Here is a 57,671-nt window from a genome sequence, read left to right on the forward strand (position 1 = left end):
TTGGTTTAATAATAAACTTTTTTCTAAGCCAAGGTTTACTATTTTTAACAATGAAAAACTATTAGAAACCGGTCAACTCTAATTAGGGAAGTACAATCGTCCTTGCTCTTTGATCCTTTGTCTTGGTTCCTTGGTCTTGGTTCCTAATTCCTGGTTCTGCAAATAATTAATACTCATTTCAATGTTCTGCCATATCAAGTATTCCCGTATTTTTGAATCAATTATGACAAGCAAACTTCCTCCTGCACTTATTCGATCTTTAATAGAGAATTATCATATTGAAGACGAAGAATTTATTGCAACGCATACTAATGGAGAACAGCTTACCTCCATAAGACTGAATCCGTTCAAGCATTCACAAGCATTTGCAAATTCTGAGCAGATGCCCTGGTGTACTAATGGAAGATATCTTGCTGAACGTCCTTCCTTCACTGCCGATCCTTTATTTCATGCAGGATGTTATTATGTACAGGAAGCTTCATCGATGTTTCTGGAGCATGTCATGAAGAATACGATTGACCTGTCCGAAAATCTGAAGGTACTCGATCTATGTGCAGCACCCGGAGGGAAAAGCACATTAATTAGTTCATTATTAACTAAAGACAGTTTATTGCTGGCCAATGAGATCATCAAAACCCGGGTACCTGTACTTTGTGACAACCTGAACAAATGGGGACCGGAGAACACATTTGTCAGTAATAATGATCCAAAAGACTTTAAAAGACTGGAAGGTTATTTCGATGCTATAGTAGTAGATGCCCCCTGTTCGGGTTCAGGCATGTTCCGTAAGGACCCTGCTGCAATTAATGAATGGTCGGAAAGCGCAGTACAACTTTGCAGCCAGCGACAGCAACGCATACTTGCCGACGTCATTGATGCATTAAAACAAAATGGGACACTCATTTATTCTACATGCTCCTATTCTAAACAGGAGAATGAAGAAATATCAGACTGGCTTTTTGAAACATTTGAACTGGAAAGCATCAGAATACCAATAGAAAGTGAATGGGGAATCGTGGAAACACAATCTGATGATCATCAATGCTATGGATACCGGTTCTATCCTCATAAAGTAAGAGGAGAAGGCTTTTTTATTGCTGCCTTCAGAAAAAAATCAATAAGTGCCTTCCCGCAGATCAGGAGAGCCAGAGAAAATACAGTCAATACAAAGAGCGAGGAAATTATCAAAAGGTGGCTGATAGATTCTCAGGAGATCAGATTAATTAATCTGCAGGAAGAGTTTTTTGCAATACCTGCCAGACTTGAAGCAGACTTATCATATCTGCAATCCCGGCTTTATCTTAAAAAATCGGGAGTAAGGATCGGAAAGGTAATGGGGAAAGACCTGGTTCCAAATCATGAACTGGCGGTAAGCCTGTTAAATAACCCGGCTGTTCACCGGATCAACCTGACCCATGACCAGTCAATATCTTATCTTAAGAGAGAAGAACTGCGACTGGAATCAGATCACAGAGGCTGGGCATTGATGTGTTTTGAAGAGCATCCGCTCGGCTGGGCAAAGATCCTGGATAACAGACTGAATAATTACTTCCCGAAAGAAATAAGAATTACGAACCCGAATGTAGTTTAATATTGCCCTGTTGAAAGAAGCACCAGCGTACATGCTTCAGTGGTTTCTATCCCATTATTTTCAGCCATGCTTTCAAGTTCAGGGTTTTCAGTTCCCGGATTGAATATAATTCTCCTGGGTTTAGATTTCAATATGTAATCATAATAAGGAACCTGATTATCAGGTCCCAGATATAGTGTAATTGTATCCAGGTCCTGATGGATGGTTTCGGGCAGTTCAATCGGAACACCTGCAACTTCCCCCTGCTTTATTCCTACATTCACTATCGGATGACCGTGCTCCACCAGGCGATGTGCCGCAAGATTGGAATAACGTGATGGATTTGTACTTGCGCCAAGAATGAGTGTCTTCTTCATATCTTCCTTATATATAGGTATGTATTAGTTTATTGTTTTAAAAGCAGCATCTGCACAATTCATCCCATCAATTGCTGCTGAGACAATCCCACCAGCATAACCAGCCCCTTCTCCACATGGAAACAGACCCGAAAGCTGAGGATGCTGCAAGGTTTCTTTATCTCGCGGAATTCTAAGTGGTGATGATGTTCGGGATTCCACACCAACCAAAATTGCCTCATTCGTATAATATCCATTCATCTTTTTACCGAATACCGGCAATGCCTTCTGCAGTCTCTTATATATGAATTCAGGGAATACCGATGTCAGATCCGCAGACCGGGTTCCGGGGATGTATGAATTTTGGGGAAGATCAGAAGAGATCTTGTTATTCACAAAATCTACCATACGTTGTGCAGGAGCGACCAAATGTCCGCCTCCCGCATTAAATGCAAGCTTTTCGATCTCAGACTGAAATTTCAGCATTTTAAATGGATCATCCATACTCCCGGGAACATCCTCCAAATTGATCTGAACAACCGTTCCTGAATTGGCAAACGGATTATTCCGCTTGGATGGCGACCAGCCGTTGACCACAATTTCGTTCTGATCAGTAGAACAAGGCGCAATGATCCCACCGGGGCACATACAAAAAGAAAATACCCCACGATTATCAACCTGTTCGACTAAACTATAATAAGAAGGCGGAAGATATGGACCCCGGTCAAGACAATGATACTGAGCCTGATCAATGATTTCCTGAGGATGTTCGATCCTGACTCCTAAGGCAAAGGGTTTAGCTTCCGTCAATACCTTGTGTTTTTCCAACAAGTAATAAATATCGCGGGCTGAATGCCCGGTTGCTAGGATTACACCTTCTGCTTCAAACTTTTTATCGCCGGCCAGAACACCTTTTAGTGTATTTCCGGAAATTATCAGGTCCGTGACACGGCAATCGAAATGAATTTCGCCACCATCATTCAGTATTCTGTCACGAATGGATGTAATTATCCCCGGAAGTTTGTTCGTACCAATATGTGGCCTTGCATCAATTAATATATCTGTTGTGGCACCATGGGATACGAATGTTTTTAATACATATTGAATGTCACCACGTTTATTTGACCGGGTATATAATTTACCATCAGAATAAGTACCCGCTCCTCCTTCGCCAAAACAGTAATTTGAATCGGGATCAATGATACCTTCTTTATTTATTAAAGCAAGGTCTCTCCTTCGCTGCTTAACATCCTTACCCCTCTCTATAATAACAGGTTTTAGTCCGAGTTCAATACATCTTAATGCAGCAAATAAACCTGCGGGACCAGCACCGATTATTAAAACCGGCTTTTTGTCGCTGACATTTTGATAAGTACCTGTAATTATTTCAGGTTCAGGAACTTCATCAATAAAAACATTTACCCTCAATCTGAATACCACTTTGCGACTGCGGGCATCGATCGAGCGCTTGAGAATTTGGACGTTTTTTACACGTTCAGGGCTGATATTTAAGGATTTACATGCCGAATCTCTGATGAAAATCTCATCAGCTGAATGTTCCGGAAGAAGAACCAGTTCAATTTCTTTGATCATATTTATTGCCGGGTATTATCCCGGATGTGTAACAAAGGTATGAAAATTGATTCCTATAGTGTAAATTTATAGACTAGAGAAACCTTAATTTAATTATGAAAAAATTAGTATTGAATATCATTGGATTCTTCGCGGTGCTTTCATTAAGTTCTTGCGGATATAACAGTATGGTTAAACTGGATGAGCAGGTGACTTCACAATGGGCTCAGGTAGAGAATGTGTATCAACGCAGGGCAGATCTTATACCAAATCTTGTAAACTCTGTTAAAGGAGCAGCAAATTTTGAGAAAGAAACCTTAACTCAGGTTATTGAGGCACGTGCCAAAGCTACTTCAGTTAATGTTGACCCTACCAAACTTACTCCGGAGTCGATCGCACAATTTCAGGCCGCTCAAGGAGCTTTGAGTCAATCTTTAGGACGTTTACTGGCAACTGTTGAAGCTTATCCTGAACTTAAAGCAAACCAGAATTTCCTTGAGCTCCAGGCACAATTGGAAGGTTCTGAAAACAGAATAACTGTTGAGCGTCAAAAATTCAACACGGTAACGCAGGAGTATAACTCTACAATAAGGACCTTTCCAAATAACCTGACTGCAGGTATGTTTGGATTCAAGGCAAAAGGATACTTTCAGGCAGAAGCCGGGGCAAATAAAGCTCCAAAGGTTGAGTTCTAAGTATAGCTAACCGTATTAATTCATTAACTGATCGCCGGAATCTAATTCCGGCGATTTAAATTTAAGCCATGTCAATTTTTAGTGAAAAAGAGCAACAGCTTATCAGTGAGGCTGTTGAATCAGCAGAACGATTCACATCCGGAGAAATCCGTATTTGTGTGGAGAAGACTTGCAGCGAACCGGTTCTGGATCGTGCTGCGACCTATTTCAAAAAACTTGGGATGGACAAAACATCTCAAAGAAATGGCGTTCTGATCTATATTGCCACACAGGATCATCAATTTGCTATAATTGGCGATGCAGGTATTAATAAATTAGTCCCACATGATTTTTGGGATAGCACTAAGGATACTATGTTAAGCTTTTTCAAGGACGGTGATCTGACAGGCGGGATCATTGCCGGTATTAAAATTGCCGGAGAACAACTGCAGTCCTTTTTTCCATACCTTGATGGAGATGTGAATGAACTACCAAATGAGATCTCTCACATGGATGGTAAATAGTGGAAATTACAATTCAATAAAGCTTCAAATGAATATTAAACATATTTTTTCTACGGTCGTATTTCTATTATTAAGTACCGTGCTTCTGGCACAGACTTTCCCGGAAAAGCCAAACCGTCTTGTTAATGATTATACTCAAACACTTTCAGCACAGCAGATCGGTCAGCTTGAGCAGAAACTAGTTGCTTTTAACGATTCAACCACCACTCAAATTGCGGTAGTTCTGATCAAATCGCTTGAAGGTTACGATGTGGCTGATTATGGCGTTCGACTGGCAGAATCATGGGGTATTGGGGGTGCTAAAAATAATAATGGGGTATTACTGCTTGTCTCTCTTGGCGACAGAAAAGTAACCATTCAAACAGGTTATGGAGTAGAGGGGGCATTGCCTGATGCGATCACCAAAAGAATTATTGAACGTGAGATCACTCCAAATTTCAAGACAGGCGATTACTATGCTGGTCTTGATGAAGGTACCAGTGCCATCATTTCTTATACCAAGGGTGAATATAAAAATGACGCCCCTAAGAAAACAGGTAAAAAAGGCGGACTTGGAATCGGATTTATAATTATCATGATCATCATTATACTGATAGCCATCAAAAAAGGTGGAGGAGGAAGTGAGGTCATAGGCGGTCGTGGAAGCGCAAGTCCTTTTTGGTGGTTGTTGATGGGTTCACAACTTGGAAGAGGAAATAGTGGCGGATTCGGTGGATTTTCCGGTGGCGGAGGTGGTTTCGGTGGCGGCGGCGGAGGAGGTTTCGGCGGATTTGGTGGTGGAAGTTTTGGTGGTGGCGGGTCAAGCGGAAGCTGGTAGATGAGGTGAAAGCCGAAAGCCGAAAGCTAAAAGGGAAAAGCTGAAAGCCTAAAGCCGAGAAACAAAAACTGAAAGCTTAAGCTGAAAGTTAAAAGTTGAAAGCCAGAGTGCATAAATGTAAAAAGAGTCTATAAAACATGAGCCATCTCGATTGGGAAAAACTTTCATCCAAATATATTGTCCGGGAAAACTGGGCAACACTCCGGGTTGACTCCTGCAAAATGCCCGATGGCACTCTCATTCCTGATTATTATGTTTTGGAATACCCTGATTGGGTAAATGCTATTGCTCTAACTGAGGACAATGAAATTATTCTTGTCAGACAGTACAGGCATGCTGCAGGGGAAGTGATCCTGGAACTGCCGGGTGGATGTATCGAAAAAGGCGAAAGTCCGGAAGAGGCCATCAGAAGAGAATTACAGGAGGAAACCGGATATCAATTCACAGAAATTGAATTTTTGTCGAGCCTGTATGCTAACCCGGCAACAGCAAATAATAAAACCCACTGTTATATTGCCCATGGCGGCCGGCTTGTTGGTAAACAACAGCTGGATAAGGGAGAGGAAATAGATATTGAACTGGTTAGTCCTGAAAAATTAAAAGAACTTGTTTTAAGCAATGCCTTTGGACAAGCACTGCATACCAGTGGAATTTTCTACGCTCTAATCAAATTGGGTTTGCTAAAATAATATCAATCTGATTTTAACCACTGATCAATTACTCTTAGTATCAGGTAAAGCAAAGGCAACATAAGAGTCGCCGGATTTACTGCCCAGTTTACCACCGCCACAAGCGATCACCAGAAATTGCTTTCCATTGATCATATAAGTTGCCGGACTCGCAAAACCTGCTGCAGGTAGTTTTGATTCCCAAACCATTTTTCCCGAATTCTTATCAAATGCCCTGATCTTTTCATCAGGAGTTGCTGCAATGAAAACCAGTCCGCCTTTTGTAACTACTGGTCCGCCATAATTACGCGACCCTGTTATCCCCAGTCCTCTTTTGATCAATTCTGCATACTCTCCCAATGGCACTTTCCACAGAAGCTTTCCGCTGTTCAGATCCACAGCATTTAAGGTACCCCATGGAGGTTTGATTCCCGGATAGCCATCCTTATCCACAAACCGATCATAGCCTTTCATGATGTATGGGATCTGACTTTTCTTATTTGCCTCAGTACTTACAACAGCAATCTGTTGTTTGGATCTATCTTCTGTACCGGTTAAGAATGCGGCCAGAGATTTTCTTTCCGATTCAGGTACATGCTTGAAGGAAGGCATTCTATTCCGGCCCTGCTGAATGATCTGACTCAGCTGAAGTACATTATATTTCTTATTTAAATTTAGCAAAGAAGGATATTCAGTACCGCTACCCTTCAATTCAGGGCCATGGCAGCTGATGCAATGTTTATTATAAACCGCTCTTCCGGGTGTGATGCCTGATCCTTCGGTTTGCGGAGCATCAAACATAACCTGTGTTGAGGGCACTTCATTGCTATTCACATAAAGGATCTTCGTTTCCATATCAACTGCAGCACCTCCCCATTCACCACCGCCCCCAAAATCAGGAAACATCCAGTTACCACCCTTACTTGGAGGAGTAAATTGCGCTCTATTTTTGATCTTAACATATCTCTCCATCAATTCCTTATGAGTTTCAGGGCTAAGATCGCTTACATCTTCAGGTCCGAACTTCTGCCTTGAAAAAGACTCCGGGAGTGTTGGAATCGGCTGAGTTGGCCATGGCTTTTCACCTGGTAAGGCTTCCTGAGGAACAGGTACTTCAGGAATTGGAAATATAGGTTTACCATTGGTTCGGTCAAGCAAATACACATAACCCTGCTTGGTGATCTGTGCCAATGCATCTATATTTTTGCCATTATTATTTACTGTCACCAGGTTGGGAGCAGCAGGAAGATCCCGGTCCCAAAGATCATGATGCACTACCTGATAATGCCAGATATACTTTCCAGTAGCAGCATCCAGGGCTATAATACTATTTGCAAACAGGTTTGACCCTTTGCGGGTACCCCCATAAAAATCGGGAGATGCTGTCCCGGTTGGCACATAAACAACTCCACGTTCTTCATCAAGCGACATACCGGTCCAGTTATTCGCACCACCTATATTTTTCCATGCATCCTTATCCTCCCAGCTGTCATAGCCAAATTCACCCGGTTGGGGAATGGTATGAAATATCCATTGACGCTTTCCTGTTCGAACATTAAACGCTCTGACATGCCCTGGCAATGCATCGGCATCTTCAGAAAGGCTCATTCCCAATATGACAAGATCTTTGAAGATCACCCCCGGAGTTTTGAGTAGCAAAGATCCATCCTGTGATTCAGGGATATCAAGACCCTCCTTCAATTCAATCGATCCATTAGTGCCAAACTCATTAACAGGATTTCCATCCACTGCATTCACAGCATAGAGTTTGGAGCCCGCGCCATAAAAAATGCGCTTATCGGCTCCCTTTTCATCCTGCCAATACATCAGTCCGCGGTTTATTCCAAAGCCAATTTTCTCTTCTGAGTTTGAAGTGGGATCAAAAACCCATTTTTGTTTTCCTGTAGCAGGATCTAAGGCGAAAAGTTTCAATTTTGAACTTGTTACATACAATATCCCATCGATCACAATCGGATTGCACTGCATCTCACTTCGGTTAGCCGTGTCTTTATCGCCTGTATTAAAAACCCAGGCTTCCTTTAACTGTGACACATTCTCTAAATTGATCTGATCATTCGAAGAATAACGGTTAGCATCTTTAGTCCCGCCATAATTGGCCCAACCGGAATAATCATTTGACCCTGAATTTGAACAGGAATTAAATAATATGGCACTAAGGGCTAACAGAAATATCGGTTTCATTGATTTATTTTCACAGGAATGATGCTACATGCATAAATACGTGAAGCAATTAAGGAATTAATGTGAATAAAAGCAAGGAAATAGGTAAGATTCAGGATATTACCAATGAAAAAATCTCATAAAACCAGTGTAAAATAACTGGCCTATGAGATCTTAATAAATGAGTACTGAAATTGAAACTGAAAAGAGCACTTAGCTCATCTTTAGTTTCTTTTGAATATCGGCCACGTAGCCTTTGAATTTTTTGTCTGTATCAATAAGATCATCTACTGTCTGACAGGCGTAGATCACCGTTGAGTGGTCGCGTCCACCAAAGAAAGCACCAATTGATTTCAGAGAAGTTTTGGTATGAAGCTTTGCCAGGTACATAGAGATCTGACGGGCCTGAACAATTTCACGTTTCCTTGTTTTGGATTTCACCATTTCGATAGGAACTTCAAAATACTCACAAACAAGTTTCTGAATATACTCCATTGAAATCTCTTTGCTTGAATTCTTGATAAAATTCTTGAGCATTGATTTGGCAAGGTTCAGATCGATCTCCTTTTTGTTCAGAGTAGATTGAGCTAATAGTGATACCATGGCACCTTCAAGCTCCCGAACATTATTATCGATATTATGGGCAACATATTCAATTACTTCAGAAGGAAGTTCAATCCCATCAGAATACATCTTCTTATTAAGAATAGCCATTCTTGTTTCCAGATCAGGGATCTGAAGGTCGGCAGACAAGCCCCATTTGAAACGGGACAGCAGGCGTTCTTCCAGACCGGATAGATCTTTAGGTGCCTTATCTGAGGTGATGATCAGCTGTTTACCTGATTGATGCAGGTGATTGAAGATATGGAAGAAAATATCCTGTGTTTTTTCTTTGCCGGCAAAATTATGAACGTCATCCATGATGAGTACATCCATTGCCTGGTAGAAATTCACAAAATCATTGATATTGTTGTTCTTTAACGCATCAACAAATTGCTGCGTAAATTTCTCGCAAGAAACATAAAGCACCAACTTATCAGTTAAAGTACGTTTGATCTCATTTCCTATTGCCTGCGCCAGGTGAGTTTTACCTAATCCAACTCCACCGTATATCATCAGCGGATTAAAAGAAGTACCTCCCGGCTTACCTGCAACTGCATAACCAGCTGATCGTGCCAGCCTGTTACAGTCACCTTCAATGAAATTTTCAAAAGTATAATTCTGATTTAACTGAGGATCGACCTGCAATTTTTTCAGACCCGGAATTACAAAAGGGTTTTTTATGTCCTTATTCAGGGAAATTGGCATTGGCATCGACTGATTTTTACCCTCTGCACCATTACCATTTGACGGCATATTGGTTGTGTAAGGAATACTGGTCGAAGACTTTTCCACAACGATGTTATATTCAAGTCTGCCTTCTTCTCCCAACTGCTTTTTTACAGTCTTTCTGAGTAGTCCTACATAATGTTCTTCAAGCCATTCGTAAAAGAATAAACTCGGTACCTGTATAGTCAAAACGTTACCCTCTAGACGTAAGGCTTTTATAGGCTCAAACCAGGTTTTAAAACTCTGAGCCGGGATGTTATCCTTAATAATCTGGAGACAGTTATTCCATACATGTGTACAAGTTTTTTCCATATAATTTTACTAATAATCTGATTTACAATCAGTGCCGAAAGAAATGTTGATAACTCTTTGGAGAATCAATAATCGGAAAAAAATCCGATTAAAAAACTATAATTTGAAATTAGTTTTAACTAATTGTTATTCAGGTGAATAACTTATTTTTTGACTATTTAACTATTAGAATTAAAAAGCAATTATTTGATAATATTTAGTATAAAATTTAGCCATATTTATTGAAAAATCTGCTTCATTTAAAGTATTTATGCACATATTTATTAAAAATACTGTGTTCATTCAGGCTAAGGAAATGTTCTGCTTAATTGATTTTTTTATAGCAATCAATTCTGATCTAATATAAGAAACCAAATATCTGTACTTTTTGATTTTGGTTAACAATTAATTGGTAAAGGATCTTTGTAAATCACACAGGTTTTCATGATTTCCATGAACAATTTTAAACAGGATATATTGTTTTTGAATCTTTTAAATTCAGCATCCCTGATCGGTTAATATAGATGCCTAAGAATCACCAGTTATTAAATTAATGGTCTGGAAAATATTAAACTACTGAATCTTTTTTATTCAGACTCCAATAATGTAACAAAAAACAGGCCAAATTATTTGAATCTCCCTCATATTCAAGGAAATAACATCAGGAAAATAGTTGTCAGGTTTTCAAAAATCACCTGAACTACGGAAATATATCTTGATAAATCAACTTATTTGCTGGATCAAAAAATCAATGTTTACTGATATTCGCCAAACTCTTGTCTGAAAGTATCGGCGATCTCGCCAAGAGTAGCGTACACCTCTACTGCAGCTATGATATAAGGCATTGTATTTAAACCTCCTCTTACAGAATCTCTAAGGGCTTCTAAAGCCCTTTCAACAGCCAAACCATCTCTTTCGGCACGCAGACTGATCAGTTTATCGATCTGTACTTTTCGGATAGAATCATCAACCCGGAAAACCTCGGGTTTTAGTCCTTCAGCATCCACATATTTATTAACTCCAACTAAAATGGCTTCCGCACTTTCTATGTCCTTTTGATACTGATAGGCCGAGTTAGCAATTTCATTCTGTATATAACCTTCTTCAATTGCGGCCACTGAACCACCTTTTGCATCAATAATTTCGATATACTTCCATGCAGCAGCTTCAATTTCGTCTGTTAAAGACTCTACAAAGAAAGATCCTGCAAGCGGATCAACCGTATCAGTAACTCCACTTTCAAATGCGATGATCTGCTGTGTTCTTAAAGCTACCTTTGCTGCTGCCTCAGTAGGCAATGAAAGTGCTTCATCAAATCCATTGGTATGCAGGGATTGAGTTCCGCCTAATACTGCAGCCATTGCCTGATTTGTAACCCTGATCACATTGTTAAGAGGCTGCTGAGCGGTTAAAGTTGAACCACCTGTTTGTGTATGAAAGCGTAGCTTCTGAGCAGCAGGATCGGTTGCACCAAGGTTTTTTGTGAGCTGTGCCCACATCCTCCTGGCAGCACGGAATTTTGCTATCTCTTCAAAAAAATTATTGTGACAGTTAAAAAAGAAAGACAGACGTTTAGCGAACACATTGATATCCAATCCTTTGTGAATAGCCGCCTGCAGATAGGCCTTCCCATTTGCTAATGTAAACGCAAGTTCCTGTACAGCCGTGGATCCGGCCTCTCTTATATGGTAACCAGATATAGATATAGTATTCCATTTAGGCAGTTCCTTACTACAGTACTCAAAAACATCTGTAATAAGTCGCATGGATGCTTTAGGAGGATAAATATAGGTTCCACGTGCAGCATATTCCTTTAATATATCATTCTGAACAGTTCCAGAGATCTGCTTCAGATCGGCACCCTGCTTTTTTGCCAGGCAAATATACATCGCCAACAAAATTGGAGCAGTAGCGTTAATGGTCATTGAGCTGGTTACCTTCTGAAGATCGATCCCATCAAAAAGGACTTCCATATCCTTTAGTGAATCAATTGCAACCCCTACTTTTCCGACTTCACCATCAGACATTTCATGGTCAGAGTCATAGCCTATCTGCGTAGGAAGGTCAAATGCCACGGATAAACCGGTTGTTCCCTGCGATAGCAAATAATGATATCGCTTATTTGATTCAAAAGCAGTAGAAAATCCTGCATACTGACGCATCGTCCACATCCTGCCTCTGTACATATCCTTTTGGATCCCACGGGTAAACGGAAATTCACCGGGCAATTCCAAATTTTTAGGTTCTGTATAGACTTCCTTTATCTCAATCCCTGAGCTGGTTTTAAATTTTTTTTCACTCATTTCTTTAAAATAAAGACTGGATATCTCTTTTTACAATGCCCAAAGCTACGTCATACGGATTTTCGCTTTCCAGATTTGCCAGATGTGTGAGTACAGATTTACTCAGATCCATAGAACTTGCTTCAGCCGGTAGAGCATTCGCAGTACTGCTAATGATTCCGATCGTCTCTTCTTTGATCTTTTTTACCACTGTCCATGTCATTTCAGTCACGTAGATCTGTTGTGAGATATTGTGCTGGTATTCCGAACGGATATCGGCTATGATAATTTTATGCATCTCAACAGCGCTCATTCCAGGGACATGTAAACGAACGAGCAAATTCGCAGGATTGATCCTTTCCAGGAACAAAACTGTACGCTCATACGCCTGCAGCCTTAATGGAAGGGTGTGTTTAAGTCCGGCCTTCTTCAATTCCAATCGTTGAAAGTTAAGATTTTGCAGAAGCAAGGGCTTCACAAAGTACCATGCGGCAAAGAATACCAGAAGTCCGGAAAGTGTGTATTTAACTATATCAAACAAATAAGTGATTTCATTCATGGTTTTGCAATTGTTAACAGATGGTCAAAATGCCATCGATCAAAACAAAAGTGAGCAATTTCACGTATATTTGTGATAAGATTTTAAAAGAAATATGAGTACAGAAATTGCAAATCTTACAGCACCAGTTACCTTAACAGATGGGGCTAAGAAAGAAATAAAAAAACTTATTCAGCAGCAGGAATTAGGTGAAGATTACGGATTACGTCTGGGCGTTGAAGGCGGTGGTTGTGCAGGGATGAATTATGTTTTAGGCTTCGATCAGAAAAAGGAAGGCGATCAGGAGTACATGATTGACGAGATCACAGTATTTATGCATAAGGCACATGGCCTGTATTTAGCCGGAATGGAAGTTGATTTTAAGGATGGATTAAATGCCCGCGGATTTACTTTTAGTAACCCGAATGCCAGCAGCACCTGTGGTTGCGGAACATCATTCTCAGTTTAAAATATATTTTTGTAACATTTTATGAAGTCCTGCTGTCAAACCAGCAGGACTTTTTATATTTATACTATGGCAGGAACAATGAGTTATTCTGAAAATGTTAAGGTTGCTATGCAATCTGTGAAGGGTAACAAGCTTCGGACATTTTTAACTGCAATCATCATAGCTATTGGTTTAACAGCACTTGTTGGCATTTTAACCTCTATTGATGCAATTGAAGGATCTTTGAATAATACATTTTCTAGCATGGGCGCTAATTCCTTTACCATCAGAAACCGGGGAATCGGAATCAGAATTGGCGGTGGCGGACAGAGGCCAAAGAGGTATAAATCAATAGATTACAGGCAGGCGACTGCATTTAAAAGCAATTTCGACTTTCCGGCAACCATTTCTGTAAATACCTTCGCTTCATTTGGAGGAACAGCGAAATATGGAAATGAGAAAACCAATCCTAACATTTCTGTTCTTGGGGCTGATGAAAATTATTTAATGTCGGCAGGGTATAAACTTGCTGGTGGCAGAAATTTCTCTCAGTCAGAACTTGAATACGGTACCAGCGTAGTAATTATTGGCGATGAAATTAAAACCCGCCTCTTCCCCAATGCAGATCCGATCAACAAAATAATCAGTATTGGAAATAATAAATTCCGGATCGTTGGACTATTGGCCGCTAAAGGCTCGAGTGTTGGTTTTGGAGGTGATAAGATCTGTGTGATCCCTCTCCTTCGTGCTAAACAGGTGATGACTATCTCCAATCCATCCTATACTATTTCTGTAATGAGTGATGATCCAACACAAATGGAATATGCAATTGGTGAGGCCACTGCATTATTCAGGAATGTCAGGAATCTGAAAATAGCTGATGAAAACAATTTTGAGATCACAAAAAGTGATGCTATCGCTCAAACACTGGTAGACAACTTGAAATTTGTACGAATTGGAGGAATTGTGATCGGTGCCATCACACTGATAGGCGCTGCAATTGCATTGATGAATATCATGATCGTTTCAGTTACAGAACGAACCCGTGAAATTGGTATACGTAAAGCTATTGGTGCAACACCACTGGTTATTCGCAGACAGTTTTTGATTGAAGCCATCGTCATTTGTCTGATGGGAGGCATTACCGGCGTATTTCTGGGAATCCTTATTGGCAATTTACTCTCCATGGTAATGGGCGGATCATTTATTATGCCCTGGGGATGGACCATCCTTGGATTAAGTCTTTGTGTTGGTGTGGGCTTAATATCAGGACTTTACCCTGCAGTGAAAGCGTCTAAGCTGGATCCTGTGGAGTCGCTCAGATATGAGTAAAGGTTAAAGCTAAAAGGTTAAAGCTAAAAGGTTAAAGGGAAAAGCAAAAAGTGAAAAGCAAAAAGAATAAATCAATATTCAATTAATAATTACCTTTTGCCGTACTGATCGTTATAATAAGTCTGGTAATTACCAGAGGTGACACTCTGCAGCCATTCTTCATTAGTTAAAAACCAATCGACAGTTTTTTCGAGTCCTTCTTCAAATTGTAAGCTGGGCTTCCATCCCAGATCTGCCTGAAGTTTCGATGAATCAATTGCATATCGAAGGTCATGCCCGGCCCGATCTGTGACAAAAGTGATCAGATTTGCTGATGTGCCAGATTCACGTCCCAACTTTTTATCCATTATCTTACAAAGCAAACGGATCAGATCAATATTTGTCCATTCATTATGCCCGCCAACATTGTATGTACTGCCAGCAGCGGCGCGATGAAAAATCACGTCAATTGCACGTGCATGATCTTCAACCCATAACCAGTCGCGGATATTTTCACCTTTCCCATAAACTGGAATTGGAAGGTTATTTTTTATGTTATTAATTGAAAGCGGGATCAGCTTTTCAGGAAAATGAAAAGATCCGTAATTGTTGGAACAGTTGGAGATCACTGTATCTATACCGTAAGTATCATGATAGGATCTTACAAAATGATCGGAACTGGCTTTTGATGCTGAGTACGGGCTATGCGGATCATAGGCGGTTTCTTCTGTAAATAAACCCTTTTCTCCAAGACTACCATAAACTTCATCTGTTGAAACATGGTAGAAACGGTGGCTGCTATAATTACTTTTCCATTGATGACGTGATGCATTCAGGAGATTTACAGTCCCCACTACATTAGTCATAACAAACTCGGTAGGATTACTTATTGACCTGTCGACATGCGATTCGGCTGCAAGGTGAATAACTGAGTCGAGCTGCTCTTCAGAGAATAATTTATCAATGAATGCAGCATCAACGATATCACCCTTTATAAATTTATAATTGGGTTTATCCTCAATATCTTTCAGGTTAAGCAAATTCCCGGCATAAGTTAACTTATCAAGATTTATTATCTGATATTCAGGATAGTTATTTACAAATAGCCTAACCACATGAGAGCCAATAAACCCTGCTCCGCCAGTAATCAAAATTTTCTTCATTTCTAAGATATTTTATTGATCCAGGGATTCTGACCTGCTCAAATTAGCCGCTGACAGTTAAAGAGGATTCTGTTTTATATATTTTTCCCATTCCCATGCGGAACTCATCATTTCCAGTAAACCTAACTCCGCTTTCCATGAAAGATCACGTTCAGCCTTAGTTACATCACCATAGATCTGAATAATATCTCCTGGTCTTCTTGGGCCGATGGTATAATTCAATTTTTCTCCGGTAGCCTTCTCAAATGCATGAATTACTTCTAAAACTGAATTTCCACGACCGGTACCAATATTATAAATGTCAAATGGTACAGGCTCACCTTCTAATTGTTTAATGGCGGCAACATGTGCCTTTGCCAGGTCAACTACATGAATATAATCCCTGATACAAGTCCCATCGTTGGTGTCATAATCATCCCCAAAGACAATGATATTTCCCCTTTTTCCAATTGCAGCCTGCGTAATAAAGGGAACAAGATTCTGAGGAACACCAATAGGAAGTTCACCGATCAATGCTGAAGAATGGGCACCTACCGGATTAAAATATCTAAGTGCAATCACTTTTAAGTTTTCGTTTACACGGGCAGTTTCACTTAATATTTCTTCGGCGATCTGCTTTGTATTTCCGTAGGTTGATTCTGCCTTTTTTACTGGTGCAAGCTCATTTACAGGCAAGCTATCCGGCTCACCATAAACGGTGCAGCTGGAAGAAAAGACCATATTCATCCTTCGTTCAGAAGAAGCCAAAAGTAAATTGACCAATGAATAAATATTGTTTTTATAATACTTTAATGGTTCTTTTTCTGATTCACCTACGCTCTTAAATGCGGCAAAGTGAATTATTCCTTCTATATCCGGGTTAGCATCAAGAAATTGGCGGGTTAACTTTTCGTCACACAGGTCAAAATTGAAAAAATCAGGCTTTTTACCTGTGATCTTCATGATCTGATCGATTATCTGGGGACTTGAATTTGAAAGATTATCGACAATTACAGGTTCATAGCCTGCATTGATCAATTCAACAACGGTATGTGAGCCAATATAACCTGTACCACCTGTGACTAAAATTTTCTTTCCGGGCATTATTTATTATTGTAATACGTGAAATCTTTGTGTTTAATTTCCTGCTCCGGCAATGATTTAAAGTAATCATAGGTGATCTTTAGTCCATCTGCGCGGTTAACTTTAGGCTCCCAGGATAGTATTTTTCTGGCTTTGGTAATATCCGGCCTGCGCTGTTTAGGGTCATCGGTAGGCAAAGGATTATAAACCATTTTTTGTTTTGTTCCGGTTAACTTGATGATCTCTTCACCAAATTCTTTAATTGTGATCTCATCAGGATTACCAATATTTACAGGCATTGGATAATCTGAGAATAGCAAACGGTAAATACCTTCCACCAGGTCATCAACATAGCAGAATGAACGGGTTTGGGAACCATCTCCGAAGACGGTCAGATCTTCACCTCTTAAAGCCTGACCAATAAATGCAGGTAATACTCTGCCATCATTAAGTCGCATCCGCGGACCATAGGTATTGAATATTCTGACAATGCGTGTCTCTAAACCATGAAATGTATGATAAGCCATGGTCATTGCTTCCTGAAAACGCTTGGCTTCATCATAAACACCCCGCGGTCCTACCGGATTAACATTGCCCCAGTACTCTTCAGGTTGAGGATTTACTGTTGGATCTCCATATACTTCAGAGGTAGAAGCGATCAGTATTCTTGAATTCTTGGATCGTGCTAAACCCAATAGATTGTGAATACCTAATGAACCAACCTTCAAGGTTTGAATTGGAATTCTAAGATAATCGATAGGACTTGCCGGAGAAGCAAAATGGAGAATATAATCCAATTCGCCTGCTACATAGACAAACTTCGAAACATCATGATTATAGAACTCGAAATTTTCGAGGGGGAATAAATGCTCGATATTCCGAAGATCGCCTGTAATCAGGTTATCCATTCCGATCACATGAAAACCTTCCCTGATAAATCGGTCTGATAAGTGTGAGCCGAGGAATCCGGCTGCACCTGTTATTAATATACGTTTTCTAGGGATCATATACTTATGGTTTTTCTGCCTATACTATTATAGTAATAGCCGCAATCGATCATTTTTTGCAAATCATATAAGTTTCGGCCATCAAAAATAACTTTACTTTTCAATAGTGTTCCAACCCTGTCAAAATCAGGAGTTCTGAAAACCGACCACTCTGTTACAATAACCAGTGCATCCGCGTCTTTCAAAATATCATACTGGTTATCTCCAAAGTGAATTTTATCACCAACCACCTTTTTCACATTGCTCATCGCTTCAGGGTCAAATGCACTTATTATCGCACCATCTTTAAGCAACTCTTCTATTATATAAAGGGCCGGTGCTTCGCGGATATCATCAGTTTCAGGTTTGAATGCAAGGCCCCAAATAGCTATTTTCTTACCTTTGAGTTGACCATCATAGTACTTCCGCATCTTTTCAACCAATACCTTTCTTTGTATATCATTGACTTCCATTACCGATTCGAGAATCTTAAAATCATATTTATTCTCTCTGGCAGAATGGGCTAAAGCCTGTACATCCTTAGGGAAACAACTGCCACCGTAACCAACCCCAGGAAATAAAAAGCGCTTTCCAATACGGTCATCAGAACCTATTCCTTTTCTTACAGCATCAACATCAGCACCAACAAGCTCGCACAGATTGGCAATTTCATTCATGAATGTAATTTTAGTTGCCAGGAATGAATTAGCTGCATATTTAGTCAGTTCAGATGAACGGGCATCCATGAATATAATTGGATTGCCTTGTCTTACATAAGGACCATACAATTCTGCCATTAGTTTTTGCGCTCTGACACTTTCAGTACCAACAACAACACGATCCGGCTTCATAAAATCTTCAACTGCAACCCCTTCACGCAGGAATTCAGGATTTGAAACCACATCGACCTCAACGGAGGTATTGTCTTTGAATACTTTTATTACTTTATCGGCAGTCCCTACCGGTACAGTTGACTTGGTAACGATTACTTTATATTCTTTTATCAATTTGGCAATATCTTTAGCTGCTCCAAGAACATAACTAAGATCTGCAGCACCATCACCATCCGGAGGCGTTGGTAAAGCCAAATAAATAATTTGCGCATCTGAAATTGCATCCGCAAGATTTGTAGTGAATTTCAACCTGCCCTGCTCAATGTTTCTATGAAAAAGCAAATCCAGGCCGGGTTCATAGATGGGCAATTTGAATGCCTGCATCATCTTTACCTTTTCCTCGTTAATGTCAACACAGGTTACAGTATTTCCTGTTTCTGCAAGACATGTACCCGTTACTAAACCGACATATCCTGTACCTACAACTGCAATTTTCATAAGTATTTACGTTTATTATGACAATGAATTAATGTCTGACACCAGATCGGAAGACCTCCAAGCGCCCATTCTATTTGCTTGTTAATTGAATTTTTCAGCCAGTTAAGAGGTAAACCGCTGTTTCTCTCATCTAAAAGAGAAGTACTAAAATAAAAAATTAAATATTAACTTCGATGAAGAAAATAATTTAATTCAAAAATGCTTTTTTTATACGATGCTGGAATCCGCCTTTATACCCTCCTGATAGCACTTGTATCCTTAAAAAATAAAAAAGCTGCCTTATGGTTAAAAGGCCGAAAAGGGATTTTAGAACGAATTGAAACGAGTATTGACAAAAATAAACGATATACCTGGTTTCACTTTGCATCTTTAGGCGAGTTTGAGCAAGGCAGACCTGTTCTGGAAAAGCTTAAAGCTGATCATCCTGAAACATCCATTGTCATTACCTTCTTTTCTCCTTCAGGTTACGAGATAAGAAAAAACTATGCTTTGGCAGAACATGTTTTTTACCTCCCAATAGATACAAGATCCAATGCCAGGAAGTTTGTGAGCCTGCTAAATCCCACCATCGCTGTTTTTACAAAATATGAATACTGGTACCATTATTTTGAAGCACTTCATGATAACAATACCCCTCTCTATATCATTTCCGGAATATTCAGGAAGGAACAAGCTTTTTTTAAATGGTACGGAAGTTTACATCGTAAAATGCTTGGATGGGTTTCACATGTATTCGTACAGAATAAAGAAAGCAAGGAACTTTTAAGCGGGATTGGCGTCGATCATGTGACGGTAAGCGGGGATACCCGTTTCGATCGGGTAGAGTTTAATGCAAAAAATCCAATCGAGATCAAGGTTGTAGAAGAATTCTGTGGAGATTCTCCAGTATTTATAGGAGGAAGTACCTGGGCTGAAGATGAAAAAATAATTTCATTGTTATTAATAATTTATCCAAAATGGAAATTTATTATTGCTCCTCATGAAGTTAATACTGACAGGATCGAGGGGATTGAGAAACTATTTTCAAACTCAGTTAAATTCTCTTCGATTCAAAAGCAGGAAGATAAAGCACAAACTAATGAAGCTCCACAGGTTCTGATCATTGATAGCATCGGAATACTCTCATCCATTTATCAATATGGACATATTGCTTATATAGGAGGAGGATTTGGAGTAGGCATCCATAATACTCTGGAAGCTGCAGCATTTGGCCTACCGGTTATCTTTGGACCAAATTATACAAAATTCATGGAGGCCGTTGAGCTAATCAAAAATGGAGCTGCTTTTACGGTGAAAGATTCAGATGAATTAAAACTCCAAATGGAATTACTTTCTAAGGAGGAAAACCGAATTAAAAGTGGTTCATCTGCCCGTGAATATGTAAATAGCAATACAGGAGCTACACAGAGCTTCTTAAATTTTATTTACCATAAAGATTTTAATTGATCTGGCCTTTTACCAGGCCTTCCAGAGAGTCAATCCATAAAGGATGATCATTCAGACTCTCTACCAGTTGAACATGCTCGCCTCCCAGTTCCTTAAATTCATCACCATACTCAACTGTTACTTCATAAACAGTTTCAAGGCAGTCCGCAACAAAAGCAGGACAGAAAACCAGTAGTCTTTTAACTCCCTTCTTTGCCAGTTCCTCAATAACAACACTTGTGTAAGGCTGAACCCATGGATCTTTACCCAGACGTGATTGAAAACACACCGAATATTTTTCTTTTGGTAATCCAAGTTTGTTAGCGATCAGCCGAGCGGTATCATGGCATTGCGCCGAATAACAAAATTTATTATTTTCAGTCAGGACAGAGCAGCAATTTTCAACTTTCAGGCAATGCTTTTGTGAATGGTCTGATTTACCAAGCTGCCTTTGCGGCAGGCCATGAAAACTAAACAAAATATGATCATAAGTTTCAGGATGATGCTTTCTGCCATTATCCGAAAAAGCTTCAATCATGAGTTCATTATCATGAAAAGAGTTAATAAATGAAATATTTGGAATGGTTTGCCACTTTCTGACCAGCTCCATTACTTTTTCCAAAACGGAACCTGTACTTGCAGAAGCATAATGAGGGAACATAGGTATAACCTTAATGCTGTTTACCTGTGCATCCCTTAATTTATTTAATGCACTCTCAATGGAGGGACTTTGATAGCGCATGGCAAGCTCAACCTGATAATCATCACCTAAACGCTCCTGCAAAAGATCCTTTTGCATTATGCTATAATGCATCAAAGGTGAACCGGTAGTATCAGACCATATTGCTTTATACAATTTGGCAGATTTAGGGCCACGGAATGGAACGATTATTCCCTTAACGAGTAAAGCCCGCAAAACAAGGGGAATATCTATTACCCGTTCATCCATAAGAAACTCACCCAGGTATGTTCTGACATCACTTGTTGAGGGACTATCAGGAGTACCTAAATTTACCAATAAAACACCTTGCTTACCCATATGTATATTAAAGAATGCCAAAGATAGTCTTACGAATCATTAGTTGAAAATGCTTCACTTCATTTGACTTTATAAAAACAATTTTTTTATGATTTTTTTAGCTCCCACAATTTCCACCAGGGTGTGCCGGGTGAATCGTGATGTTCATAGTGGTAACCAAAAAAATAACAGGACAGAAAAGCAAGAATATGATTTTTACTTTGCGAACCGGATTGATGCTTGTTAGTATGCTCCCCATGATGAGGAAGCCAGGTGCCAAAATAAAAAAGCTGAAGCGTACTCAACAGTGAAGGCAGCACCCAGAATAAAAACAAATTCAGTTCAGGCACCCAGGTTTTTAATAAATTAAAGATAAGCGCCATCAATACAACCTGCCACCAGGATAAATACTGTTTAATGAAATTAAGATACCAGATGAAAAAATTCCCTTCAGAATAATCAGGGTCTTTGTCTGTATGAACATACTTGTGATGCTCATGGTGTTTGTTATTAAGGCTGCTAAACGGGAAGCAAGCATACAATGCGGTGCAAATCTGACCAATAGCATTATTAATTGTACGGCTTGAAGATACCGTACCATGCATAGCATCATGAGCCGTAATAAACAGACCTGTATATAAATGCATTTGAACCAGAATGAAAAAATAAAGCAAGGGGTTTTTGAAATTAATCTCCCAACTCATCAGGGAAAAAATACATAAACACCAGAGACTGATTACTATAAATGCAATAATTATCCCTGTTTTTGACTGAGTTCCAAGCATCGGGTGAGCGAATTTTAATATTCTTCCAGAGCAGATTTCACTCTATCCATTAACCACATTGGAGTAGATGTAGCTCCACAAATTCCGACCTTATCTCCCGGATTAAACATCCCGGCATTTAACTCTTCCTCGCTGCTTACGAAGTAAGTGTTTGGATTAAATTGCTTGCAGACCTCAAAAAGAACCTTTCCGTTGGATGATTTCTTGCCAGAAACAAATACGATTTTATCATACCCAATTACAAATTTCCTTAAATCCTCATACCTGTTTGAAACTTGCCTGCAGATAGTGTCATTCGCTTTAATATCGTATCCTCGTCTGATCAGTTCATCTTTTATCTGATAAAATTTATCTGTGCTCTTGGTAGTCTGACTGTACAATGTAAATTTTTGAGGGAGATCAATGTTATCAAGCTCTGCAATGTCCTGAAATACAAGTGCTTCATTATTGGTCTGTCCCTGCAAGCCAATTACTTCTGCATGCCCATGTTTCCCAAAGATCAGCACCTTCTCCTTACTATCATAGGTATTTTTGATCCTGTTCTGCAACTTCAAAACCACCGGACAAGAGGCATCGATCAGGGTAATATTGTTTTCCAGGGCAATACGATACGTTTCAGGTGCTTCTCCATGTGCTCGGATCAAAACCTTTTCATTTCTGATATTTAAAAATTCTTCATGGGAAATGATCTTCAGCCCCATTAATTTCAAACGGTTTACCTCTTCATCATTATGGACTATATCTCCAAGGCAATACAGATAACCATCTTCTTCCAGGATCTCTTCTGCCATATCAATGGCATAGACTACTCCAAAACAAAAGCCAGAATCATTATCGATCGTTACTTCAAGATTATATTTCATTGCCTGAGCTTAATTTGATTTATTTGCCAGAAGGTTTATGGTTTACAAAAATACTAAATAGTTTATCAGAAAGCCCAAATATTCAGTGCCAGGAAAAACCCGGCCTGAGCAAAAAGTAACACAATTGCAGCCTTGTTTTGTTTTTGAAAATCCAGACTTCTGAAAATCCAGAAGAGCAGGAATGAGAATATATACCATCCCAGATAATTTTGCAATGGAATTTGTCCTCCGGCCCATGTCCAATAATCAAATCTGATTGCGATCGGTTCTATTAAAAAATCAAGGCTTAATAATATCAAGGCTCCCAATAATGAAAAAATAAAATTGCTTTTCAGTTTAAACTTCTCCAGAAACACACCAGTACAATAAACCAAAATCAGCCAGTTGGCACCGATCAGCAACGGAGTAGAGAAAAGCTTTAAGCCTAAAGCTTCACCATAGGTGTAAGTTCCGAATATAAGTCCGGAATTGACTCCTATTACCTCTATAAAAAACCCGGCTAAATAAACAACCAGGGCAAATATTCCGATATTTACAGAGTAGTCGCCAGTACTTATGACCAGCAAAGCAAGCATCAGTAATAAATGAAAGGGTACAAGTGCAATAAACAGAACTTCCAGATCTGAATTTAAAAACCCATACAAGCCTACCAGGTGAAACAACACCATTAATATACTGCAAATAATAATTTTGTTCAGTTTCATTTTCTTATTGCCCGTCCCTTCCAGACGATGGTTTTAGTAAAGTGTTTTTTAACGGAGATCACAGAAATGAATACCATACAAAGCAATTGCAATGGGTGAAGCAGAACATTTTGCCATACGCTTTGTCTGGCGGAGAGCGAGATCATTACTCTGCTTAAAACGATCAATGATAGGGCAAAGAGTACTAGATCCGGACTCAGAAAGAAGGCAATAGCTACTGGACCCAACACGACAAGGAGCAGATAAAGAAAAAGCCCGAATACGTTATTATTGAATCCAGCAAGAAAATTCTTACTGAACCCTTCCACAGACTCAGTAAAGCTTTTATACATCCGGCAGGAAACAAATCCATTAGCCAATAATGCCTCCCCATTATAGCCAAAGCCTTTGATAAGCTTCATGATCTCCACATCTTCAACAACCTGATGTTTAACCTGTTCATGCCATTGATTCTCCTTGTAATTTGCCGCATCAAACATCATAAACTGCCCACTTGCGGCAGAAAACGAGGGATTTTTAGAGAGCCTGACCAATCTGAGAGGCAATAGGTTTAACAATACATAATGCATGAGGGGCACAATCAACCGTTCTCCCCAGGTATGCATCACCTGATCAGTAAAGAGGCTTAACAAGCTCAATCTATTGAGTTTCATCCGATGAATAGAATTATTAATCAGTCCATCTGCAATGGTTTCATCAGCATCCAAAAAAATCAGATATTTCCCCTTGGCCGAGCTGGCAAGCTGAGAACAGGCATAATTTTTCCCCAGCCAATCTTTAGGAAGTACAGCACCTTGCAATACTTTGAAACGTTTATGCTGACTGCAAAAATCCTGGCAAATCTGAAAAGTATTATCAGTAGAATTATCATCAAGTATGATAACCTCATAGTTCAGATATTTCTGGGCACTGATCGAATTTAACAGATTTAATATATCCGCTTCTTCATTGCGGGCAGGTATCAGAATTGAAACGAAATCATCATACTGCCTTACCGAGTTTGTAAGTTTCGGATTAGATAAAAAGTTGAAAAGAGTAACGGTAAACCGTAGAACCAGAAAAAAGAAAATAAGGTAAATTAGTATCATTCTTAAACGACAGCCGCGGTCTGCTTTTGCCGCGAAGTTTCATAATGTTTATTAAAAGCACTTTTTATTAACTGTAAGCTTGTAAACTCAGCACCCTCCCACTCTTGCAAACAGCAGTTAATTGTTGGCTTACGATTTTCGAAATAATCAGTAAAACTAGCTGCAAACATATACTGGAAGGTTTTTGAAGATACATTTATCAGATTCATCAGTCCCTTTTCAAATTGTATTTGCTCTACATGACCAGAATAAAGCTTACCCTGTGGAAAGATCAGAACCAGATTTTCGGGATCATCCAATAAATGACCTGCATATTCGAGCGTTTCAATTATACTCCTTGAATTCTTTTTTACTGAGAAACTGCCAAGATATTTAAGGAACCATACTTTTTGATAGTTTTCCTCAGTGATCATTACATGAAACTTTTTCCTAAAATAGAGACGGTTGATTTGAAAAAGAACAAATCCATCCCACCAGGAAAAATGATTGGCTAATAACAGAACCGATCTACTCTGATCGATTTCTATTTTATTGAATTTCAAGTCATGGAAATCCGATTTAATAATTCTGTTTATATACCAGGAAAAGAATGTGAATACTATCCAATTTTGGCGCGGTTCAAGCATATGTTAAAGATATCATTTTTTAGCATTTTGAAAATTACCCGCACATAAGCTAAAGCATAGAACTATTTTATCAAACCCTCCACTATTTTAGCGGATAGCAGGGCAAGCGGTATCCCTCCTCCCGGGTGCACACTTCCACCCACGAAATATAAATTATCAATTTTCGATGAAAAATTAGCATGCCTCAGAAAGGCTGAAAACTGACTGTTAGAGCTACTACCATACAGTGAACCCTGATAAGAAAATGTCTTCGAATCAATCCCTCTCGGATCCAGAATTTCTTCGCAGGTGATCAGTTTGCTTACGTCTACCCCGAGGTTTCTCGATAATTTCTCAATGATATTTTTACGGGCTTCAATAATTAATTCATCCCAATTCTGTCCTGTATCTGACGGTACGTTGATCATAGTAAACCAGTTCTCAGACCCTTCAGGAGCATCATCCAATTTATTTTTGGAGCTTATATTCACATAGATCGTAGGATCAGTATAGATTGTTTTATCCTCCCATATCTGTTTGAACTCTTCCCTGTAATTTTCAGTGAAAAAAATATTGTGCATTTCAAGCTCGGGGAAGGTCCTGCTGATTCCCCAATAAAAGATAAGAGCGGAACTGCTGCGCTCCTGCTGACGGATACGTTCCGGAATGGTAAATCCCTTTAATAATTTCTGATAAGTGTACCAGACATCCATATTGGAGATAACAAGATCTGCAGGATGGCTCATCCCTTTGACCTTAACGCCAGAAACCTTATCATTCTTAACCTCAATCTCATCAACATAGCAATTGAAATTGAATTTTACACCCAGATCAATGGCTAGTTTTACCAATGAACTGGCAATTGCATACATACCCCCGATGGGGAAATATGCCCCAAAATGTTGTTCAAAATGAGGTATTACATTGAGCGTTGCTGGTGCTTTATAGGGATTGGAGCCATTATAAGTGGCATAGCGATTAAAAAAACGGATCGTTTTATAATCTTTAAAATTTGCCTCAATTGCCTTATTCATTGATCGGAACGCATCAATTTCTGAAAACCGGAGCAGCGATCTGAAGGTCCTCCAGTTTAAATAACTACTAAATTTATGGAGTGAACGCTGAAGGAAAACAGAGTTTGTAATTTCGTAGATATCCTTACTCTTTTCCAGGAACCTGATAACAGATTCGGCGCTATCCATCGTTTTTTCGGCTATTTCTTCAGAGAATTTCGTGCGGTCTGCAAAAGCACTGATCCGTGTACCATCCTCATAGAAATAATTGCAGACGGTTTCGAGCTTTTCATACTGAAAATACTCGCCCGGATCTTTACCTGCGAGAGTGAAAAGTTCATCAACATACTGAGGCATGGTAAACAAACTCGGCCCTGTATCAAAGCGAAACTCACCCAAATTGATTTCAGAAAGCTTCCCGCCGGCTATCGGACCTGCTTCAAAGACATCCACCTGATAACCTTTTATGGCCAAACGAATTGCGGAAGCAATTCCGGCAATACCCGCACCAATTACAATGGCTTTTGACATAAAACGAAATTACATTATTTCGCTCTCAGACAAATAAGAACGGAGAAAAATGACGGGATTATTTCATTACTTATGAAGCACCCTTTTATTTTAGTGTATTGAGAACGCTGAACATTTTTTGCCTGGCTGTAGAACTACTCCCTCTATAATTATTGATAATGAAAGAAAATACCAGGGGAGTTCCATTTGAGCTTATCTGATAACCGGTATAGGCAATTACATCACTTATACTACCGCTTTTCATTTTCATGTCGTTATAGACTGGTAAACTTTCATAAAAACCGGCAAACCAGCTTTCTTTTTTAATTGATTGAAGTACCTGTGCCATAGACATTGTCGTGATCCGGTTTGAAGGTGATAGTCCGCTGCCATCATAAATGTTCATTGCATCAGGATCTATACCCGCATTCTTAGCCCAGAAATCCTTCAGTACTTTTACACCATTAGGTGTAGTAATTTCTTTGCCATCTTTTAAAGCAATCGCTTTAATCAGATGTTCCCCAAAAAGATTGATGCTTTTTTGATTGAACCAGTATACAATTTTATCGAGGCCTGGAGAAGTGTGGATATCAATGATCTTTGATGGAGCTTGAAAGACCTGATTATTCATGGTCAGTTCTCTGGCAGTTACAGCACCTTTGCCCACCGATATTCCCGATTGTTTTACCTTACTCAACAGCCGATAGGCCAGATCGTAAGCAGGGTCAGGTACCGAAGCAGCAATCACTTTTTTGAGATCTATGCCATAAGTGCCTCTCAAATATATCACTGTGGAATAAGGTGCAGAATAAGCATAAACATTATCGCCCGAGCCTGGAGCACCGGTCAATACTTCATTAACAATTTTAAGGTAGCCCATCTGAGGTTCGGTCCGCAGAAGTTCTGCAGGCCCGCCAACCCGATTTGAAGGCTTAAAAAAAAGATCAAACTGGTTCTCCCTCCAGGTCAGTGAGGATGGTCCTGCTCCGTAATAATTACCCATATCCTGCCATGTCCACCCACCGGGCATAGTTTGAGTGCCGAATAAACGATCATCGGCCACGATCGAACCGCTAATATTGCTTATGCCTGAGCGGGCAATGGCTTCAGCCCATTTTTTTAGAATCTGCTCAGACCTGGTTTGATCATATCGGTCGCTGCCAAGACTTGGGTCGCCGACTCCGGTAATGATCAAATCCCCGGTCAGGGTACCGTTTGGTGAGATCATCCCATTGTATCCAAGGCTGGTTTCCCAAACAAAATCTTTACCCAGCAAATGATAGGCAGTAGCTGCAGTTATTGTTTTTAGGGTCGAGGCACTTGCCAGACCTATGTTCTGATTTTTAGCATAAACTACTGTCCCTGTTTCTGCATTCAATACGCTTATGGAGCTTATCCCATACTTCATTTGCGGATCATTTTCAAAACGAGCATAAGCATTTTCAATTTTCTGCTTTAAAGTTTGGGCAGAAACCGATGAAAAGGATAACAGAAGAAAAAGAGAGAAAATATATTTCATACGTTGAATTGCCTGACAGGCAGAAGGAAAATTATTATTGAAAACCTAAAATTACGTTAAATAGTTTTAGGCAAGGAAAGAAACTTGCCAATTACAATGGCAGTCCTTATAAGATTTGAGGCAGTAAACTTCATTGCCGTATTGATATCAGCAGGCTGATTGCCAATAGGCATCAAAATATCAAAATACCTGTCCAATTCAGCATTTTGATGTAAAGGAACCCTTCCCGCAATGCCAATCACCATTATATTATTTTCTTTTGCGATTTTAGCAACAGCAAATGGGCCCTTTCCCTGCAAAGTCTGCTCATCAAGGCTGCCTTCTCCGGTTATGAGAAGGTCTGCATTCATCAAACTTTTTGCAAAACCGGTAAGCTGCAGGAAATGTTCTCCTCCATTCACTAATATGGCATTTAGAAATGTGAATAAGGATGCAGCAATTCCTCCGGCGGCACCTCCATGAATAATCTCATTCATTTTGATCCCGGTGGATTCAAAAGACAGATCCGACAGATTTGTCAAAGCAAGATCCAATAGTTTTACATCTGCCGGACTTGCTCCTTTCTGAGGACCAAAAACAGCTGCTGATCCATTTTCTCCCAATAGTAAGTTATCTACATCACACAAAACTGTGATCTGACAATTTAAAATACGAGGATCCAAACCTGATCGATCAATTTGACGGAATTGGGATATATTTACCGGCAAAGCTGCTAATTCAGCTCCATCAGCACCGCGAAATTTTATTCCCAGAGCACTTAAAATTCCAATTCCACCATCCACAGTAGCTGAACCACCAATGCCTATGATGATCTTTTGCACCTGTCTGTCGAGAGCAAAACGGATCAATTCACCTGTTCCGAAAGAAGAAGCCTTTAAAGGCGATCTTTCATCAGGATCTAACAAGCGGATACCAGATGCATCGGCCATTTCAATAACAGCCGTTTTACCCTGATCTATTATCCCTAATGGAGCCTGGATCAATCTTCCTAAAGGATCATGAACTTCGTACTCATGCCAGGAACCTCCACATTTTTCTACGATCAGGTGGCCTGTACCATCACCACCGTCTGCAATGGGGAAGCATTCAGAAGTGCAATTTAAACCACTTCTTTTTAAACCTTCCTGAATAGCATCAGCAGTCTCATTTGCTGTCAGACTATGCTTAAAGGCATTGGGAGCAATCAGAATATGCATGATTCGAAGATAATCTGTTTTTAATCCTCAACCTCTACTACCATTTCTATTTCTGTGGCCCAGTTAGCAGGAATTGCATTTACACCCACAGCAGAACGTGTGTGTTTCCCTTTATCACCAAAGACCTGTACCATCAGATCTGAAAAAGCATTCATTACCTTAGGCTGATCTTTAAAATCGGGTGACGATTGTACCATTCCCAATACCTTAACAATACGTTTCACCTTATTTAAATCACCGATCTCTGCTTTTAAACTGGATAACAAAGCAATACCGGTCAGTCGTGCAGCTTCCTGACCCTGCTCCAGTGTAAGATCCTCGCCTACTCTGCCAGTTATCCTGCTTCCATCTGGTTTATCCGGACCATGACCAGCTGTAAATATTAGATTACCAACCCGGACAGTCTTTACATAACTGGCTAAAGGCGCACTTGGTGCTGTTAAAACGATATTTAGCTCCTTCAAGCGCTTGTCAAAATCTACAACCCCAGCTTTTTGCTCCTTTGGAGCAGAATTGCAGCTAAGTAAAGTGACAGCCATAAGAGATAAAAAAAAATACTTTTTCATAATCAATTAATGGTGGTTTTTAATTTAAAGGTTCTGTAAATGAATTAAAAAAACAATGCTGATCTACTATATCTTAAAAGAAAAGTAAATCAGCATGATTTAATCAGATAATTTAAAGATTTACTTAGTCTTCAACTTCAACGATCATTTCAATTTCAATGGCAATATTACCAGGAAGGGCTGACATCCCTACCGCTGAACGTGCATGTTTTCCCTTTTCACCGAAAATATCTACCATCATATCAGAAAATGCATTCATTACTTTAGGCTGATCTTTAAATTCAGGAGTACACTGAACCATTCCAAGAACTTTAACAACTCTTTTCACTTTACCCAAATCACCTATTTCCTTTTTAAGACTTGACAATAAGGCAACTCCAGTTAAACGCGCAGCTTCCTGACCTTGCTCAAGGGTAAGATCATCACCAACTCTACCTGTTAATGGACCACCTTCTGCTCTGTCGGGGCCATGGCCTGAAGTATAAACCAAATTACCTACACGTACTGTTTTCACAAAGTTTGCTGTTGGCACAGAAGGCTCTACCAGTTGAATATTCAATTCCTTCAAACGAGCATCAATATCTACAGCAGGGGTAGCAGCCGCTTCTTGTTTTGCTGATTCATCTTGTTTAGGACTGCAGCTTAATAATGCTACTGAAAGAAGGAATAATAAGGAGTACTTTTTCATAATAATTAATTTTTGGTTTTTATTTATTTACAATATTGACTGGATTCCCATTCAGGAATGAAGATAAATTATTTTCTGCAATTCCCATCAATCTGCCTCTGGCTTCTTTTGTTGCCCAGGCAATATGAGGTGTGATCATGCAATTTTTCGCTTTAAAAAGCGGATTATCTGCTGAAGGAGGTTCTACAGAAAGAACATCAATTCCGGCACCGGCAATCACTCCTGCATTTAAGGCATCGGCCAGATCCTGATCCACCATTAGAGGACCCCTGGAAGTATTCAGAAAGAAGGCTGTCTTCTTCATTAGCTTCAAAGTATTTTTATTGATCATACCCTGTGTTTCAGGGAATAATGGGCAATGAATACTGACTACATCTGAGTCTGTAAGAAGTTCATGCAACTCTGTCCACCTAAAGTTCTTACGATGTGACTGATTCGACTGGCTGCGGGAATATGCAATTACATTCATTCCAAAAGCTCCGGCAACATCAGCCACTTTTTGTCCGATCATTCCAAAACCAATGATTCCCATGGTCTTACCTTCAAGTTCAACCAAAGGGTAGTTCCAGTAACAAAAATCAGGTGAAGCAGCCCAATCACCCTTAAAAACTGAATCACTATGACTTTGAACATGCTGGCATAACTCAAGCAGCAGGGCAAATGTCATTTGAACCACTGAGGCGGTACCATATCCGGGGATATTGGCAACCATAATACCTCTTTTTTTAGCAAAATCAACATCCACAACATTATAACCAGTTGCCAGAACTCCTATATATTTAAGGTCAGGAAGCTGTTCGAGAATATGTTCTCTAAGCGGTGTCTTATTCGTAAATATGATCTCTGCCCCCTTGCACCGTTCTACAATCTGACTTTCGGGAGTTCTGTCATGTACCTGAAGATCACCAAACTGCTTTATTCCATCCCAGCTAAGATCTCCCGGATTTAAGGTATAACCATCTAATACAACTAACTTCATGCTTGTTCTAATTCTAATAATATTTTTACTTTCTTACTTTCTGCCTTTAGCTTCCTGCTTTGGGCCTTTAAACCCTTGCCCATGCCAGATTAAGTACACGCTTTGCGTTTGCAATAACAATATCTGCATCTTCATCCCCAAATGGCTTGATCTCAAAACTTACCACCGGAGGAGTCTGAGTATTTAAGTACCCAATATCTAATAATACTTTAAGATATTCAACTACTTCATCCACATCATTCTCTCCGTTAGGAAAACCAAAGCGGGGATGAACATCACCATAAGCTGCCATATCCGGATCTTTCACAACACAATTTCCAATATGTGCATGAACGATGTAATCTTTAACAGGAAGTAATGACTCTTGAATCGTTTCATGGATCAGCGGAATATGACTCAAGTCGACCATCAATCCAAAATGATCGTGGCTTTTTCTGATCTCTTTAGCATATCGCAGGGCAAGATCTGCCGGGCCGATCAGGCTTCTTTTGTCTACATCATAATCAAAAACCTCCAATGCAATTCTCAGGTCACCTTTACTTTTGGCATATCTGCAAAGTTCGTTGGTTGAACTTACCAGAGCCTGAAAAGCTTCTTCTTTCCGGCTTTCTTCATAATTACCACTCAAAAAAGCAAAACTTGATGCACCTATCTCATACGCCTCATCAATACCGGCCATTAAATTTTCTATTGCCTTTTGACGCTCCTCTTCAACCAGGTGGTTAATATTTAGTCCGGTGGTTAACAATCTCGGCTGAGCACCATAAGCAATGGTCATATGGGAGGTTTCAAGCATTTTTTTTACTGCCATCCTTTGCTCCGGATCCTTGATCGTAGTGATCTCAATCGCACTAAAATAATCATCCACAGCGATCTTCCTGATGGTTTCAACGACTGGACCTTCACCCTTGATCGTTGCTGGAAAAGCCATGAAGTGAACAAGGCCAACTTTCATGTATTTATAGAGTGATTCGTTCATTTTTTAATAAATTGAGTTTAAATAATTAATTCTTTAAGCTTTCTCTGATAGTATGAATCAGGCTAAGCGCCCTTTTTGACTCTGCGGCTAACTGGTCATAGCGCTTATTTTCTATCACATCCTTAGTGATCATTTTACTGCCACCAACCGCACAAACCCCAACTTTAAACCAGCTTCTGAGATTGTCTTCATTGAGTTCAATTCCACCTGTTGGTAAGAAAACTATGTCCTGAAAAAGTGCCTGAACTGCTTCAATATAAGATGGTCCCAATGTATTTGCAGGAAAAAGTTTAACGATCTTCGACCCGCAGGTTTCGGCGCGAATAATTTCACTTGGAGTCATACAGCCAGGGACACAGAGAAGATCATGCTTATCCGACAACTCGATAACGGACTCCAGAATGCCAGGGCAGACCAAAAACTCTGCTCCTTCATCAATATAGATACGTGCTGATTCTGCAGTTTTTATTGTACCAATTCCCAATCGCATTCCAGGCAATTCCGCATCACAAACTTTACGCATCTCGCGAAAATTCTTCAATGCACGGTCACCACGGTCTGCATATTCAGTGGTTCTGATACCCCCGGCATAAAGTGCCCTCATTAAATCAATACTCACTTCAGCATCTGACGAGTAGTACAATGGCACAATTCCCTGTTCTTTTATGAGCTCTGAAAGCTCCGATTTCAATTTCATCTGTTAAATGTTTAAAGCTTATATCCTTGCCTTGCGAGTAATTTCCATTTCCCTTGTTTCTTCTGCCAAACCATGATATTTCCAAACTTAAGATCAAGAGGATTCCCTTTATTAACTGCCTTCGCCGTTACAATATGCCTTACAATGGCATTTTTTCCGGCCATTGTGATTTTCTGGTCAAGTGGTTCAATAATTTTAAAAAACGTAGGACCATTCATTACGCCGGCAATAAAAGCCTTCTGATCCTGTATCAATCCGGCAGAATGTCCATAACTTAATTCATCCCAAGTGAGATTCCTTAAAGTTATGCTGTCTGTATTAATGATGGCATTATTGATAGCTAAAACAAGTTTCGCTATCTGAGCTTCCTTTTTTGACTGAGCCTGTGCATTCAGACTGATCGCGGCCAGCAGGATGAGGATCTTTAAATATTTGAGCATGATCTTTTATTTTGGTTGTGCATTTAAACTTTCCGCTTCTTCAAAGCCGGGAACAGGTTTACGATTCCAGTAGGATGCCAGAATAGAACCGGTGATATTCATCATCGGACCATAGATCATCGGTGCAAGTCCGACGGTTCCAAGCTTACCCATACCATAAGCCAAACCTTTTGAAAGACCTGCATTCTGCATACCCACATTAATAGCTATTGTTCTTGAATCTCTTTCATTCATTTTAAATAATCGGGCAAACCAATAACCCAAAGTATAGCCCATCAGGTTATGGATCAACACCAATAAAATAAGAAGGGGTCCGACTGTTAAAAGGCTTTCCCGTCCCACGGCGGTTACGATTATGATAATAAATGCAATCCCAAACATGGATACTATTGGCATTACTGCATTTATCCATTTCATTTTATCCTTCAGAAGTTCATTGATCACCATGGCCAGAGTGACCGGTAAAATGACCATTTTCATAATATCCCACATCATATCAAGCACATTGATCTCGATAAATGAACCGCCTAATAATTTCATGAGCAGGGGTGTGAGGAAAGGAGCCAGCAATGTGGCTATTGAAGTAAGCGTAATGGAAAGTGCCAGATTAGCCTTTGCCAGATAAGAAATAACATTGGCTGCAACAGCATTAGGTGCACAACCGATGAGGATGATCCCTGCTGCGATCTCGGGTGTAAATCCACTGATACTTGCCAATCCAAACCCGAGTAAAGGCATGATTATAAAATGACTTGAAACCCCCACAAGGACCCCTTTTGGAGATTTAAATACCCCAATAAAATCTCTGTAGCTCATGGTAATACCCATTCCAAACATGATCAGCTGTATGAGGGGAGTGATCAGGCCTGATAATTTATAGCCATTGATTTCAAGAAAATACTGAGGAAAGATCAGGGCAGTAGTAACTACCCCAAAGATCATTACCGGATAAGCAAATCCCTTCAAAGCTGTCGCACCCCGAATTCCGATAGCAACAGAAATGAGTGATGCGATCAGAAATGGCTCCGCATCAGAAGATCTGTTGAGCAGATACAGGGTAAGTGCAGCGAGCATGGAAACAATGCCAATTCCCAATACGATTTTAAAAACAGGTTTCATCCGATTTGATTTTTGGAAAATATTACCAGGTCCTTTTTAACATAAACTGATCAAGTTGTAAGCGGCTGATTTTTTTTTCCTTTGGATTTTTTTCCAGCCATTTCATATATTCTGCTCTGATTTCTTCACTCCACTGTGCATCTACCTGGCCAGCCTTGTATACTCCATTTTTTATCATCTCATGGCCAAAACGATCTTTTGAAGCAATGAATTCTGCTGTAGAAATGACCTGCTCTGCCATATGGGCAGGAATAAATACTACTCCGGCACGACCTGCAATGACCAGATCACCGGGTAAAACAATGGCCTGTCCAATGGTAACCGGAGTATTCAAACCCATCAAAACAACACCCTGCAAGAACTGGGGTGCAAAATCTCTTACAAATGCATTAAATCCCTTGATCTCAGCCAAACCATCAACGTCACGGGCAAATCCATCAAATATTACCCCATTGCCTGAATTTTTATAAATCACATTTCCAAGATTATCGCCCATCAGGGAACCTACTCTACCCTCATTATCAGCAACATACACATCACCTTTGGTAAGCATATTGATCGGCCAATGCAAATGTCTGCCCTGCCTGCCTTCTGCAGCAGCGCGGTCCACAATATTCTTCTCTATATCAGGGCGAATAGGCATATAAAAAGCCGTTAAAGCTCTGCCAATAACCTTTTCATCCTCATGCAATATTTTCCAGTTTCGCTCATATTGATACAGATAACCCTCATTATTTAATATTTGCCAGGCCTCTTCAATCCCAATAGCTTTCGCACGGTTCAACAGTTCATCAGGTATTCGCGGACGACCATCTTCAAATCGCTCACCCTTCCAGGCAGATGTTAAAAATATCAGTTCCTCTTTGGGAATAGCCTGTGCTAACAAAGATTTTAATGGGAGTATTAAGATGCAAAAGGAAAGCAATAACTGTAATCTATATCTCATGTGTCTTATATAAATAGTATCTATGTTGTGATTTCGCTTAGATCCTCTACGGATTTGGTCTATTTATTTAATAATCAAGCTTTTCCAGGAAACTTCCATATTCCCAGAGCATTCTTACCCATAATGAGGTCCAGATCATCGTCTGTATAGAAACTGCAATATTTATCCATAAACTCAAGCTCTTTATCCATAGGAAGTTCCCATCTTGGGAATGGATAACCGGTACCCCAGATTATCTGTTTTGCTCCAAATTCTTCATAAATGGCTTTATAAAAAGGCAAAGTATCTTCATAAGGATACTTTTTGATCTCTGACATTTCATAAGGCTCTGAATTACTTATCCAGACATTTGAGAAACGGCTGAGCTTAAACATCTTTTTGAATTCAGGCCAGCAATCTGCGGCTTTCAGATCTGGCTTTCCGGCATGGTCAATGACAATTTTAACACCCGGAAAACGCTCCGCCATATCTTCAATCATTGGCATCTGATGAGGCACAATATAATAGTTAAAGCATAGACCCAGTTTTTCTGCTTCTTTCCAGAGAGGATAATGTTCAGGAGAGTTCAGCCAGGTTTCTTTGGGATGGTATATCGGACTGAAACGCATCCCTTGAAATCCGTGTTCGTTCACCCAGTATCTGAGATTATCGACGATTTTAGGATCATGGGGGTTAAGAAGTCCATGTGCAACAAAATGCTTCGGATAGGTTTTAAGACAATTGGCCATGTATGAATTATCCCATCCATAATAACGCGGATTAATAAGAACCCCATATTTCAGATCAAAATCTTTCATTTGCTTGATCTGATTTTCAATAGGAGCCTCTATCTCTACCTTTAAATTTGGATTTTCAGGATGCTTGAAAGGGAATCTGGGATCAAAATTCCAGGTTTCAACATGGGTATCAATAACCAACCTCTTTTTGAATCTGCTGCCAGAATTTGAAGCTAAAACAGATGCTATCGGATCTAAAGCACCAACTAAAGGTATGGCTGCAATTCCTTTTATTAAATCTCTGCGTTTCATGTGTTAATCTTTTAATTTATTTACTGAATCTTTATCTATCAGGTTGCTAAAGGCTGACCTCCCGGGATCATTACCCTCTGACGCGGGAGCTTAGTTTTATTTCGTTTCGCTGTAAATTTTGCTGTCAGATATTCACCCATATGAATATCACCTGACATGGTATCTCCATTTACTTTTCCGGAAAAAAGATAAATAATAATGTTGCCAACAATGGGAATTGTACTCCTGATCTTCACTTCATCCCCATCAATTGTGCCCACCATATTTTTAGTGTCCAGATCTCCTTTATGAGTTCCCTGAATCCAGTTTCCATCCTGTTCTATGACAAAAGAATGCTGGCTGGTACTTAGTGCGTAATGTACTTCAACATCCCAGCGTCCACTAAGATCAGCAGCAGGAGCAGCCATTTCAGGCTTGGGATCTCGCTTTTTTGACAATACTTCAAATAACCTGTCGGCTACGATCTTTTCTTCACCCGGCTGCATATGCCCCGGCGTGATCTGTATGGAGGTTGTGCCATCGGCTTCATCACGATTCCCAAGAGCAATCCTTGGCTTATTTCTTCCCACTTCTTCTGCAATTTCATACCCCGTAACATGAAATTTCTCAGGATTCCAGATAATATGAAGTACCGGATACTTATTATTCAGATTTACAGGTTCAACGATCCTGGTAGTCAAACCGCTAATCACTGAAACTTTCTTTGAGATCACATCAAGCCAGCCTAGCCATCTTTTCCACTCCGCTTCATGATCCCGTTCCAGCCAGTCCTCAACTGCCGCAACCATCCCTACTATTTCATCCCGGTCCAGTTTGTTGTCTCGGCCAGGGCCATGATGCGGTGCACTTGCCTGCCATGCGGCTAACAATATTTTTTTATTGCCAAGCATTAAACCTGCCGACTGCGGTCCCCGAATTGTTTTCCCACCACTGTATGCAACAATATCAGCCCCTCTTTTCAAATGATATGGTGGAATAGTCAGTCTTTCTGCTGCGGCATCCATCAGAATTGGAATATTCTTTGGTTTGGCAATTGAGGCGATCACCTCCAGAGATAAAGGCTGACCTGTATCTGAAGCAGCTCCTGGAGTGCCTGAAGTCAGATAGATCATCGCTGTTTTTGAATTTATGGCCTTTTCAAGTTCTTCAGGAGTGGATACAGTGATGATCTTTACGCCTATATTTCTAACTGCATGATCATAATGCTGGCGGGAATATCTGGGGATAATAACCTCCGTTTTCTCAAATCCGGTTAGATCAGGAATGCGGATGAGCCTTTCAGGACTTCCACCGGTAACACAAGCTGCGGTAATGTGTTTTACTCCGGCAGCGCATCCGGAAGAAACCATTCCCCATTCTGTTTTCGTGAGTTCTGAGAGACGCTTTCCAACTGCTTCTGCCAGCTCATCAAGCTGGACAAAATTATTACTAGCCGCTTCCAAAGCGAGCTTTACCTTAGGCAACTTAATGGATCCACCAATAATTGTATAAGAGCCCCTGCAATTTATAATGGGCTCAACACCCATCGATCTGTAAATATTTGTCTCCGATAAAAAGGAATTCAATGTGGTTGCCGATTCGGAACCTTGTACTAAAGATTTATTTTCTGTAACAGATCCTGCCAAAACCGAGTCTGCTGAAAGTACACCTCCAACAACCGGTAACATTGCCAGTCCCTTAATTACATTTCTGCGCTTCATATTACTATCAGGTATGTTAATTTAAAAATTTCTGATTCTACTTTTTATAAGGGGTGGCAGACATACCATTAAGATCCCAAATAATTCTTCCCGCTCTAATGGTCAATTCGGCCTCAAATTTGCGGTCGCCCTCAATCCGGTTACCTCCAGAATCTACAAATCCGTATTTCCCATTCAAAATACTTATAACGGCAATATCTGCTACAGAACCCACACTTAAATTACCAAGATCTTCTCTTTTTATTGATTTGGCAGGCTTCCAGCTTCCGCTGGCAATGATATCCGGAATGGTCATTCCAATAGTTAAGTATTTAGACATTACATTCAACATATTCTTCATGCCTGCGTTCATACTGGTTCTGTGTTCATCTGTACCAAAAGAATTTGGAAGAAGACCCTGCTTCAATGCCGGTATAGCCTGATCAAACCAGAATCCAACACCTCCGTGACCAACATCAAACAAAACCCCTTTATTTTGAGCTTCCAGGACAAATGGCCTCAATTTACCCTGTTCATCAACAATTGGCATACGTTCTTTTACATTTTCGAATGAATGGGTAATGATATCACCGGAACGCATTCTTTTCAACTGATCTTCCAGAGAATATTCAGGCATATGACATTCCACAAAAAGAGGTTTTTCTGCAATTCGTGCGGCTTCAGAAGCCTTATCAAAAGGCACCCAGCTTTTACCTTTATAATGCCCGATGCGTGTACCTACTATTAAATTAGGATATTTTTTGATGGCATCCACAGTCATTTGAACATCCAATGTATTTAAATCGGGTTCAATTGCAGAGCCTGAACTGAAACCTGTCTCGAAAATATTCAGGAAAGCTAGTACACGGGTCAAAGAAGGATCAACCACCTTTGCCTTAAAATCAGGATAGGTCCGCCAGCCGGTAGTGCCGGCATCTACCACAGTAGTAATGCCTGACCGGGGAGCAAAGGCATCCGGCAACTGGCTTGACTGACCATCAGCAAAGCCGGGCTTACTTCCTGCGTATACGTGGGTATGAATGTTGATCAGTCCCGGAGACACCAGCATCCCGCTAACATCCAATACCTTTTTTGCACCAGAAGCTGGAATCTCAGCTGCAACATGATAAATTTTACCGTCTTTAACAGCCACATCCATTTTTGAATCAATATTATTCCTAGGATCCAGTACACGTCCTCCTTTTAGCAAAAGATCGATTTCCTGACCTTGCACAAACTGTGGAAATAATAAAACTGCGAATAATGCGATTAAGCCCATTCTAAAACATCTAATTCCAGAATAAGAATTATTTTTATTTGCTGTAACTTTCATTTGAATTATCTTAATAATCACCATTTACTTTTCTACGGCCCATTTCTGACCACTTAAGCCATTCAAATCCCATACAACTTTACCTGCACGAAGCGTTAGTTCTGCTTCCAGCTTTTTAGTTCCGGAGACGGCAATTTTCCGTACATCCGTGTACCCGAACTTTCCTTCTCTGACATTAAAAACTGCCAGATCAGCCTCAGAGCCAACACTTAAATGACCAAGATCAGGGCGTTTAATTACCTGCGCGGGATTCCATGTAGATCTCAAAATAACATCCTGAAGATTCATTCCAAGGGCCAGAAACTTGGACATCACATTAGCCATATCCTTCATTCCGCTGTTCATACTTTGATCGTGCAGATCTGAACTTATAACATCCGGATAAAAGCCTTGCTGGAATGAAGGAACTGCCTGAGCCCAGGAAAATGCTCCGCCACCATGGCCAACATCGAAGATCACTCCTCGTTTTTGTGCTTCAAATACAAAAGGTTTTACTTTTCTTGTTTTTTCATCCACTACAGACTCCCTTCCGGTACTGATCTCAGAAAATGTATGGGTAAAAATATCTCCCGGACGAAAGTGTTTCAGAAATAAAGACTCAATAGAATTGGCCGGATTATGTTCGCCAAAATCAACCATAATTGGCACATTTGCCAGCTTCCCTGACTCTACCGCCTTGTCTACAGAGGTAAATTCACCCCAGTAGTGAGCAGACTTAATACCAACAAGAATATTTGGGTAAAGACGGTTGATCATATGAGCATTCATTACAGGATTCATATCAGTCACATCCTGTTCCTGAAAACGTCCAATCATTCCATTGCCAATCACATTGAGAAAAGCCAGAATTCTTGTTTGTGCCTTATCAATTGTCTGTTCTTTAAACAATGGAAAATTTCTCCATCCTGAAGAACCTGCATCTACAACAGTGGTAACACCTGTTCTAAAAGAGAATGCGTCTGCTTGCTGACTTCTCGAAGAATTGCCTACTGATGTGCTATTTTTATCAGTACCCTGAAAAACATGTACATGCATATCGATTATTCCGGGTGTAATATAAAAACCAGTTACGTCGATAGTTTTCCTGGCGGATCCAATAGGAATATCTTTAGCAACACGAAATATCTTCCCATCAGAAATTGCTACATCCATTTTGGAGTCGATCTTATTTTTGGGATCGATAACATGTGCCCCCTTAAAAAGAATATCTATTTCCTGAGCATAGCTGAATTGACAAATGATAAGAAAGACAAAAAATATCGGGAGTTTGCAAAACATCTTTTCAAAAGCAGCAGTTTTATTGAAACAGGACATAATGATCAATATTTTTAATAATTAACACTCCCAATTACTGAAAATTCAAGACCCCGAAAAACTGAGGCAAATGGAATTGAGGTGTAGGATTTTTAACTTCATTCCATGTTATATAATGTTTATTGGAATTAATTTCTGCGATCTTATAAAAATTAGCTCTCCAGGAAACACCTGCTTTCGGACGAACTACATTTGTATATTTTTCAAGCATGCTCAGCGGTATTTTGAAGGAAATGGTCCAGGTAACCCGTTTGGTTATTTCCGGATCAACCACCTTTGGCAGAGAAGCGGCGATTTCAATTTTCTGAATATCATCAATCGAAGGTCTTACTTTCTTATGATGCAGCAAAGGTGTACCACCGCAATTGATCTCCAGATTAAAATAATTCACAGGGTTATTAGCTTCTGGTGAGAAAAAGAATTCCACTGCTGAATCTTCCCAAACTTTACCATTTATCTTTTGGGTTATACTCCGGACATAGCGATCCTTCACCCTGTAAATGACATAAATAAAATTATCATCATAGGCCATTTTTGCTTCTGCCTTCGGTTTGAATTTGGGTATTTCGCCCATGTAGTTCTGAATTTTAACTGATTCCACACCCTTCCAGGCAGCTTCATTCCATTTGTCATTTACATTTACTGCCTGAGTAGCTCGTTTTACAGAGTAGGAAGAAAATCCGCTATTCGTCGATGCATCCTGTGCCTTAACCACATGTATAAAAAGTGTCAAAAGGAGAATAACAGAGCTGATTGATTTTAATTTTCTCATTAAATTATTGATAGCTGATGTGTGGGATTTCTAAAATTCATTTAAAACAGTCAAAACAAAATACCCTGCCGGTAATCATACCAGCAGGGTGTATTTAATTAAGTTGCCAAAGGTGGGCCACCAGGGATCTGGATCCTTTTACGGGCAGGCTTTGTACCATTGCGCGTGGCAGTAAATTTAGCGGTCCGGTATTCTCCCAAATGAATATCCCCAGACATGGTATTACCGCTAACTGTACCCTGAAACAGGTAATTAATATTATCAGCGACGATCCTTATGGTACTTTCAAATTTGATCTGACTTCCATCGATGGTACCTGTTAAATTTCTGGTATCAAAATCTGCCTTATGGGTGCCAGAAAACCAGTTACCATCCTGGGTAATATTAAAGCTATGCTGACTCGTGCTACTAAAGAATTGTATACTCACATCCCAAATACCATTCAGATTGGCTGTTGGAACTGACATTTCCGGCTTGGGCTGACGTTTCTTGGATAGAACTTCATGCAAGCGATCGGCAATGATCTTTTCTTCTCCGGCCTGCATTTGTCCTGTTGTGATATTGACAGAGGTAGTACCATCACTTTCATCCCTTGCGGCCAGGGCAATTCTTGGCTTATTTCTCCCTAATTCCTCAGCTATTTCAAAACCATTCACATACAATTTTGCCGGATCCCAGCTCACTTTCAAAACAGGTGATTTATTTGACAGACCAGTTGGTTCAAAGACTGTTGCCTTAATACCATCAATACCTGAAATCTTCTTTGAGATAGTATCCAACCAGGACAACCATTTCTTCCAGTCGCCAGCATGATCGCGTTTTACCCAATCCTCAACAGCAGCCATCATGCCGATCATTTCTTCACGTCCTACTTTATTATCTCGTCCCGGTCCATGATGCGGTGAACTTGCCTGCCATGCAGACATCAAAATGGACTTATCACCAAGCATCAGTCCGGCGCACTGCGGACCACAAATTGCCTTTCCTCCACTATATGCCACCAAAGTAGCACCTCTTTTAAAATGAACAGGCGGAATGGTTAGGTTCTGAGCTGCTACATCGATCAAAACAGGAATATTTTTCGGCTTTGCAATCGCAGAAATTGCTTCTAATGAGAGAGGTTGTCCGGTTTCAGATTGTGCCCCTGCGGTCATATAGATCATTGCAGTTTTCGGGTTGATCGCTTTTTCGAGTTCTTCAGGGGTGTTTACATGAACGATGGTTACACCAATATTTCGAATTCCATGATCATAGGCATTCCTCGAATACCGTGGAATAATTACTTCGGTTTTTTCAAAACCTGTCAGATCAGGAATACGGATCAGCTTTTCTGGGTTACCACCAGTAACACAAGCGGCGGTAATATGTTTAAGGCCTGCCGCACATCCGGCAGAAACCATTCCCCATTCTGCACCGGTAAGGTCTGCCAGCCGCTGGCCTATGGCATCAGCTAATTCATCATATTGTACAAAATTATGAGCGGCCGCTTCCATTGCCTCCCGAACTGCGGTACGCTCAATAGAGCCCCCAATAATTGTGTACGTACCCATGCAATTAATCACGGGTTCCACGCCAATTCTGCGGAAGATATTTGTTTCAGCCATAAATGACGCTTCGGTTACGGGTGATACAGTGACAGAAGAAACAGTTTCAGCAACAGGTGCAGCAAGAACAGACTTTTGGGGAAGAATACTCCCCGCTACAGGAAGCAAGGCTAAGCCTTTAATAACATTTCTGCGTTTCATATTTATTGATTTTATTTTATAGATTCTTAATTTAATTAATTTTGGCCATTCCTTTAGCTGAGAGTCCGTTCAGGTCCCATATGACCCTTCCGGCCCTCACAGTCAATTCTGCTTCAAACTTGCGATCTCCGTTAATTTTATTGTTTCCGGAGTCAACAAAGCCAAATTTTCCTGTATTTACACTCAGTACTGCAATATCTGCTACAGAACCAACAGACAAATTCCCAAGATCCTCTCTTTTAATGGATTTGGCTGCATTCCAGCTCCCGCGAGCTATAATATCAGGAATACCCATACCCATATTTAAATATTTTGACATCACATTCAACATGGTCTTCATTCCAGAATTCATGCTTGTACGATGCTCATCGGTACCAAAGGAATTTGGCAAAAGGCCTTGTTCAAAAGCAGGGATAGCCTGGTTAAACCAAAATCCACCGCCTCCATGACCAATATCAAAGAGTATCCCGCGTTTCTGTGCTTCCAAAACAAAAGGCCTTACTTTACCCTTCTCATCAACTACTGTCATGCGTTCTGCAACATTTTCAAAGGCATGGGTCATAATATCACCGGGGCGCATATGCTTCAATTGATCTTCCAGAGAATACTTTGGCAAATGGCATTCTACAAAAAGAGGGGTATTTGACAATTTAGCTGCTTCCACTGCCCGATCAAAAGGAGTCCAGTTATCGTCTGTTTCATAACGGCCGATCCTTACACCAACCAATATATCGGGATACTTTTTAACTGTTTCGGCAGTCATCTGAGCATCCATATCATTAATATCTTCCTGTGCTTTATCTACTGAATATCCGGAAGCGGCAATACTAAGGAATGCAAGAACACGGGTGGTAGATCCATCAATGATTTTAGATTTAAAATCCGGAAAAGTTCTCCACCCGGAAGTACCGGCATCTACAACGGTAGTTATACCAGAACGAGGTGCAAAAGCATCCGGAAGCTGGCTTGAGGTTCCATCAGTAAATCCCGGTTTACTGCCTGCATAAACATGTGTATGCATATTGATCAAGCCGGGGGAAACTATCAGTCCGCTTACATCAACCACTTTTTTCGATTCAGATGCAGGTATGTTAGAGGCCACTTTGAATATCTTACCATCCTTTATAGCGAGGTCCATTTTTGCATCGACCTTATTTTTGGCATCAATAACACGACCGCCTTTTAATAAAAGATCGATCTCCTGAGCCATACCTTGAATGGGGGAAATAAAGAGCGCCAAAGCAATAAATACCGAAATTGTAAAAACCTGTGACAATACCTTTTTGTAGTTTAACATCTTGTTCATCTTATTTTGATTTATGATATCATTCGAAAGAACTCAATTCGTGGTTGCCGGCATTTGCCATTCTGGTACACTGGTCCCGTTCAAATCCCATACTACCCGTCCGGCGCGAATAGTTAATTCTGCTTCCAGCTTTCCAGTTCCACTAATTTTGGTGCGCCTGACATCCATGTAACCGAAATTTCCCTTTTTTAAATTAAAAACTGCAATATCAGCCTCTGTTCCAACGCTTAAATGACCCAGATCAGGGCGTTTAATAACCTGAGCCGGATTCCAGGTTGTTCTTAAAATAACATCATTAAGGCTTACACCCATTGCCAGAAATTTAGACATCACATTACTCATATCCTTCATTGCAGCATTCATACTTAAATTATAGAGGTCTGTACTGATCGTATTGGGCAAAAACCCCTGTTTTATCGCTGGTATAGCCTGATTGAAGTTGAATGCTCCCGCTCCATGTCCTACATCGAAAATGATCCCTCTTTTTTGGGCTGCAAAAACAAATGGCTTAACTTTTCTGGATTTTTCATCAACAATAGATTCACGTCCTCCATTAATTTCTGAGAAAGTATGTGTAAAAATATCACCGGGGCGAAAGTGCTCCATAAATAATGACTCAATCGGATTAACCGGTGTATGTTCACCAAAATCTACAATTACAGGAACATTGGCCAGTTTACCTGATTCTATTGCTTTATCAACGGATGTGAAATCTCCCCAGTAATGAGCAGATTTTATGCCTACCAAAATATCCGGATATAGCTTATTGATCATATGAGCATTCATCACAGGGTTCATATCCGTAACATCCTGCTGATCAAAGCGGCTGACCATTCCACGTCCAACAACATTCAGAAAAGCCAAAACCCGGGTTTGTGCGCGATCGATTGACTGTGCTTTAAAAAGCGGAAAATTCCTCCAGCCGGAAGACCCTGCATCAACTACAGTAGTAACTCCTGCACGGAAAGAAAAGGCATCCGCCTGTAATCCACCGTAAGAATTTGCTGTCATACTATTCGGATCAGTGCCATGAAAAACATGGGTATGCATATCAATCAGACCCGGAGTAACATATAAGCCACTTATATCAACTGTCTTTTTTGAAGTATTTGCCGGAATATCCTTTGCAACACGGAATATTTTATCTCCGACAATGGCAACATCCATTTTAGAATCGATGTTGTTCTTTGGATCAATAACATGGCCGCCTTTCAACAGAATATCTATTTCCTGAGCATGAACCATTGATGATATCAGGATGAGAACTAAAACAGCTGCAATTCCTTGTACAATTTGGACAAATTGATGCTGAATAGATTCTGAAATACCTGCTATTTTAATTCTCATTACTTTCTGATTAAATACAATTAATTATTTGCTGACAGCATCCCACTGTGGGCCGCTGATCCCATTTAAATCCCATGCAACTTTTCCTGCACGGAGGGTAAGTTCAGCCTCTAATTTTTTCGTTCCGTTTAATACAGAACCACGGGCATCCATAAAACCGAATTTTCCTTCTCTAACGTTGAACACAGCGACATCCGCCTCAGCACCAACACTCAGGTGACCTAAATCTGTATGCTGTATCACATTTGCAGGATTCCAGGTAGAGCGTAACACTACATCCTGAATTGACATACCCATGTTCAGAAACTTAGACATCACATTGGCCATATCTTTCATTCCAGCATTTCTACTGTTTCTATATAGATCTGTGCTGATGGTATTAGGTAAGAATCCCTGCTTAATTGAATTTATTGCTGTACTCCAAACAAAAGCACCACCTCCATGGCCCACATCGAATATTCTGCCTTGTTTCTGTGCCTCAAAAATGAAGGGTTTTACTTTGTTGTTAGCATCCACAACAGACTGACGGCCTCCCGGAGCCAGCTCGCTGGTTGCAGAACCAGAAAATGTATGCGTAAAAATATCACCCGGGCGGAAATGCTTCATAAAAAGCTCTTCAATAGATAATTTAGGTGTACTTGAACCAAAATCTACAATAATTGGCTTTTTAGTAATCCTCCCTGCTGCGATCGCACGATCAACCGGTGTGAAATCATGTCCCTGATAATGGTGTGCTTTAATACCAACAATGATATCAGGATATTCTTTCATGATAAAGGCGGTTGTCACCGGATTCATATCTGTGGTATCCTGAGCATGAACAGTACCTAACATACCATGACCTGTGATACTTATGAAGGCTAATACGCGTGTTTGAGAATTATCTATCGTTTGCTTTTTGAAAGCAGGGAAATTTCTCCATCCGGATGAACCGGCATCTACCACGGTAGTTACTCCTGAACGAAATGTAAAATCATCAGGAGCCACGCTACCAAAACCGTTTGAAATTCCAAAACCTGCGTATCCCGGATCCTCAGCACCTGCAAAAACGTGCACATGCATGTCTATAAAACCGGGAGAAACATACAAACCTGTTGCATCTACCGTTTTCTTTGAAGTATTTGCCGGAATGTTGGAGGCTACCCTAAATATTTTGCCGTCCTTAACAGCAACGTCCATAATCCCATCGATCTTATTCTTTGGATCGATCACATGTCCGCCTTTAATAAGCATATCAATCTCCTGAGCCTGAACTGAGGTCTGGGAAACCAAACAAACGGCAAAAAATAAGAAGTAAAAGTGTGCCGCGATTTTTTTGAAAAGTTTGTTATTCATTTTTTATAGTTTAAAATTGTAAAATTCAATTTAGGTAATTTATATTAACTGGCAAGGGGTGCTCCTGAAGGAACAAAAATTGGTTTTTTGGAGGCCGGTCTATTATTCTTCGTAGCCGTAAATTTTGCACTCCTGTATTCCCCCATAAAAATCTCACCTATTAGTTTGTCTCCGGAAACCGTTCCTGTAAACGTGTAAATTATCGAGTCGCCGATCAGCCGGACAGAGCTCTGCAGCTTAACCATATCACCTTCGATAGAACCGGCCATGTCATTCACCGCAAATCCGCCCTGATGAGTTCCCTTGATCCAGTTTCCATCCTGCTCAATAAATAATTTGTGCTTGCCCTGGCTATTATAAAATTTAACATCCAAATCCCAGGTACCTGAAATATTTGCTGCCGGAGCTTTTAATTCTTTTGACTTAGGATTTCTTTTCGCAGTTAATACTTCGAAAATCCGATTGGCAGCAATCTTTTCCTCGCCAGCCTGCATTCCAATTGTAGTCACAGCAATTCCATTAATATTAGGATCCTTACCTCGGCCACCGCCACTGGCAACGGCAATTCTCGGTTTGTTTTTAGCAAGCTCATCAGCCATCTCGGCTCCTGTTATATTTAACACATCAGGATCCCATGTTATGACAACTTCCGGGGATACATTCGAAAGACCTGACAAGGTTGAAGGAACATGTACCATGGTCTGAACGCTTTTTATCCCGGAAACTTTTTTGATGATATGATCAAGGTAGGAGTACCATTGTTTATGAATTGCTTCATGATCCATCTCCTTCCATGCCTTGACTGCGGCAACCATACCAAACATTTCATCACGGTCGACCTTATTATCTCTGCATGGACCATGGTGAGGAGAACTTGCCTGCCATGCAGCCATTAAAATATCTTTTTGTCCCAAAATCAAGCCACAGGATTGCGGTCCGCAGATTGCCTTGCCACCACTATACGCAACAATGCTTGCTCCGCGCTTGAGATGTACGGGCGGAAATGTCAGAACTTCATTCGCTGCATCAAATAAAACCGGAACATTTTTTGCCTTCGCGATTTCAGAAATATTCTCTAATGACATTGGAGCACCGGTCCATGACCTGTCGCCATTAACCATATAGATCAGGGCAGTTTTAGGGTTGATCGCATTTTTTAATTCTTCAAGAGTGGATACATTAATAATGGTTACTCCAATATTCCTGATGGAATGATCATATGCATTTCTGGAAGTGATGGGAACAATGACTTCCGTTTTTTCCAAACCTTCCAGATTAGGAATACGAACCAATTTTTCAGGATCACCACCAGACACTACTGCAGCAGTTACCAGCTTAAGTCCGGCAGCACAACCGGAAGATACCACCCCCCATTCAGCACCGGTAAGATTAGCAAGACTCTGTCCTATACCATCGGCCACTTCATCCATTTGGGCAAAATTATGGGATGCTGCTTCCATGGCGGCCTTAGTCTGAGGACGTTTTAAGGAACCGCCGATAATTGTAAAAATGCCCCGGCAATTGATTATCGGTTCAATACCGTGTGTTCTGTAGATATTATTTTTATCGAGAAATGATTCTAATGTAACTTCAACCGGTCCCATAGGGTTGAATGGAGGTTTATGGGATCCGGCAACTGGTGATGCAAATATTGAATTTAAGGGAATGGCACTACCTGCCAGAGGTAAAAGAGACAAGGTCTTCAGTACATTTCTACGTTTCATTTCTTTTTGTTTAAATAAAAACTCTAATCCATTTTTTATTGAAAATATTATTTTTGAACCAGAAACATGAGATCCTGATTCGAAAAAAATCTATTAATTTCTTTCTGTGACCTGACGAATTACCCGCAACCAGTTTAATCCTAATATCTTTCGAATTCTATCATCTGAATAACCTAATTCCTGCATGGCTAAAGTCATTTGAGGATAATCACTCACATCCCTGATCTGCCTTGGCAGGGGCGGGCCACCATCGAAATCAGAACCCAATGCAACATGATCTTCACCAACCAGACGGATACCATAATCAATCACCCGAGCAAGCTGATCTACTCCCATCCAATATTCATCTGGTATTACTTCCTTATGAACAAATGGAAGATCAATAGCTACCTGCAGGTCGATTTCTTTTATACTTAATAGCTTAGTCTCTTTTGGAGATGATGTTTCAATTGCTTTTACCTTAGGCTTAGATGCAACCCACTGAGCGTACTTTGGATTGTTAAAACTACTTCCAAACTGGATACCTATTACCCCTCCTTTGGCGGCAATTGCTTTTGCACATTCATCAGAAATACATCTCGGGTTATTTACAATTCCCCGAAATCCTCCATGACTATAAATAATGGGATCATGACTTGTTTCAGCAGCCTGAATAATTGCATCATCAGAGGCATGAGCTACATTGATCACTATCCCTAATCGATTCATTTCTCTTACAACAGAACGTCCATGCTCATTCAATCCACCCCAGAGCTTTTTTCCATAGCAAGAATCAATAAATCCGTTGGTTTCATTATGTGCAGTAAGCTGCAGAGAACGAAGCCCCAGCCGGTAAAGTGCCCTGAGTAAATTTAGATCACCATCCAGATCAAAACCTCCTTCCAGATCAAGGAAGGCAGCCATTTTCCCCCTTCGATTAATTTCTTCAATTTCCGAAGCCGTACACGCAAGTTCAATAACCTTACTATTTTTTTCAATCTGAGCCAAAGCCAGTTCTACAACCCGAAAAGTATTTTTTACTTCCTGTCTTGTTTCATAATAAGGCTCAGGAGTATAAACTGAGAAAAAGAATGCATCAAGACCTCCCTGCACAGCTCTGGGCAGATCAACATGTCCATCAGGGTAACGCTGACCCATATCAAGTCCCTGCAAAAGTTGCCGGCTCATCATATGGATATGACCATCCATTACAAATGCGTTCTTGTGTAAATCGGGATCTGTCAAATATGCAGAGGCAGGTGAGGCCGGAGACTCCTTGTTAACTAGGAAATTACCCCCAAAATAATTTAAGGGAGTCAGATCCATTATTGGCAACAGCGATAGGCTTTTTATTAAGTCTCTGCGTTTCAATTGCTTACTTTAATTACCCTGAAATAGAACATAACCCTAAAAATTTGAAACAAATCCGGACTACTGATAAAATCAGTCAAGAAAAATCTTGTATAAGATACCCCTAAATAATCTGAACAAAATTGAGCCTAATAATTAATTATTATTGAAACAGGAGAATATCTCCAGATAAAATCAGATCAAAATAGAGAATTATCAAATACCGTATCTATTACAATTAACAAGAGAAAATAAGTTTTAATACAGGGATGCAATGCATAATTTTCATTGCATCCCTATAAAAAATCAAAATCAGGAATTTGAAGACAAGCTCAAATTTACCAGCCTGTGTTTTGTGTTAGCTTTGGATTTATATCCAATTCCAATTGAGGAATTGGGAATAAAGCATGTTTGGCCTGGTATCCCAGAGGGCCCAAAACAGTTGCCGCCATACCCCAGCGTTTCAAATCCATAAAGCGTTGAAATTCAAACATAAGTTCAACTTGTCTTTCTTTAACTATTGCATCAAACATGGTCTGCTTAGTTCCGGTATCAACAACAGTCAGTTTAGGCATCATTACTGATGGGCGCTGACGAACCAAATTAACGGCATCGCGGGCCTTATCGATCTGATTTAGCTCATTTGCTGCCTCTGCATACATCAGTAAAACATCAGCATACCGGATCAGCGGATAATTGATACCACTACCGTTCACATACATGATAGGCCACATTCCTTTTTTAACTGCATAACCACTTGCTGACCATGTTGGGTTAAATACGGCCAGGGCTGCACTTACATTTGGAGCAAAGACATCACCAGCTTTAAATATTGTCATTCCCCTGCGCGGATCAGCCGGATCAAATGCATCAAATGCTCTTTTTGTTGCCAGTGTAGAACCAGTAGCACCATTTACAGCCGGTAACATGGTTCCATTTTTAAGATTGGTACCGCTACCGCCGATATCGGCAAATTGAACTTCAAAAATTGATTCCTTGTTATTCTCAAAACTACGATGCCATACTTCCTGGAAATTATCCATCAGACTATATCTGTTAGACGCGATAACCAGACTAAAATATTTTTCAGCATTGGTATAGTCTTTATTGTAGAGGTAAACCTTACCTAAAAGAGCTTGTGCAGCACCTTTTGTAGCTCTTCCCAGGTTATTGCCACTGAAAGAAACCGGCAAACCAGCTTCAGCAGCAAGCAGATCAGCAATTATTACTTTAGTAATATCGGCAACCGGAGTTCTGGCAACCAGGGCAGCATCTGTATTTTCAAGAGGCTCTGTAATTAATGGCACTGCACCGAATAAATTAGTGAGTGTAAAATAATTAAGTGCTCTTAAAAATTTCGCTTCACCTACATACTGATTCTTTAACGCATCAGCCATATTGATTGCAGGCACATTTTTGATTACCGCATTTGACCTGATTATTCCCTGATACATACCACTATAAGTAGCATGTATTTGAGTGAGTGCAGGATAGTAGGTATAGTTATTATATTCCAGAGGAGTAGTGTTTGAAAGCACCAGATCACCGGATGGAACATCATTTATCCTCATCAGGTTCTCACTCCATGATCCCTGAAGAGCAACATAGATTGCGTTAACTCCTAATTGGGCACGCTCTGCGGAATTATAAAACCCATCTTCTGTCAATGCATCAGGCGGAGATTTTTCAAGAAAATCTTTTTTACAACCGCTAAATAATAACAATACTATGAAGGTCGTTATAGCAAATTTTAACTTTTCCATTTTTATATATTTTAAATTTCTTAATGACTTAATTAGAATGATAATCTGGAGTTAAATATCCCCTAGAAGGTTAAATTAACCCCCAGAGAGTAAACACTTGGTATAGGAGTTGATCCTGTATCTACACCAAAACCCAGAGGGCTCATTGAATCGTCATTAAAGCCTAAACCTCCCAGAGTATCCGCATTGTAGTTAGGATACTTTGTTATTGTAAACAGATTCTGGCCGTTGAAATAAACTCTTGCATTTCTTGCTCCGATTCTTTTAATCATACCTTGTGGAAGGGTATAACCAATCTGAAAATTCTGCATTCTTAAGAAATCCGCATCCAAAACATAACGTGATTGTCCGCGGTTATTCTGATTGGTATCACCACGAACAGCCCTCGGCAGAGTATTAGATGTACCTGGTCCTTTCCAGCGATTTAGCACAGTGGTTTTATTATTCCACTCACCCTGCATAGTTTCAAGATAAACACCCTGACCATCATACAGTTGTTTTCCACTGGTTCCATAAAAACTCATATTGACATCAAAACCTTTCCAGCTGGCATCGGCTGAAAAGCCATAATCAAAGTCAGCCCATGGATCGCCGATATTGGTTCTGTCATTGGCATCCACTTTTCCGTCACCGTTGATATCCCTGAATCTTACGTCACCAGGTTTTGCACCAGGCTGGCTTGCATGCGCATTGATCTCTGCCTGAGTCTGAAAAATACCATCAGAGATATGCCCATAAAAATGAGACATTGGCATACCCGGCATAGTACGAACAAAGGTACCTGAGTAATAAACATTCTCAAGAAGATTGATGATACTTGAGCCTGCTCCCAAAGAAAGCACTTTGTTTCTTACTGAAGAAAGGTTGGCAGATACACCATACTTTAGCTCACCAACATCACCCCGATATCCAAGAAGGAATTCTAATCCCTTGTTTTGCAGCTCAGCAGCATTCTGATAAGGCCCTGAATCACGTGCAAAGCCTGTTACAGTAGATATTGGCGTACGAACCAGGATACCATCCGTGTTCTTTACCCAATAATCTGCAGTGAATGTGATCTTATTCTGAAGTAAACTCAGATCAACTCCAATATTTGTTTGAGTAGTTCTTTCCCAACGCAAATTTGGATTTCCTAATGAGTTAACAACGGCTGCCGGTGCCAAAGCATCTGCTCCGAAGAAATAACGTGAAGATGTTGAAACAACTGTTTGATTACTATAGTTACCTATATCCTGATTACCCAATTGTCCCCAGCTTGTCCTTAACTTTAATCCGCTGATCAATTTTGAATCTTTCAGGAAATTTTCCTGATCTAAATTCCATCCAAAAGCCAGAGAAGGGAAATTACCAAAGCGGTTAGTTTCACCAAACCTGGAAGATCCATCGCGACGAATAGTTGCAGTAATAAGATATTTATCGAACATAGTGATGTTAGCCCTTCCTAAAAACGAACGAAGAGAATTTTCTGCCTGATTACCATCAATGGTAAAAGCTCCGGTTCCAGCGCTTAGCACCTGTATGTCATTACTTGGAAAATCTCTTCTATTGCCTGAAATGGTATTAAAGAAGAAGTTCTGCTGAGTATAACCTGCTAATAAATTAACACGATAGTTCTTCGCTATCACTTTATTGTAGGTCAGGGTATTTTCGATCAGGTACTCATAGGATTCGGATAATCTTTCTGTCAATGACCTAACGTTACTACCCCTGTTGTTCATCTGGAATTGAGGGACATAGTTCTTAAATCTTCTATTTCCAAAATTAAGACCTGCATTAAGTTTGAACTCCAGATCCGGTAAAATTTTGTAGGATGCGTAAGCACTTCCCAAAAGTTTATTATTCCAGGTATAGGCACGGTTCATATCCCGACGGCCTAATATATTATCCCGGTTGTTTACGCCAGTAACTGCAGGCGAAGGGCCAGCATATCCACTGTCATTATTCGGGTCGTAAACAGGCATAGTTGGTGCTGCACCCATCATATAGGCCAGATCCAGGTTATTACCAAAATTCAGGTTCAAGCCCTGATCTCTGCTGGCAATCAATGATTGTCCAACAGTTAATTTACCAATTTTAAATTCTGTTTTTACTCTGGAATAGTAGCGCTTAAAGGTTCGAAACGCTAATACGCTTTCCTGATCAAAAACGCCGCCTGATATAGCATATTTTGCATTTGGATTTCCTCCTGAGACGGAAATGGAGTGATCCTGGATAGGTGCAGGGTTGATTGCTTCGTCTTGCCAGTCTGTACTGGTCTTAAGATTGTTTGGATCATTCATTGCCGGTTGTAATGGAAAGAAATTTCCATTAACATGCGCTTCATTTATCACATCAGCCATTTGCTGTGAATTTAGAAGAGGAATGAATTTATTAAATGACTGAATACCGTAATAAGAATTAAAACTAACCTGAGGAGCTTTATTACCACCACTCTTAGTGGTCAGGATGATCACTCCATTTGCTGATCTTGAACCATAAATTGCAGCAGCAGACCCATCCTTAAGGACTGTAGTTGATTCAATATCATTAGGATTGATACTATTGATATCACCTGCTTCCATTGGCATCCCGTCAACCACGTATAATGGTCCGGAACTTCCAAATGTATTCAAACCACGTATTCTTACGTTCACACCTTCTCCCGGATCACCCGATGTACTTGTGAATGTAACACCAGCAACTTTTCCCTGAAGTGCCTGGTTAATATTAGAAAAAGCCTGATCTTTAATATCCTTTGCAGTTACTGATACGACTGATCCGGTTAAGTCACTTTTCTTCTGGGTTCCATAACCTACAACCACTACTTCCTGCAAAGTCTCAGAGCTCTCTTCTAATTGAACATCCATACTGGTACGTCCGGAAATCGCCACTTCTTTAGTTGTATAACCTACATAGGTAAAAACTAAAACTGTTGAGCCATCCGGAACAGTAATTGAATAGCGGCCATTTACATCAGTACTTACACCAATTTCAGTTCCTTTAACTTTGATACTTACACCAATCAGGCCTTCGCCTTTTGAATCTGTCACGAGTCCTTTAACTTCCGATGGAAGTGCCTTCTCGGTTAACTTTTTAATATCAATAAGTGCATCAGGTAAAAAAGCAGAAGATTTCTGCTGAACGATGATGGTATTATTACTTATTGTATAGGTAAGCGACTGATTGGAAAAAGATTTCTCAAGCACATCTCTGAGAGGTGCATTGTTTACATTGATACTTACTGGTTTAGCTTCATTGATCAAAGGTGTAATATACACCAGATCATAGCCCGTTTGGGTGCCAATCTCCTTTAGCACAGTCTCAAGTTTAGCGTTTTTAAACTTTAGACTGACTGTTTGAGAAAATGATTCAGCACTGCTTACCTGAAGAAATGCTGTGATCAATAAAACAAAAATTAGTTTTATCATCAACAATAGCTTTATTATGTAATCAGAGGGCCTACATATGGTTAATGAATACAATTTCATATATTTGCGTGTTTGGATTTAGTTAATACTTGTTCACTACATTTAAATTGATAATCCAAATTTGACCAGGAGCGTTGCAACCGCTCTTGGTTTTTTTAAGATTACCGTTTGATCGATTTAGTTTGCTTCATCGCATAACGGTGATCCTCCTTCCTTCTACTTTAAAATGAATGGCATCAGTTAATTGAAGAACATCCAGAACCTCTGAAATATCCTTAGATCTTGAAATATTTCCACCAAAGCCTACATCAGGAATATTCCCGCTATAGCTAACCTCCACATTGTACCAACGTGATAATTTCCTCATGATACTCTGGATATCTTCATTTTTAAAGACAAAGTAGCCATCCTTCCATGCTACAACTTCTTCGGTATCTGCTTTAATAACTTTTGCTGCCGACTCCATGGGCCGGAACTGTTGTCCGGGACTCAATAAAACCACCTTATCTTTATAAATAATTTTGACTGAACCTTCAATCAGCGTGGTTTTAATGGGTCCCTCATCCGAATATGAATTAATATTGAACTGAGTTCCCAAAACCTCTACGATCTGATCCTTGGTGATTACCTTAAAAGGTTTATTCTTATTTTTAGAAACATCAAAATATGCTTCACCACTAAGTTCTACTTCACGGGTATTACCATTGAAAAGAGCAGGAAATCGCAATGAAGAAGATGAGTTGAGCCAAACTTTACTTCCATCCGGCAGATTTACCTGATATTTACCCCCTACAGGAGTTTCAATCTTGTTGTAAATAACATTTTCATTTGATTCAGGAGAAACAGTTTTTGCAGAATTCGAAAATGAATAAAGCAGTTCACCGTCTGATGTTTTTTGAATACTCACACCGGCCTGGTTAGCAAGAATTCCATTCTTTGCATCTTCTAAAATAATTTCAGATCCATCAGAAAGTGTTAAAATTGCCTTATCGTCTCCCGGAGCAATTACAGCAGCTTTAGGTTCAATAATTTTTACTGCCATTTGCTGAACCGGCGACCTGTTTGTGTAAAAGAATAAACCGGTTGTAAGCAGGATCATTATACTGGCAGCGACCCCAACCTGATACCACAAACGATAAGAGTATTTTGGATCTATGTCTGTTTCATCCTGATTGTCACTATCAAAATGCTTATTCCTGATTATATTTTGAAAAATAGATTCCCTGTCCTCAGAATTTATTGTGCTGAATTTTTTAGAGTTACTAAAAACAGTGTCAATGGCAGTATTTAAATGTTCATCATCCGGATTCAGCCTGATATAATCAAATAACTGGTCATATTCTTCT

General features: G+C 40.0%; 49 protein-coding genes (1 of these 49 running past the window's edge). 8 read left to right on the plus strand and 41 right to left on the minus strand.

The annotated features are described in order from the left end of the window. The first annotated feature begins 223 nt into the window (after positions 1 to 223). Positions 224 to 1,591: a methyltransferase RsmF C-terminal domain-like protein gene (locus tag BLR27_RS09395; protein WP_090704365.1), complete on the plus strand. Its 1,368-nt coding sequence runs from the start codon at positions 224 to 226 to the stop codon at positions 1,589 to 1,591. Here the strand turns inward: BLR27_RS09395 and BLR27_RS09400 are convergent. Both BLR27_RS09400 and BLR27_RS09405 read right to left on the minus strand, forming a co-directional pair. Continuing rightward, on the minus strand, positions 1,588 to 1,947 hold the full coding sequence (locus tag BLR27_RS09400; protein WP_090704187.1) for a CoA-binding protein: 360 nt from the start codon (positions 1,945 to 1,947) through the stop codon (positions 1,588 to 1,590). The genes BLR27_RS09395 and BLR27_RS09400 overlap by 4 nt on opposite strands. A 24-nt stretch (positions 1,948 to 1,971) precedes the next feature. Further along, entirely contained in the window at positions 1,972 to 3,519 is a 1,548-nt protein-coding gene (locus BLR27_RS09405; protein WP_090704189.1) for an NAD(P)/FAD-dependent oxidoreductase, read from the minus strand. Between the two features lie 95 nt (positions 3,520 to 3,614). Between BLR27_RS09405 and BLR27_RS09410 the strand changes: the two genes are divergently transcribed. From BLR27_RS09410 to BLR27_RS09425, 4 genes are all read left to right on the plus strand, one after another. Next, complete coding sequence (locus tag BLR27_RS09410; RefSeq protein WP_090704191.1) at positions 3,615 to 4,193, plus strand: LemA family protein; 579 nt, start codon at positions 3,615 to 3,617, stop codon at positions 4,191 to 4,193. 68 nt (positions 4,194 to 4,261) lie between these two features. Next, positions 4,262 to 4,696, plus strand: a complete 435-nt coding sequence (locus BLR27_RS09415; RefSeq protein ID WP_090704192.1) for a TPM domain-containing protein — start codon at positions 4,262 to 4,264, stop codon at positions 4,694 to 4,696. Positions 4,697 to 4,724: 28 nt separating this feature from the next. After that, positions 4,725 to 5,513, plus strand: coding sequence for a TPM domain-containing protein (locus BLR27_RS09420; RefSeq protein WP_090704367.1), 789 nt, complete (start codon positions 4,725 to 4,727; stop codon positions 5,511 to 5,513). 137 nt (positions 5,514 to 5,650) lie between these two features. Then, on the plus strand, positions 5,651 to 6,202 hold the full coding sequence (locus BLR27_RS09425) for an NUDIX hydrolase (RefSeq protein ID WP_090704194.1): 552 nt from the start codon (positions 5,651 to 5,653) through the stop codon (positions 6,200 to 6,202). A gap of 24 nt (positions 6,203 to 6,226) precedes the next feature. Here BLR27_RS09425 and BLR27_RS09430 read toward each other — a convergent pair whose 3' ends face one another. The 4 genes from BLR27_RS09430 to BLR27_RS09445 form a co-directional block, all read right to left on the minus strand. Then, complete coding sequence (locus BLR27_RS09430) at positions 6,227 to 8,383, minus strand: outer membrane protein assembly factor BamB family protein (RefSeq protein WP_090704196.1); 2,157 nt, start codon at positions 8,381 to 8,383, stop codon at positions 6,227 to 6,229. A 192-nt stretch (positions 8,384 to 8,575) separates the two neighbouring features. After that, positions 8,576 to 10,003, minus strand: a complete 1,428-nt coding sequence (gene dnaA, locus BLR27_RS09435; RefSeq protein WP_090704198.1) for a chromosomal replication initiator protein DnaA — start codon at positions 10,001 to 10,003, stop codon at positions 8,576 to 8,578. A gap of 734 nt (positions 10,004 to 10,737) precedes the next feature. Further along, positions 10,738 to 12,285, minus strand: coding sequence for an acyl-CoA mutase large subunit family protein (locus BLR27_RS09440; protein WP_090704199.1), 1,548 nt, complete (start codon positions 12,283 to 12,285; stop codon positions 10,738 to 10,740). Between the two features lie 4 nt (positions 12,286 to 12,289). Continuing rightward, on the minus strand, positions 12,290 to 12,823 hold the full coding sequence (locus tag BLR27_RS09445; protein ID WP_090704201.1) for a DUF7935 family protein: 534 nt from the start codon (positions 12,821 to 12,823) through the stop codon (positions 12,290 to 12,292). Positions 12,824 to 12,917: 94 nt separating this feature from the next. On the opposite strand from BLR27_RS09445, the gene BLR27_RS09450 reads away from it, so the two are divergent. Both BLR27_RS09450 and BLR27_RS09455 read left to right on the plus strand, forming a co-directional pair. After that, positions 12,918 to 13,271: a HesB/IscA family protein gene (locus BLR27_RS09450; RefSeq protein WP_090704203.1), complete on the plus strand. Its 354-nt coding sequence runs from the start codon at positions 12,918 to 12,920 to the stop codon at positions 13,269 to 13,271. A 66-nt stretch (positions 13,272 to 13,337) separates the two neighbouring features. Continuing rightward, a complete protein-coding gene (locus tag BLR27_RS09455; protein WP_090704206.1) occupies positions 13,338 to 14,582 on the plus strand; it encodes an ABC transporter permease in 1,245 nt (414 codons plus the stop codon). 89 nt (positions 14,583 to 14,671) lie between these two features. Here BLR27_RS09455 and rfbB read toward each other — a convergent pair whose 3' ends face one another. From rfbB to BLR27_RS09475, 4 genes are read right to left on the minus strand one after another with little or no spacing between them, the layout of a single operon-like run. After that, complete coding sequence (rfbB, locus tag BLR27_RS09460) at positions 14,672 to 15,724, minus strand: dTDP-glucose 4,6-dehydratase (RefSeq protein ID WP_090704208.1); 1,053 nt, start codon at positions 15,722 to 15,724, stop codon at positions 14,672 to 14,674. Positions 15,725 to 15,781: 57 nt separating this feature from the next. Next, complete coding sequence (galE, locus tag BLR27_RS09465; RefSeq protein WP_090704210.1) at positions 15,782 to 16,807, minus strand: UDP-glucose 4-epimerase GalE; 1,026 nt, start codon at positions 16,805 to 16,807, stop codon at positions 15,782 to 15,784. Then, positions 16,807 to 17,790 (minus strand): UDP-glucuronic acid decarboxylase family protein, encoded by a 984-nt coding sequence (locus tag BLR27_RS09470; RefSeq protein ID WP_176767662.1) that lies wholly within the window; start codon positions 17,788 to 17,790, stop codon positions 16,807 to 16,809. The genes galE and BLR27_RS09470 overlap by 1 nt, the downstream gene beginning before the upstream one ends. Next, the gene (locus BLR27_RS09475; protein WP_090704214.1) at positions 17,790 to 19,103 is read right to left on the minus strand and encodes a UDP-glucose dehydrogenase family protein; all 1,314 of its coding nucleotides are present in this window, start codon (positions 19,101 to 19,103) and stop codon (positions 17,790 to 17,792) included. The genes BLR27_RS09470 and BLR27_RS09475 overlap by 1 nt, the downstream gene beginning before the upstream one ends. A gap of 198 nt (positions 19,104 to 19,301) precedes the next feature. Between BLR27_RS09475 and BLR27_RS09480 the strand changes: the two genes are divergently transcribed. Further along, positions 19,302 to 20,549 carry a 3-deoxy-D-manno-octulosonic acid transferase gene (locus BLR27_RS09480; protein WP_090704216.1) on the plus strand — a complete coding sequence of 416 codons (1,248 nt, stop codon included), beginning with the start codon at positions 19,302 to 19,304 and terminating at the stop codon, positions 20,547 to 20,549. Here BLR27_RS09480 and hemH read toward each other — a convergent pair. The 31 genes from hemH to BLR27_RS09635 all read right to left on the minus strand — a co-directional run. Then, positions 20,542 to 21,567: a ferrochelatase gene (gene hemH, locus BLR27_RS09485; RefSeq protein WP_090704218.1), complete on the minus strand. Its 1,026-nt coding sequence runs from the start codon at positions 21,565 to 21,567 to the stop codon at positions 20,542 to 20,544. The genes BLR27_RS09480 and hemH overlap by 8 nt on opposite strands. An 86-nt stretch (positions 21,568 to 21,653) precedes the next feature. Beyond that, a complete protein-coding gene (locus tag BLR27_RS09490) occupies positions 21,654 to 22,331 on the minus strand; it encodes a fatty acid desaturase (protein ID WP_090704220.1) in 678 nt (225 codons plus the stop codon). A 14-nt stretch (positions 22,332 to 22,345) separates the two neighbouring features. After that, entirely contained in the window at positions 22,346 to 23,194 is an 849-nt protein-coding gene (locus tag BLR27_RS09495) for a 4-hydroxy-3-methylbut-2-enyl diphosphate reductase (RefSeq protein ID WP_090704222.1), read from the minus strand. 65 nt (positions 23,195 to 23,259) lie between these two features. Beyond that, on the minus strand, positions 23,260 to 23,898 hold the full coding sequence (locus tag BLR27_RS09500; protein ID WP_090704223.1) for a carotenoid biosynthesis protein: 639 nt from the start codon (positions 23,896 to 23,898) through the stop codon (positions 23,260 to 23,262). After that, positions 23,895 to 24,986, minus strand: coding sequence for a glycosyltransferase (locus BLR27_RS09505; RefSeq protein WP_090704225.1), 1,092 nt, complete (start codon positions 24,984 to 24,986; stop codon positions 23,895 to 23,897). Before BLR27_RS09505 ends, BLR27_RS09500 begins: the two co-directional genes overlap by 4 nt. 2 nt (positions 24,987 to 24,988) lie before the next feature. Continuing rightward, entirely contained in the window at positions 24,989 to 25,612 is a 624-nt protein-coding gene (locus BLR27_RS09510) for a lysophospholipid acyltransferase family protein (protein ID WP_090704227.1), read from the minus strand. Positions 25,613 to 25,674: 62 nt separating this feature from the next. Continuing rightward, positions 25,675 to 27,135 carry a 1-hydroxycarotenoid 3,4-desaturase CrtD gene (crtD, locus tag BLR27_RS09515; protein ID WP_090704230.1) on the minus strand — a complete coding sequence of 487 codons (1,461 nt, stop codon included), beginning with the start codon at positions 27,133 to 27,135 and terminating at the stop codon, positions 25,675 to 25,677. Positions 27,136 to 27,220: 85 nt separating this feature from the next. Next, positions 27,221 to 28,633 carry a D-alanyl-D-alanine carboxypeptidase/D-alanyl-D-alanine endopeptidase gene (gene dacB / locus BLR27_RS09520; protein ID WP_090704232.1) on the minus strand — a complete coding sequence of 471 codons (1,413 nt, stop codon included), beginning with the start codon at positions 28,631 to 28,633 and terminating at the stop codon, positions 27,221 to 27,223. Between the two features lie 56 nt (positions 28,634 to 28,689). Beyond that, on the minus strand, positions 28,690 to 29,829 hold the full coding sequence (locus BLR27_RS09525) for a glycerate kinase (protein ID WP_090704234.1): 1,140 nt from the start codon (positions 29,827 to 29,829) through the stop codon (positions 28,690 to 28,692). A gap of 20 nt (positions 29,830 to 29,849) precedes the next feature. Continuing rightward, positions 29,850 to 30,395, minus strand: a complete 546-nt coding sequence (locus tag BLR27_RS09530; protein ID WP_090704236.1) for a RidA family protein — start codon at positions 30,393 to 30,395, stop codon at positions 29,850 to 29,852. A gap of 124 nt (positions 30,396 to 30,519) precedes the next feature. Continuing rightward, on the minus strand, positions 30,520 to 31,083 hold the full coding sequence (locus BLR27_RS09535) for a RidA family protein (protein WP_090704238.1): 564 nt from the start codon (positions 31,081 to 31,083) through the stop codon (positions 30,520 to 30,522). Between the two features lie 19 nt (positions 31,084 to 31,102). Then, positions 31,103 to 32,062 carry a D-2-hydroxyacid dehydrogenase gene (locus tag BLR27_RS09540; protein ID WP_090704240.1) on the minus strand — a complete coding sequence of 320 codons (960 nt, stop codon included), beginning with the start codon at positions 32,060 to 32,062 and terminating at the stop codon, positions 31,103 to 31,105. 67 nt (positions 32,063 to 32,129) lie between these two features. Beyond that, positions 32,130 to 33,041 (minus strand): sugar phosphate isomerase/epimerase family protein, encoded by a 912-nt coding sequence (locus tag BLR27_RS09545; protein WP_090704242.1) that lies wholly within the window; start codon positions 33,039 to 33,041, stop codon positions 32,130 to 32,132. Positions 33,042 to 33,066: 25 nt separating this feature from the next. Then, entirely contained in the window at positions 33,067 to 33,738 is a 672-nt protein-coding gene (locus BLR27_RS09550; RefSeq protein WP_090704244.1) for a bifunctional 4-hydroxy-2-oxoglutarate aldolase/2-dehydro-3-deoxy-phosphogluconate aldolase, read from the minus strand. A gap of 11 nt (positions 33,739 to 33,749) precedes the next feature. Then, positions 33,750 to 34,178, minus strand: a complete 429-nt coding sequence (locus BLR27_RS09555) for a nuclear transport factor 2 family protein (RefSeq protein ID WP_090704246.1) — start codon at positions 34,176 to 34,178, stop codon at positions 33,750 to 33,752. Between the two features lie 6 nt (positions 34,179 to 34,184). Next, positions 34,185 to 35,297 (minus strand): bile acid:sodium symporter family protein, encoded by a 1,113-nt coding sequence (locus BLR27_RS09560; RefSeq protein ID WP_090704248.1) that lies wholly within the window; start codon positions 35,295 to 35,297, stop codon positions 34,185 to 34,187. A gap of 22 nt (positions 35,298 to 35,319) precedes the next feature. Next, entirely contained in the window at positions 35,320 to 36,243 is a 924-nt protein-coding gene (locus BLR27_RS09565) for an RraA family protein (RefSeq protein ID WP_090704250.1), read from the minus strand. 74 nt (positions 36,244 to 36,317) lie between these two features. Beyond that, entirely contained in the window at positions 36,318 to 37,271 is a 954-nt protein-coding gene (locus BLR27_RS09570; RefSeq protein WP_090704252.1) for an amidohydrolase family protein, read from the minus strand. Positions 37,272 to 37,309: 38 nt separating this feature from the next. Continuing rightward, on the minus strand, positions 37,310 to 38,971 hold the full coding sequence (locus BLR27_RS09575; RefSeq protein ID WP_090704254.1) for an aminotransferase class V-fold PLP-dependent enzyme: 1,662 nt from the start codon (positions 38,969 to 38,971) through the stop codon (positions 37,310 to 37,312). 37 nt (positions 38,972 to 39,008) lie between these two features. Next, on the minus strand, positions 39,009 to 40,229 hold the full coding sequence (locus tag BLR27_RS09580; protein ID WP_090704368.1) for an amidohydrolase/deacetylase family metallohydrolase: 1,221 nt from the start codon (positions 40,227 to 40,229) through the stop codon (positions 39,009 to 39,011). A gap of 78 nt (positions 40,230 to 40,307) precedes the next feature. After that, the gene (locus tag BLR27_RS09585; protein WP_090704256.1) at positions 40,308 to 41,597 is read right to left on the minus strand and encodes an amidohydrolase/deacetylase family metallohydrolase; all 1,290 of its coding nucleotides are present in this window, start codon (positions 41,595 to 41,597) and stop codon (positions 40,308 to 40,310) included. A gap of 34 nt (positions 41,598 to 41,631) precedes the next feature. Beyond that, positions 41,632 to 42,369, minus strand: a complete 738-nt coding sequence (locus tag BLR27_RS09590; RefSeq protein ID WP_090704258.1) for a carbohydrate-binding family 9-like protein — start codon at positions 42,367 to 42,369, stop codon at positions 41,632 to 41,634. A 98-nt stretch (positions 42,370 to 42,467) separates the two neighbouring features. Further along, complete coding sequence (locus BLR27_RS09595) at positions 42,468 to 44,114, minus strand: aminotransferase class V-fold PLP-dependent enzyme (protein WP_090704260.1); 1,647 nt, start codon at positions 44,112 to 44,114, stop codon at positions 42,468 to 42,470. A 31-nt stretch (positions 44,115 to 44,145) separates the two neighbouring features. Beyond that, complete coding sequence (locus BLR27_RS09600) at positions 44,146 to 45,420, minus strand: amidohydrolase/deacetylase family metallohydrolase (protein WP_221406320.1); 1,275 nt, start codon at positions 45,418 to 45,420, stop codon at positions 44,146 to 44,148. A gap of 33 nt (positions 45,421 to 45,453) precedes the next feature. Continuing rightward, positions 45,454 to 46,767, minus strand: a complete 1,314-nt coding sequence (locus BLR27_RS09605; protein ID WP_221406321.1) for an amidohydrolase/deacetylase family metallohydrolase — start codon at positions 46,765 to 46,767, stop codon at positions 45,454 to 45,456. Positions 46,768 to 46,791: 24 nt separating this feature from the next. Then, positions 46,792 to 48,102 (minus strand): amidohydrolase/deacetylase family metallohydrolase, encoded by a 1,311-nt coding sequence (locus BLR27_RS09610; protein WP_090704261.1) that lies wholly within the window; start codon positions 48,100 to 48,102, stop codon positions 46,792 to 46,794. A gap of 44 nt (positions 48,103 to 48,146) precedes the next feature. Continuing rightward, positions 48,147 to 49,826 (minus strand): aminotransferase class V-fold PLP-dependent enzyme, encoded by a 1,680-nt coding sequence (locus BLR27_RS09615; RefSeq protein WP_090704264.1) that lies wholly within the window; start codon positions 49,824 to 49,826, stop codon positions 48,147 to 48,149. 93 nt (positions 49,827 to 49,919) lie between these two features. Then, complete coding sequence (locus BLR27_RS09620; protein ID WP_090704266.1) at positions 49,920 to 51,176, minus strand: dipeptidase; 1,257 nt, start codon at positions 51,174 to 51,176, stop codon at positions 49,920 to 49,922. Between the two features lie 317 nt (positions 51,177 to 51,493). After that, the gene (locus BLR27_RS09625) at positions 51,494 to 52,918 is read right to left on the minus strand and encodes a RagB/SusD family nutrient uptake outer membrane protein (protein ID WP_090704268.1); all 1,425 of its coding nucleotides are present in this window, start codon (positions 52,916 to 52,918) and stop codon (positions 51,494 to 51,496) included. Between the two features lie 62 nt (positions 52,919 to 52,980). Continuing rightward, positions 52,981 to 56,325 (minus strand): TonB-dependent receptor, encoded by a 3,345-nt coding sequence (locus tag BLR27_RS09630; RefSeq protein WP_176767659.1) that lies wholly within the window; start codon positions 56,323 to 56,325, stop codon positions 52,981 to 52,983. Positions 56,326 to 56,512: 187 nt separating this feature from the next. Then, on the minus strand, positions 56,513 to 57,671 hold the 3' portion of the coding sequence (locus tag BLR27_RS09635) for a FecR family protein (protein ID WP_090704272.1). It continues 59 nt past the right edge of the window; the window shows 1,159 of its 1,218 coding nt (coding positions 60-1,218); its start codon lies beyond the right edge, outside the window — the gene reads right to left on this strand; the stop codon is at positions 56,513 to 56,515.

Source organism: Daejeonella rubra, from assembly GCF_900103545.1.
In the GTDB taxonomy this organism is placed as follows: Bacteria; Bacteroidota; Bacteroidia; order Sphingobacteriales; family Sphingobacteriaceae; genus Daejeonella; species Daejeonella rubra.

What these genes read in the sequence shown, in the direction of transcription:
- galE (WP_090704210.1), bottom strand. Translation starts at nt 16,807, where the DNA reads ATGCCCGGAAAGAAAATTTTAGTCACAGGTGGTACAGGTTATATTGGC.
- BLR27_RS09445 (WP_090704201.1), bottom strand. Translation starts at nt 12,823, where the DNA reads ATGAATGAAATCACTTATTTGTTTGATATAGTTAAATACACACTTTCC.
- BLR27_RS09565 (WP_090704250.1), bottom strand. Translation starts at nt 36,243, where the DNA reads ATGAGATATAGATTACAGTTATTGCTTTCCTTTTGCATCTTAATACTC.
- BLR27_RS09415 (WP_090704192.1), top strand. Translation starts at nt 4,262, where the DNA reads ATGTCAATTTTTAGTGAAAAAGAGCAACAGCTTATCAGTGAGGCTGTT.
- BLR27_RS09585 (WP_090704256.1), bottom strand. Translation starts at nt 41,597, where the DNA reads ATGTCCTGTTTCAATAAAACTGCTGCTTTTGAAAAGATGTTTTGCAAA.
- BLR27_RS09495 (WP_090704222.1), bottom strand. Translation starts at nt 23,194, where the DNA reads ATGAAATATAATCTTGAAGTAACGATCGATAATGATTCTGGCTTTTGT.
- BLR27_RS09590 (WP_090704258.1), bottom strand. Translation starts at nt 42,369, where the DNA reads ATGAGAAAATTAAAATCAATCAGCTCTGTTATTCTCCTTTTGACACTT.
- BLR27_RS09490 (WP_090704220.1), bottom strand. Translation starts at nt 22,331, where the DNA reads ATGCTTGGAACTCAGTCAAAAACAGGGATAATTATTGCATTTATAGTA.
- BLR27_RS09430 (WP_090704196.1), bottom strand. Translation starts at nt 8,383, where the DNA reads ATGAAACCGATATTTCTGTTAGCCCTTAGTGCCATATTATTTAATTCC.
- BLR27_RS09605 (WP_221406321.1), bottom strand. Translation starts at nt 46,767, where the DNA reads ATGAGAATTAAAATAGCAGGTATTTCAGAATCTATTCAGCATCAATTT.
- BLR27_RS09410 (WP_090704191.1), top strand. Translation starts at nt 3,615, where the DNA reads ATGAAAAAATTAGTATTGAATATCATTGGATTCTTCGCGGTGCTTTCA.
- BLR27_RS09500 (WP_090704223.1), bottom strand. Translation starts at nt 23,898, where the DNA reads ATGAAACTGAACAAAATTATTATTTGCAGTATATTAATGGTGTTGTTT.
- BLR27_RS09575 (WP_090704254.1), bottom strand. Translation starts at nt 38,971, where the DNA reads ATGAAGCGCAGAAATGTAATTAAGGGACTGGCAATGTTACCGGTTGTT.
- BLR27_RS09580 (WP_090704368.1), bottom strand. Translation starts at nt 40,229, where the DNA reads ATGGGCTTAATCGCATTATTCGCAGTTTTATTATTTCCACAGTTTGTG.
- BLR27_RS09540 (WP_090704240.1), bottom strand. Translation starts at nt 32,062, where the DNA reads ATGAAGTTAGTTGTATTAGATGGTTATACCTTAAATCCGGGAGATCTT.
- BLR27_RS09535 (WP_090704238.1), bottom strand. Translation starts at nt 31,083, where the DNA reads ATGAAAAAGTACTCCTTATTATTCCTTCTTTCAGTAGCATTATTAAGC.
- crtD (WP_090704230.1), bottom strand. Translation starts at nt 27,135, where the DNA reads ATGTCAAAAGCCATTGTAATTGGTGCGGGTATTGCCGGAATTGCTTCC.
- BLR27_RS09395 (WP_090704365.1), top strand. Translation starts at nt 224, where the DNA reads ATGACAAGCAAACTTCCTCCTGCACTTATTCGATCTTTAATAGAGAAT.
- BLR27_RS09530 (WP_090704236.1), bottom strand. Translation starts at nt 30,395, where the DNA reads ATGAAAAAGTATTTTTTTTTATCTCTTATGGCTGTCACTTTACTTAGC.
- rfbB (WP_090704208.1), bottom strand. Translation starts at nt 15,724, where the DNA reads ATGAAGAAAATTTTGATTACTGGCGGAGCAGGGTTTATTGGCTCTCAT.
- BLR27_RS09480 (WP_090704216.1), top strand. Translation starts at nt 19,302, where the DNA reads ATGCTTTTTTTATACGATGCTGGAATCCGCCTTTATACCCTCCTGATA.
- BLR27_RS09510 (WP_090704227.1), bottom strand. Translation starts at nt 25,612, where the DNA reads ATGCTTGAACCGCGCCAAAATTGGATAGTATTCACATTCTTTTCCTGG.
- BLR27_RS09595 (WP_090704260.1), bottom strand. Translation starts at nt 44,114, where the DNA reads ATGAAACGCAGAAATGTTATTAAAGGCTTAGCCTTGCTTCCTGTAGCG.
- BLR27_RS09560 (WP_090704248.1), bottom strand. Translation starts at nt 35,297, where the DNA reads ATGAAACCTGTTTTTAAAATCGTATTGGGAATTGGCATTGTTTCCATG.
- BLR27_RS09545 (WP_090704242.1), bottom strand. Translation starts at nt 33,041, where the DNA reads ATGAACGAATCACTCTATAAATACATGAAAGTTGGCCTTGTTCACTTC.
- BLR27_RS09610 (WP_090704261.1), bottom strand. Translation starts at nt 48,102, where the DNA reads ATGAATAACAAACTTTTCAAAAAAATCGCGGCACACTTTTACTTCTTA.
- BLR27_RS09570 (WP_090704252.1), bottom strand. Translation starts at nt 37,271, where the DNA reads ATGAAACGCAGAGATTTAATAAAAGGAATTGCAGCCATACCTTTAGTT.
- BLR27_RS09525 (WP_090704234.1), bottom strand. Translation starts at nt 29,829, where the DNA reads ATGCATATTCTGATTGCTCCCAATGCCTTTAAGCATAGTCTGACAGCA.
- BLR27_RS09425 (WP_090704194.1), top strand. Translation starts at nt 5,651, where the DNA reads ATGAGCCATCTCGATTGGGAAAAACTTTCATCCAAATATATTGTCCGG.
- BLR27_RS09440 (WP_090704199.1), bottom strand. Translation starts at nt 12,285, where the DNA reads ATGAGTGAAAAAAAATTTAAAACCAGCTCAGGGATTGAGATAAAGGAA.
- BLR27_RS09625 (WP_090704268.1), bottom strand. Translation starts at nt 52,918, where the DNA reads ATGGAAAAGTTAAAATTTGCTATAACGACCTTCATAGTATTGTTATTA.
- BLR27_RS09420 (WP_090704367.1), top strand. Translation starts at nt 4,725, where the DNA reads ATGAATATTAAACATATTTTTTCTACGGTCGTATTTCTATTATTAAGT.
- BLR27_RS09555 (WP_090704246.1), bottom strand. Translation starts at nt 34,178, where the DNA reads ATGCTCAAATATTTAAAGATCCTCATCCTGCTGGCCGCGATCAGTCTG.
- BLR27_RS09505 (WP_090704225.1), bottom strand. Translation starts at nt 24,986, where the DNA reads ATGATACTAATTTACCTTATTTTCTTTTTTCTGGTTCTACGGTTTACC.
- BLR27_RS09400 (WP_090704187.1), bottom strand. Translation starts at nt 1,947, where the DNA reads ATGAAGAAGACACTCATTCTTGGCGCAAGTACAAATCCATCACGTTAT.
- BLR27_RS09405 (WP_090704189.1), bottom strand. Translation starts at nt 3,519, where the DNA reads ATGATCAAAGAAATTGAACTGGTTCTTCTTCCGGAACATTCAGCTGAT.
- BLR27_RS09615 (WP_090704264.1), bottom strand. Translation starts at nt 49,826, where the DNA reads ATGAAACGTAGAAATGTACTGAAGACCTTGTCTCTTTTACCTCTGGCA.
- hemH (WP_090704218.1), bottom strand. Translation starts at nt 21,567, where the DNA reads ATGGGTAAGCAAGGTGTTTTATTGGTAAATTTAGGTACTCCTGATAGT.
- dacB (WP_090704232.1), bottom strand. Translation starts at nt 28,633, where the DNA reads ATGAAATATATTTTCTCTCTTTTTCTTCTGTTATCCTTTTCATCGGTT.
- BLR27_RS09475 (WP_090704214.1), bottom strand. Translation starts at nt 19,103, where the DNA reads ATGAAAATTGCAGTTGTAGGTACAGGATATGTCGGTTTAGTAACGGGT.
- BLR27_RS09600 (WP_221406320.1), bottom strand. Translation starts at nt 45,420, where the DNA reads ATGAACAAGATGTTAAACTACAAAAAGGTATTGTCACAGGTTTTTACA.
- BLR27_RS09455 (WP_090704206.1), top strand. Translation starts at nt 13,338, where the DNA reads ATGGCAGGAACAATGAGTTATTCTGAAAATGTTAAGGTTGCTATGCAA.
- dnaA (WP_090704198.1), bottom strand. Translation starts at nt 10,003, where the DNA reads ATGGAAAAAACTTGTACACATGTATGGAATAACTGTCTCCAGATTATT.
- BLR27_RS09550 (WP_090704244.1), bottom strand. Translation starts at nt 33,738, where the DNA reads ATGAAATTGAAATCGGAGCTTTCAGAGCTCATAAAAGAACAGGGAATT.
- BLR27_RS09450 (WP_090704203.1), top strand. Translation starts at nt 12,918, where the DNA reads ATGAGTACAGAAATTGCAAATCTTACAGCACCAGTTACCTTAACAGAT.
- BLR27_RS09630 (WP_176767659.1), bottom strand. Translation starts at nt 56,325, where the DNA reads ATGATAAAACTAATTTTTGTTTTATTGATCACAGCATTTCTTCAGGTA.